Annotated in this window: 38 protein-coding genes (1 of these 38 running past the window's edge); 26 read left to right on the top strand and 12 right to left on the bottom strand. The window is 59.3% G+C overall.

The genetic code is table 11. The annotated features are described in order from the left end of the window. The 14 genes from JNN07_26360 to JNN07_26295 form a co-directional block, all read left to right on the top strand. Positions 1-861, top strand: the 3' portion of a protein-coding gene (locus JNN07_26360) for an alanine--glyoxylate aminotransferase family protein (protein ID MBL9171284.1). Its footprint begins 258 nt before the window's first position; only the last 861 of its 1,119 coding nucleotides appear in the window; its start codon lies beyond the left edge, outside the window; its stop codon occupies positions 859-861. A 47-nt stretch (positions 862-908) separates the two neighbouring features. Beyond that, positions 909-1,769, top strand: coding sequence for a methyltransferase (locus JNN07_26355; protein MBL9171283.1), 861 nt, complete (start codon positions 909-911; stop codon positions 1,767-1,769). Positions 1,770-2,154: 385 nt separating this feature from the next. Continuing rightward, positions 2,155-2,877, top strand: a complete 723-nt coding sequence (locus JNN07_26350) for a hypothetical protein (protein ID MBL9171282.1) — start codon at positions 2,155-2,157, stop codon at positions 2,875-2,877. Positions 2,878-2,990: 113 nt separating this feature from the next. Continuing rightward, positions 2,991-4,064 (top strand): COX15/CtaA family protein, encoded by a 1,074-nt coding sequence (locus JNN07_26345; protein MBL9171281.1) that lies wholly within the window; start codon positions 2,991-2,993, stop codon positions 4,062-4,064. Then, positions 4,061-4,969, top strand: coding sequence for a protoheme IX farnesyltransferase (gene cyoE, locus JNN07_26340; GenBank protein ID MBL9171280.1), 909 nt, complete (start codon positions 4,061-4,063; stop codon positions 4,967-4,969). Before JNN07_26345 ends, cyoE begins: the two co-directional genes overlap by 4 nt. A 120-nt stretch (positions 4,970-5,089) precedes the next feature. Further along, a complete protein-coding gene (locus JNN07_26335) occupies positions 5,090-6,898 on the top strand; it encodes a cbb3-type cytochrome c oxidase subunit I (GenBank protein ID MBL9171279.1) in 1,809 nt (602 codons plus the stop codon). 20 nt (positions 6,899-6,918) lie between these two features. Continuing rightward, positions 6,919-7,707 carry a heme-copper oxidase subunit III gene (locus tag JNN07_26330; GenBank protein MBL9171278.1) on the top strand — a complete coding sequence of 263 codons (789 nt, stop codon included), beginning with the start codon at positions 6,919-6,921 and terminating at the stop codon, positions 7,705-7,707. A gap of 31 nt (positions 7,708-7,738) precedes the next feature. Then, on the top strand, positions 7,739-8,056 hold the full coding sequence (locus JNN07_26325; GenBank protein MBL9171277.1) for a cytochrome C oxidase subunit IV family protein: 318 nt from the start codon (positions 7,739-7,741) through the stop codon (positions 8,054-8,056). A gap of 5 nt (positions 8,057-8,061) precedes the next feature. Further along, positions 8,062-8,277, top strand: coding sequence for a hypothetical protein (locus JNN07_26320; GenBank protein ID MBL9171276.1), 216 nt, complete (start codon positions 8,062-8,064; stop codon positions 8,275-8,277). Then, entirely contained in the window at positions 8,274-8,567 is a 294-nt protein-coding gene (locus JNN07_26315) for a hypothetical protein (protein ID MBL9171275.1), read from the top strand. The genes JNN07_26320 and JNN07_26315 overlap by 4 nt, the downstream gene beginning before the upstream one ends. Positions 8,568-8,576: 9 nt before the next feature. Then, complete coding sequence (locus tag JNN07_26310; protein ID MBL9171274.1) at positions 8,577-9,341, top strand: cytochrome c oxidase subunit II; 765 nt, start codon at positions 8,577-8,579, stop codon at positions 9,339-9,341. A 164-nt stretch (positions 9,342-9,505) separates the two neighbouring features. Beyond that, on the top strand, positions 9,506-10,141 hold the full coding sequence (locus tag JNN07_26305) for an SCO family protein (GenBank protein MBL9171273.1): 636 nt from the start codon (positions 9,506-9,508) through the stop codon (positions 10,139-10,141). A gap of 5 nt (positions 10,142-10,146) precedes the next feature. Then, the gene (locus JNN07_26300) at positions 10,147-10,581 is read left to right on the top strand and encodes a DUF420 domain-containing protein (protein ID MBL9171272.1); all 435 of its coding nucleotides are present in this window, start codon (positions 10,147-10,149) and stop codon (positions 10,579-10,581) included. Between the two features lie 26 nt (positions 10,582-10,607). Continuing rightward, positions 10,608-11,267, top strand: a complete 660-nt coding sequence (locus tag JNN07_26295; GenBank protein ID MBL9171271.1) for a non-canonical purine NTP pyrophosphatase — start codon at positions 10,608-10,610, stop codon at positions 11,265-11,267. Positions 11,268-11,306: 39 nt separating this feature from the next. Here the strand turns inward: JNN07_26295 and JNN07_26290 are convergent, their stop codons facing one another. After that, on the bottom strand, positions 11,307-13,370 hold the full coding sequence (locus JNN07_26290) for a response regulator (protein ID MBL9171270.1): 2,064 nt from the start codon (positions 13,368-13,370) through the stop codon (positions 11,307-11,309). A gap of 15 nt (positions 13,371-13,385) precedes the next feature. Further along, a complete protein-coding gene (locus JNN07_26285; GenBank protein ID MBL9171269.1) occupies positions 13,386-14,468 on the bottom strand; it encodes a hypothetical protein in 1,083 nt (360 codons plus the stop codon). A gap of 478 nt (positions 14,469-14,946) precedes the next feature. Between JNN07_26285 and JNN07_26280 the strand changes: the two genes are divergently transcribed. Beyond that, on the top strand, positions 14,947-16,056 hold the full coding sequence (locus tag JNN07_26280) for a hypothetical protein (GenBank protein MBL9171268.1): 1,110 nt from the start codon (positions 14,947-14,949) through the stop codon (positions 16,054-16,056). A gap of 91 nt (positions 16,057-16,147) precedes the next feature. On the opposite strand, the gene JNN07_26275 is transcribed toward JNN07_26280, so the two are convergent. Continuing rightward, a complete protein-coding gene (locus JNN07_26275; protein ID MBL9171267.1) occupies positions 16,148-16,618 on the bottom strand; it encodes an Hsp20/alpha crystallin family protein in 471 nt (156 codons plus the stop codon). Between JNN07_26275 and JNN07_26270 the strand changes: the two genes are divergently transcribed. Beyond that, on the top strand, positions 16,608-16,784 hold the full coding sequence (locus JNN07_26270; protein MBL9171266.1) for a hypothetical protein: 177 nt from the start codon (positions 16,608-16,610) through the stop codon (positions 16,782-16,784). The genes JNN07_26275 and JNN07_26270 overlap by 11 nt on opposite strands. A gap of 169 nt (positions 16,785-16,953) precedes the next feature. On the opposite strand, the gene JNN07_26265 is transcribed toward JNN07_26270, so the two are convergent. The 5 genes from JNN07_26265 to JNN07_26245 all read right to left on the bottom strand — a co-directional run bounded on the left by JNN07_26265 (position 16,954) and on the right by JNN07_26245 (position 19,306). Next, positions 16,954-17,379 (bottom strand): hypothetical protein, encoded by a 426-nt coding sequence (locus tag JNN07_26265; GenBank protein ID MBL9171265.1) that lies wholly within the window; start codon positions 17,377-17,379, stop codon positions 16,954-16,956. A 2-nt stretch (positions 17,380-17,381) separates the two neighbouring features. Then, positions 17,382-17,693: a hypothetical protein gene (locus tag JNN07_26260; protein MBL9171264.1), complete on the bottom strand. Its 312-nt coding sequence runs from the start codon at positions 17,691-17,693 to the stop codon at positions 17,382-17,384. 39 nt (positions 17,694-17,732) lie between these two features. Further along, positions 17,733-18,332: an RNA polymerase sigma factor gene (locus tag JNN07_26255; protein ID MBL9171263.1), complete on the bottom strand. Its 600-nt coding sequence runs from the start codon at positions 18,330-18,332 to the stop codon at positions 17,733-17,735. 50 nt (positions 18,333-18,382) lie between these two features. Beyond that, the gene (locus tag JNN07_26250; protein MBL9171262.1) at positions 18,383-18,874 is read right to left on the bottom strand and encodes a hypothetical protein; all 492 of its coding nucleotides are present in this window, start codon (positions 18,872-18,874) and stop codon (positions 18,383-18,385) included. A 174-nt stretch (positions 18,875-19,048) separates the two neighbouring features. Beyond that, on the bottom strand, positions 19,049-19,306 hold the full coding sequence (locus tag JNN07_26245) for a hypothetical protein (protein ID MBL9171261.1): 258 nt from the start codon (positions 19,304-19,306) through the stop codon (positions 19,049-19,051). Positions 19,307-19,479: 173 nt separating this feature from the next. Between JNN07_26245 and JNN07_26240 the strand changes: the two genes are divergently transcribed. The 5 genes from JNN07_26240 to JNN07_26220 all read left to right on the top strand — a co-directional run bounded on the left by JNN07_26240 (position 19,480) and on the right by JNN07_26220 (position 30,155). After that, entirely contained in the window at positions 19,480-21,756 is a 2,277-nt protein-coding gene (locus JNN07_26240; GenBank protein MBL9171260.1) for a YfhO family protein, read from the top strand. A 564-nt stretch (positions 21,757-22,320) separates the two neighbouring features. Continuing rightward, the gene (locus tag JNN07_26235) at positions 22,321-22,665 is read left to right on the top strand and encodes a prepilin-type N-terminal cleavage/methylation domain-containing protein (GenBank protein ID MBL9171259.1); all 345 of its coding nucleotides are present in this window, start codon (positions 22,321-22,323) and stop codon (positions 22,663-22,665) included. A gap of 370 nt (positions 22,666-23,035) precedes the next feature. Further along, the gene (locus JNN07_26230) at positions 23,036-23,413 is read left to right on the top strand and encodes a type II secretion system protein (protein ID MBL9171258.1); all 378 of its coding nucleotides are present in this window, start codon (positions 23,036-23,038) and stop codon (positions 23,411-23,413) included. Positions 23,414-23,555: 142 nt separating this feature from the next. Further along, entirely contained in the window at positions 23,556-28,649 is a 5,094-nt protein-coding gene (locus JNN07_26225; GenBank protein MBL9171257.1) for a S8 family serine peptidase, read from the top strand. A gap of 69 nt (positions 28,650-28,718) precedes the next feature. After that, positions 28,719-30,155, top strand: a complete 1,437-nt coding sequence (locus tag JNN07_26220; protein MBL9171256.1) for a sulfatase — start codon at positions 28,719-28,721, stop codon at positions 30,153-30,155. 30 nt (positions 30,156-30,185) lie between these two features. On the opposite strand, the gene JNN07_26215 is transcribed toward JNN07_26220, so the two are convergent. Next, positions 30,186-36,506: a lamin tail domain-containing protein gene (locus JNN07_26215; GenBank protein ID MBL9171255.1), complete on the bottom strand. Its 6,321-nt coding sequence runs from the start codon at positions 36,504-36,506 to the stop codon at positions 30,186-30,188. A 213-nt stretch (positions 36,507-36,719) separates the two neighbouring features. On the opposite strand from JNN07_26215, the gene JNN07_26210 reads away from it, so the two are divergent. Together JNN07_26210 and JNN07_26205 are read left to right on the top strand one after the other, a co-directional pair. Next, positions 36,720-38,483 carry a hypothetical protein gene (locus tag JNN07_26210; protein MBL9171254.1) on the top strand — a complete coding sequence of 588 codons (1,764 nt, stop codon included), beginning with the start codon at positions 36,720-36,722 and terminating at the stop codon, positions 38,481-38,483. Between the two features lie 171 nt (positions 38,484-38,654). Next, positions 38,655-48,158, top strand: coding sequence for a VWA domain-containing protein (locus tag JNN07_26205; GenBank protein MBL9171253.1), 9,504 nt, complete (start codon positions 38,655-38,657; stop codon positions 48,156-48,158). A 27-nt stretch (positions 48,159-48,185) separates the two neighbouring features. Here the strand turns inward: JNN07_26205 and JNN07_26200 are convergent, their stop codons facing one another. Together JNN07_26200 and JNN07_26195 are read right to left on the bottom strand one after the other, a co-directional pair. Further along, positions 48,186-48,734 carry a hypothetical protein gene (locus tag JNN07_26200; protein MBL9171252.1) on the bottom strand — a complete coding sequence of 183 codons (549 nt, stop codon included), beginning with the start codon at positions 48,732-48,734 and terminating at the stop codon, positions 48,186-48,188. After that, the gene (locus tag JNN07_26195; GenBank protein ID MBL9171251.1) at positions 48,727-49,281 is read right to left on the bottom strand and encodes a 3-isopropylmalate dehydratase; all 555 of its coding nucleotides are present in this window, start codon (positions 49,279-49,281) and stop codon (positions 48,727-48,729) included. Before JNN07_26195 ends, JNN07_26200 begins: the two co-directional genes overlap by 8 nt. Positions 49,282-49,417: 136 nt before the next feature. On the opposite strand from JNN07_26195, the gene JNN07_26190 reads away from it, so the two are divergent. Both JNN07_26190 and JNN07_26185 read left to right on the top strand, forming a co-directional pair. Further along, on the top strand, positions 49,418-51,418 hold the full coding sequence (locus tag JNN07_26190) for a hypothetical protein (protein MBL9171250.1): 2,001 nt from the start codon (positions 49,418-49,420) through the stop codon (positions 51,416-51,418). A gap of 211 nt (positions 51,419-51,629) precedes the next feature. Continuing rightward, positions 51,630-52,397 (top strand): sugar phosphate isomerase/epimerase, encoded by a 768-nt coding sequence (locus JNN07_26185; protein ID MBL9171249.1) that lies wholly within the window; start codon positions 51,630-51,632, stop codon positions 52,395-52,397. Positions 52,398-52,528: 131 nt separating this feature from the next. On the opposite strand, the gene JNN07_26180 is transcribed toward JNN07_26185, so the two are convergent. Then, entirely contained in the window at positions 52,529-56,494 is a 3,966-nt protein-coding gene (locus JNN07_26180) for a CotH kinase family protein (protein MBL9171248.1), read from the bottom strand. A 117-nt stretch (positions 56,495-56,611) separates the two neighbouring features. Here JNN07_26180 and JNN07_26175 point away from each other — a divergent pair, with 117 nt between their 5' ends. Further along, complete coding sequence (locus JNN07_26175; GenBank protein MBL9171247.1) at positions 56,612-57,055, top strand: DUF5069 domain-containing protein; 444 nt, start codon at positions 56,612-56,614, stop codon at positions 57,053-57,055. Positions 57,056-57,671: the final 616 nt, after the last annotated feature.

The raw sequence follows: 57,671 nt of genomic DNA, 5'->3' as shown, positions 1-57,671 counted from the left end.
GACGAGGTCATCGTGGGGGTTAATGGTGTCTTTGGGATGCGTATGGCCGAAGTGGCCGAACGCTGTGGAGCCAAGGTGACCAAGGTGGAGGCTCCCTGGGGACGCATTATAGAACCGGGGGCAATCAGCGACGCCTTGACACGCGTGTCTCGGCCCAAGTTGGTCGCCGTCGTCCATGCCGAAACGTCCACCGGTGCGCTCACGCCGGTGGAGGAAATCTCGAAACTGGCCCACGACGCCGGGGCTCTCTTCGTTCTGGATACGGTAACCTCCTTAGGGGGCTGTCCGGTGAAGCTCGACGAGTGGCGGGTGGACGCGGTTTACAGCGGGACGCAGAAGTGCCTGAGCTGCCCGCCTGGACTGTCTCCGGTGTCGTTAAGCCCTCGCGCGTTGGAAGTGGCTACGCATCGGCAGCGTAAAGTGCAGAGCTGGTATTTGGATGTGAATTTGCTGGCGGCGTATTGGGGACAGGATCGGGTTTATCATCACACCGCTCCTATCTCGATGAACTATGCGTTGCATGAAGCGCTGCGACTGACTTTGGAAGAGGGGTTGTCGGCACGGTTCCTTCGTCATGAGCAGTGCTGCCAGTACCTGAAGCGGGGGCTTGCTGAGCTGGGACTGCAAATTGTGTCGCAGGAAGGCCATCAACTTTGGCAATTGAACGCGGTGGGGGTGCCGTCGGGGTTGGACGAGGCGGCCTTGCGCAAGCGGATGCTGCTGGAGTTTGGAATCGAGCTGGGCGCCGGACTGGGGCCGTTGAAGGGCAAGATCATCCGGATAGGTTTGATGGGAGAGACTGCACGCACCGCCAATGTCGACCGGCTTCTGAGCGCCTTGCGGACCTGCCTCGGCAAGTAGGTAGAGAGCGTGGAATCTTTAGTTTCGGTTCCCAGCAAACCCATCGCATGAACCAGCCGCTTAATCCTGCTCCGGACAGCCATTTTCGGGGTTGGGCGAAGCCGGGACCAGTCCCGCCGGGATTGGACGCTGGTATTGTGGTGGCGGAGGACGAGAGTCTGGACGCCATCAGCGGGCACTTTAGACTGCTGCAATTGCGGAAGGGGCATCGGTTTTCCACCGATGACATTCTGGCAGCCTGGTATGGTACCAGTTGGTGTCCGACGGCATCCCGCGTCTTGGACCTGGGAAGCGGGGTCGGGACGGTTGGGATGATTGCGGCGTGGAGGCTGCCGGGAGCGCAGTTCGTAACGGTGGAGGCGCAGTCCGAGAGTGTCGGTCTCGCGCGACGGTCCGCTGCTTACAACGGGCTGACGGATCGCTATGACATTCGCCTGGGAGACTTCCGGGACGCGGGCGTGTTGTCGCCGACGGAGCGATTCGATTTGGTGCTGGGTAGCCCACCCTATTTTCCATTGGGCAGCGGAGTGCTGGGTGATCATCCGCAGAAGGTGGCTTGTCGGTTTGAGGTTCGAGGCGATGTTCGCGACTATTGCCTTGTGGCTGCGCGTCACTTGGCTGCCGGGGGCTTTTTTGCCTTGGTCTTTCCCTCGGCCCCGGAGTGCTTGCGGCGTGTGGTTGACGCCGTTGCGGCGGCGAATCTGGTTCTGGTGAGGCGGCGGTCCATTGTTTTCCGGGAGGGGGACGCGCCGCTGATCGGCCTCTTTGGCATGATGCGACGTCAGGACCTTCCGGACTCCTGGGGTCCGGAGCCCTGGGTTGAGCCGGACCTGGTCATTCGAGACGCCCAGGGTCAGATCCATCCCGAGTATTCTGCGGTGAAGTTGGCGATAGGATTTCCGCCCTAGCAGCCTGTCGGACTTGTCCCGACCGGACATGACTCCGGGTTAGAACCTCATTGGTGCTCCTCCGCGTTCTCCGCGCCTCCGCGAGAACAGATCCCTCCCCTGACTCGGAAGGACTGCCGGAATCTCTCGCGGAGGCGCGGAGGGCGCGGAGAGGAAAGAGTTCATGGAGAGAGCCTGTCTACCCGGAAGTCTATGAATATCGGGCACTGGGGACCGTCGAATCTCTATGGTTTGGTGCTGAGTCGGCCCTGCTCAAATCGCTTGCGACGGCGGCTGGACCAGGGTAGTTTCCGGCCGTCGGTGGTGATGGGGCGACGAGTTGGATAGAATCGGATGTTCGATATCGAGACTGTGGTTTATTGACTGAACTGTTGACTGAATTGATATGAAATTGAATGACTTCTTGGTGGTAGCGACGCTTCTCGGCAGCACGGTAGGTGCGGTGTCCGCTGCGGACATTTCGGGCAAGGTGACCTTGAAGGGCACACCGCCCCCTGAGCCGAATTTGGCGCAGAAGACCGCGGCGCTCACGGCGGATCCGAGCTGCGGGAAGCTGTCCCAGGGCCCGAAGAACCGCGTTTATGTGGTTGGGGCGAACGGCGAATTGGCTCAGGTTGTGATCAAGATCACTGAAGGAGTCACCGGGACGCATGCGCCGTCGGCTGAACCTGTTCTTCTGGATCAACGCGGCTGCGAATACGTTCCCTACATCAGCGCGGTTCAAGCCGGACAGAAGCTCGTGGTGAGGAATTCGGATGACGCGTTGCACAATGTGAACGCGCAGCCCAAAGTCGCTGGCAATAAACCGAGCAACAAGGCGCAGATGGCCAAGGCCAAGGATTTGGAGTATGCGTACGAGAATGCTGAAGATTTTCTGCCCTACAAGTGCGACGTGCATCCGTGGATGTTTGCGTATGTGACCGTCGTTCCGCATCCCTTCTTCGCCGTTTCAGGGGCGGATGGCAGCTTCACCATCAAGAACGTTCCGGACGGCAAGTATAAGGTCGAAGCCAGCCACCGTCGTGCTGGCAAGTCGGCCAAGGATGTCGAAGTGAAGGGGGCCAATGCCTCCGTCAATTTCGAGCTGGAAGTTCCGGCTGCGAAGTGAGCCCTGGGCTCCTCGTAATAGTCCTTGAGGTTTAACCTCTCTGGACCTTACAATTCCAACCGCTGCGAGACTTTCTCGCAGCGGTTTGTTTTTGGGTACATAGTGTGACCGTGATGATGGGTTCAGAACACAATATCTGGTTAAAGCGATTCGCGGTCTTTGCGGCGGTCAATACTCTCTTGTTGATCGGCATCGGTGGCTTGGTGACCAGCAAAGGGGCAGGCATGGCGGTGCCCGACTGGCCCACGAGCTATGGTTACAACATGTTTTTCCTGCCTTTCCACCTGTGGAAGGGGGGGATCTTCTACGAACACAGCCATCGCCTGTTTGCTTCGTGGGTGGGTTTCCTTACGGTGGTTCTGGCGGTGTGGCTTTGGGTGAAGGACAAACGTGTCTGGCTGCGTCGCTTGGGGTTTCTGGCGGTGGGACTGGTGATTCTCCAAGGCGTGTTGGGTGGGCTGCGGGTCGTGTGGTTTAAGGATTATATCGGAATATTTCATGCTGCTCTGGCGCAAGGGTTTCTGGCGCTTTTGGCGGCCATTGCTTTGTTCTGTACCCGGTTTTGGCAGCGGTTGGGAACCTCCGGGATCTCGCTGCACGTTCGAAATTGGATGGTTGTTGCGGTGGCGGGCATTTTCCTTCAACTCCTGTTGGGGGCAGCCATGCGCCATCAGCACTCGGGTCTCGCGGTTCCTGACTTTCCGTTGGCTTATGGGCAGCTGTATCCGCCCACGGACCCTGAGTTTCTGCATCGAATCAACCAGGAGCATGCCGAAGTTACGATCACTCCTCTCCAAATTCATTTGCACATGGCACACCGCATTGGCGCGTTGAGTTTGCTGGTGCTGAGCGCCTGGGTCACTTTTCGGATTGGACGCCGTGTCGGCGGCCATGCTCCTGGTTTGCGGCAGGGCTTGCTGGCTTGGCAGGGCTTGATTTGGGTGCAGGCCATTTTGGGGGCCTGTACCGTGTGGACCGGCAAAGCGGCGGATATCGCCACACTCCATGTCGTGGTCGGCGCGGTGGTGTTGGTGACAAGCGTCATTCTGGCCCTGGTCGCCCATCGGTTGGCGCGGCCCGGAGTCGATGGCGGTCCGGGCCTGGCTCCGTCGACTCTGTTCCCCACAGCCTCCGCCCCGGTGGCTTCCCGATCTCGAACACTGGCAGGGGCGGTTCACTCGAGATGAAAGCCTCCAGTTCCACTTTGCCCCGCCCGGCGGATGAGTTAGCCGTGACTCGCAGCTCCATCTGGATGGAGCTCTTCAAGGCAAGACTCAGCGGCTTGGTTGTTCTGACCACCTGGGTTGGGTTCTATGTGGGCTACCAGGGCTCGATGGACTATCTCCTCATGCTGAATGCCGTGCTGGGGACCGCGCTGCTGGCGTCGGGAGCGGCTGCATTGAACCAGTGGCTGGAGAGGGAGCACGATGCCCTCATGCCACGCACCGAGAACCGGCCGCTGCCGGCGAAACATTTGAGCCCGGGGCTCGTTCTTGGGGTGGGGATTGCGGTTTCATTGGTTGGGGTGGTGCAGCTCTGGGTGTGGGTGAATGTCCTGACGGCCATTCTGGGCCTGCTCACCTGGGTGAGTTATCTGTTTGTCTATACCCCGCTGAAGCGCATCACCACCCTGAACACCGCCATTGGCGCGATTCCCGGCGCACTTCCACCCCTGATGGGCTGGACGGCGGCGCGGGGTGAGCTATCGATTGAGGGATGGAGCCTATTTGCGATTCTGTTCTTCTGGCAACTTCCTCATTTTTTGGCCATCGCTTGGATGTATCGCGAGGAGTATCGCCAGGCTGGATTTGCCATGTTGCCGGTTTTCGACACCGATGGCCGGAAAACCGCGCAGCAAGCCTTTAGTCACACCCTGGGCCTTCTGCCCTTGAGTCTGGGGCCCTTCGCCCTGCGCCTGGCCGGTCCGCTGTATCTGGTGAGCGCGCTGCTGCTCAGCCTGGGTTTTCTGTATTTTGCCTATCGTTTTGGGCGCCGTCTTGATCGTCCTAGCGCTCGATCCCTCTTTTTTGCCTCGATCATCTATCTACCGTTGCTCTTGTTGATGATGGTCATGGATAAAACTAAACTGTGAAACTTCCGTCGATTGTTCCGTTGACACTATGGAGCATGAGGCGGTTTACTGACCGCGTTTACTGACTGGCAATTGTTGATACTGCCTAATGGCAGGATTACCGATGCCGAATCGAATCGAATGCAAACCACATCTGCGCACACACATCATGCCGGATCGCATGACGCTCATCATCATGACGAGGGCGGCTTCCTCAGGAAGTATGTCTTTTCCTCGGACCATAAAGTGATCGGGGTTCAGTATGGGGTGACCGCCCTGATTTTTCTGATGCTTGGCTTTTTCCTGATCATGGCCATGCGTTGGCAGATTGCCTACCCCGGGAGGCCGATCCCCGTGATTGGCGGCCTGCTGGCTAGCATCTTCGGGGACATGGCAAGTGGCGGGGTGATGACTCCGGATCTTTACAACATGTTTGGCGCGATGCATGGAACCATCATGGTGTTCCTGGCGATCGTGCCCTTGGCGTTCGGCGCCTTCGGGAATCTGGTGGTGCCCCTGCAGATCGGCGCGCCGGATATGGCCTTTCCGCGGATCAACATGATTAGCTACCAGTGCTATGCGGCGGGTGGCGTGGTGATGTTGGTTAGTTTCTTTATTCCTGGTGGTGCTGCGCAGGCGGGGTGGACGTCGTACTCTCCGCTAGCGACCTCGATTGCGGGGCATGGCCAAACCTTTTGGCTGACCGGCATGGTGCTCCTGATCACTTCTTCCTTGCTCGGAGCCGTTAACTTCATCGCCACCATCATTCAGTTGCGTGCTCCGGGAATGACCTGGATGCGCCTCCCGTTCTTCGTGTGGGCGCAGTTTGTGACCGGGTTTCTGCTGCTCCTCGCGTTTCCGCCGCTGGAAGCGGCTGGGTTGATGCAGTTGGCGGACAACGTGCTCGGCACCAGTTTCTTTCTTCCGACCGGATTAGCCATTGGTGGTAACCTGGCCAATATCAGCGGTGGCGGCAGCCCGCTGTTGTGGCAGCATCTGTTCTGGTTCCTGGGACATCCGGAAGTGTACGTTCTCATCCTCCCGGCCATGGGTATTGTTGCCGAGATCATCGCCAACAGCACTCGCAAGCCGCTTTGGGGTTATAAGTCCCTGGTTTACGCCTCACTGGCGATCGGGTTCATTTCCTTCATTGTCTGGGCTCACCATATGTATCTGACCGGCATGGGAACCAAGATCAGCACCTTCTTTCAGACGACGACGATGATCATTTCCATTCCGTCTGTGATCATTCTGACCTGCCTGTTCATCTCGCTGTGGGGCGGTTCGATCCGTTTCAACACTCCGACCCTGTTCGCCCTGGCGTTTCTGCCGATGTTTGGTATCGGGGGGTTGACGGGATTGCCCTTGGGTTTCAACTACAGCGACATCCATTTGCACGACACCTACTACGTGATTGCCCATTTTCATTATGTGGTGGCGCCTGGCACTATCTTCGCGTTGCTGGCTGGGGTTTACTTCTGGTATCCCAAGGTGACCGGTCGGTTCATGAACGAGACTCTGGGCAAGATTCACTTCTGGGTCTCATTGATCGCGATGAATCTGATTTTCATGCCGATGTTCGCGCAAGGCATGGCAGGCATGCTCCGCCGGATGTCGAATGGTGGAGCCATGTATTCCACGGCCAGCGTGCCTGACGCGATCGGCGGCTTGTCGAACACGATCATCAAGCTCAACGAGTACATCACTCACGCGGCGTTCCTGTTGGGGTTGGCTCAGATTCCTTTCATTATCAACTTTTTCTGGAGCATCTCCAACGGTAAGAAAGTCGAATCGGACAATCCTTGGAATGCAACGACTCTAGATTGGCAGACCCCGACCCCGCCTCCTCACGGCAACTTCACGAGCATCCCTCAAGTGGTGCGTGGGCCGTATGAGTATAGCGTGCCCGGTGCTTCCAAAGATTACATCCCTCAAAACCAGAACGCCTAACGCTTGTAGCAGGACGACACATGGAAATTCCATACACAGTAGAACCTCGTCGGGACACCGGACTCTACAACGCCAAGGTTGGGATCTGGTTGTTTCTGGCCTCGGAAGTCATGCTCTTCGGAGCTTTGTTCTCCTCTTACATTCTTCTCCGGGTGGGAGCGGATATTGGTGAGTGGCCGCAGGGATTGCTCAACGTTCCGATCGGGACGGTGAATACCCTGGTGCTGATTTCGTCCAGCGTGACGGTGGTGTTGGGTTGGGCGGCTTTGAAGCAAGGCAACTTCGCCAAGTATCGCATCTGCCAAACCATTACCCTGCTGTGTGCCTGTGCTTTCGTAGGTATCAAGTCCTACGAGTACTATGACAAGTTTACCCACTACCAGGTGATCACCAAAGACGGCAAAGTCTTCGACGGGCATCTGGTCTCTAAAAACAAAGACCAAGTGGTCCTGCATGGGTTCGAGATCGACGCCTCCAAGGGCAAAGCTGCGGGAGTCACGGCGGCTCATAAGGCAAGCCACGGTGGGCACGGCAAGGAAATCGAGATCAAGACCGCTGACATCCAGAAAATTGGGAACTACGGGCCGGCTCACAATACCTATACTTCGATTTACTTCACGTTGACGGGATTGCACGCGCTGCACGTCATCGGAGGAGCCTTGGTCATGGGGTATATCCTCTTTCCGGGGGCGGGTATGTGGAAGACCGAGCCTGAGCGGTATACCAATCGGGTTGAGGTTTCCGGTCTTTTCTGGCATTTTGTCGATTTGGTATGGATCTTCCTGTTCCCGGTTTTGTATCTCCTGTAACTCAATTGGCTCGAACTTTTGAACTGATCTTATGAGCGATCACAGTGCGCACGATGTCGAAAAATCGATTAAGAAGTATTGGGCTATATTCTTTGCCCTTATCGTAGGTACCGTTGTTACAGTCGGGGCTTATTTCATTCACATTGAATCGTTCGCGATGACGGTGGCTCTCGCACTCTTCATTGCATCGGTCAAAGCCTTTCTCGTGGCGGGCTATTTCATGCATTTGATGGATGAGCGGAAAATGATCTACGGGATCATGGCCTCCACCGTGTTTTTCTTCATCGCGTTGATGGGCTTGACCATCTGGGCCATGAACGATTTTCCTACCAACACTCAACTGCGCTAACATCTATGTCCCTCAAGGCCATTCACATTCTCTTTATCATCGTTTCGACGATGTTGTGTTTCGGCTTTGCGGCATGGGCTTTTTGGACGCCCTCCGGCGCGGACCAATCTGTCAGCCGGGTGAATCTGGTGATGGGCTCTTGTTCCCTAGTGTTGGGATTGGGGCTGTTGGTGTATGGGCGTTACTTTCTGAAGAAGCTAAAAGACGTGAGCTACCTATGAATCATCCATCGTCCAGAAGATATCTAGCAGGCTTGGTCGGAGTGTTGTGGACTGTCGCCAGTCAGCCCGAGGCAATGGCTTGTGCCACCTGTTTCGGCCAAACCGACTCCCCGCTGGGCCGCGGGTTGAATTGGGGCATCTTTGCTCTCCTGGTCGTTGTAACGAGCGTCCTCGGGGGGATTTGTTCGTTCTTTGTATTCATCGCGCGTCGCACTGCTCGTGTGGAATCGGAGCAGTTGGCGGGGGCGCTTTCGCAGGCTGAAGACTCGACTCTTTCGAAAACGGTTTGATTTCCAGACATGAATAATCTCCTAGGACTCCCGGTTGTCACTTCTGAGCACGGTCACGACGTGGACCACATGATTCTGCTGGTCCATTATCTGATGGGCGCGCTTTTCGTGGGGTGGGCAGCCTACTTCATTTATGTGTTGATTCGCTTCCGGAGTGGAGCCAATCCCAAGGCTGATTACCTCGGTGCGCGCAGCCATGCATCCACCTACATTGAGGGAGTGGTGGCGTTGGTGGAAGCGGTCCTGTTGATTGGCTTCGCCGTTCCGCTTTGGGCTAAGGTGGTTGATGGTCTGCCCAACGAGAAGGAGGCCACGGTCGTTCGTGTGATCGCCCAGCAATTCGGTTGGAACAACCTGTATCCGGGTAAGGACGGCATCTTCCGCAAGCAGGAAATGCGGCTGGTCAATGCCACCGACAATCCGTTCGGATACGTTAAGGACGACCCGAACGGCGCGGATGACATCCAGACTTTGAATGATATGACGGTGCCGGTGAACAAGCCGGTGCTGGCTTACATCTCCTCGAAGGATGTTATTCATTCCTTCAAGATCATCGCCATGCGAGTGACGCAAGATGCGATTCCCGGAATGCGCGTTCCGACTCATTTCGTTCCCACCCAGACGGGTAAGTATCAGATCAACTGCGCACAGTTGTGTGGCAATGGCCATGCCAGCATGGCGTTGGGCTTCTTGAACGTCGTGACGGAAGAAGACTACGTCAAGTGGACTGCCAAGAACGCCGGCAGCGGTGCCAGCACGGGCGGCTTCGAGTAAGATCTGAGGTCGCTTCACCCTGAGCCGGACCTGCACGGCGTAAGGCTGTTGGACGGGACACGCCTCACGGGTTCCGCGCCTTTGGCCGTGATGGAATGGATCGGGTTCTTCTGCGAATCCGGCTTCTGGCTCCTAGTTTCACCGCTGGAGTAATCAAATCACGTTTGAGCACATCGCCCACAACCGAAGGGAAATCCCCTCTGCGGATCCTGGTGCCCGGGTTGATTGCCATGGGCGCCCTGGTGTTAGCTTTGGTGTTTCTGCTCCAAGGACGGGCTGCCCCTCTTCCGGTGATTTCCCAGGTCACCTCCTTCTCACTGACGAATCAGGTTGGTAAGATCGTTTCCTTGAAAGACCTGCAGGGGAAAGTCTGGGTCGCCAACATTATCTTCACGCATTGCCCTGGCCCGTGTCGCGAGATGTCCAAGCGTATGGAGCGTCTGCAATCGGAACTTGCTCGGCAACCCTTGGTTCAGCTGGTTTCCCTGACCGCGGACCCGGTCGTCGACACCCCGGAAGTGCTCCATCGCTACGGTTTGAGCTATCGTGCGGATCCAGCCCGATGGTGGTTCCTGACCGGTCCTAAAGCGGACTTGATCCGACTGGCGGTCGATGAACTTAAACTGACGGTGGTCGACAAGGAGGAGCGCTTGCGCCAATCGGTGGACGATCTGTTCATTCACAGCACCATTTCGGTGTTGGTTGACAAACAAGGACGCCTGCGTGCTGCGGTGGAGGCTTTAGAACCGGGAGCAACGGAGAAGCTCCGCGATCTAGCCCTTCAGTTGCTGGCGGAGTAACACCTATGCAAGTCTCTGACCTTCCTACTTTAAACGCTTCACTCAACGGCTGCGCCTCCGTGCTGCTGTTCCTGGGTTACGTCTTTATTCGCCGGGGCGATAAGGTTTCGCATCAACGCTGCATGATGGCCGCCTTTGTGTGCTCTTGTGTTTTCCTCATTTCCTATGTGACTCACAAGGTTTTGGTCCGTGGGGTCCACACGCCCCTCGGTGCCACCGGAGCGATCCTGTTGATCTATCGGGCGATGTTGGTGAGCCACATCATCCTGGCCATCGCTGTGGTTCCGCTGGCTTTGACGACGATCCGGCGAGGCTTGGCTGGCCAGAACGATCGTCATCGTCAGATTGCGCGCATCACTTGGCCGATCTGGATGTATGTGTCGGTCACGGGGGTACTGATCTATTTCGCCCTTTACCACTGGTTTCCGGCCAAGGGGTGACTCCAGGAACGGCACGGTAATGAAGCATGAAGACTCTGGTCATCGCGACGAGAAACGCCCACAAGGTTGCTGAGATTCAGGCCTTGTTGCTGGATCGATGTCGGTGTGTGGGCCTGGCAGGCTGGGGTTCTCGGGTGCCGGAGGCGGTGGAGGACCAGGCCTCCTTCGCGGGCAACGCCGTCAAGAAAGCGCTTACGGTCGCGTCCTGGCTAGCCACCGAGGTTGACGTTCTCACGGAGCTTGGCGGTGCGTCGGTGGTAGGAGTGCTAGCCGACGACTCCGGTTTGGAAGTCGATGCTCTCGGCGGTGCCCCTGGCGTCCATTCGGCGCGCTTTGCAGCGTTGGATGATCCCTCACGAACCGGTAACTCTCCCGATTCGGACAACAATGCCAAATTGCTCCGCCTGCTGGCGGAGGTTCCTGTCGATCGTCGGACTGGTCGGTTTCGGTGCGCCCTGGCTTGGATTCCGGCGGTGACTTCGTCGCCGGCCTCGGCTCCTCGGCTGTTTGAGGGGGCCTGTGAGGGGCGGATCACTCAGGCTCCCAGCGGGCAGGGTGGATTTGGTTACGATCCCTTGTTCGTTCCAGCGGGGCAGAGCCTGTCCTTCGCAGAGTTGGGCAGCGAGCTCAAGAACCAGATCAGCCATCGGGCTCAAGCACTCAGGCTGTTTCGGGCAGTTTTCTGACCTCACCAAGCTCAGAGCGAGGAGGACGGCCGGGCCAGGTCAGATGCCGAGGCATTTGCTCACGGTCTCCGGCAGCAAACTCGGGGGATAAGGCTTCTGTAAGAAGAGGGCGTCGCGACATTCCCGATCCGCCTCCACCATCTCGGGAGCGTAACCGCTGGTCAAAATAACTTTGAGACGTGGGTTTGCCTGCACCAGCTGGGTTGCCAGTTGCATGCCGGTCATTCCTTCCGGCATGGATAAGTCGGTCAATAACACATCGAATTTGCCGTCGTGCTCCTGCCAGATACGGAGGGCCTCCTGACCGGATGACGCCACGGTAACGTCAAAATTTGCATTCCTGAGCGTTGCCTCCGCCGCTTCACGCAGCACCGGTTCATCCTCGACCACCAGGACGGTTTGGAGGTTGCCGTTAACGGCACGATGACGGTCCTCGAGCGCATTCGCAGGGCAGGGACAGCAGTCGGGTTCCTCGATGGCTGCATGGCACTCCGGCAGAAAGAGGCTGAAGGTCGTGCCTTTGCCCACCTCGCTATTCACCTCGATCCAGCCTCGATGTTTGCGGACAATGGTGAAGACGGTAGCCAGCCCCAGTCCGTTCCCTTTGCCCGGACCCTTGGTGGTAAAGAACGGTTCGAAGAGCCGCGCTTGGGTCTCGAGTGACATGCCGCAGCCGCTGTCGGTGACCTGCAAACGGACGAACCGTCCTACGAACGCGTCAGGGTTCGTGGCTGCACGAGTGGTGTCGACTTCGATATTGTCCGTTCGCACCACCAGGGTTCCGCCATCGGGCATCGCGTCTCGCGCATTGACGGCGAGGTTGATGACAATCTGTTGCAAGCTGCCGGGATCCGCTTCGATCACTGAATGCTTGGCGGCGCAGGTGAACGTCAGACCGATACGCTGATCCACCGCTCCCTGTATCATGGGCCGCATGCGCAGGAGCGTTTCGTTGAGGTCGAGGGGTTTCGCGTCGTTGCCTTGAGGACGAGCGAACAGCATCAGTTGTTGAGCGAGATGCGTCGCGTCCTCGGTAACCCCGACGATCAGGTTGAGCCGATCTCTGGTTATCGAGGATTCCGGACATCCTTCGAGCGCACGTTCGACATGCGCTCGGATTACCATGAGATTGTTCTTGAACTCGTGGGCTAGCCCGGCAGCCATCTTGCCAACACAGTCCAGTTGCTGCGTTCGGCGGATCTGTGCCTCCAGCGAAAGCCGAGCCAGATAAGCGCCAATGCCCGGCGCGACTGACCCCAGCTCCTCGACCGCGCTGCGGGTGATGACCTCCTTGGAATAGAGAATGATCAGGCCGAGCAGGTGCTCGTTGAGCATCAGCGGATAAGTGACCGCGCTCACCATCTTGTGCCGGACCAGCCACTCCCGATCGGCCAAGCGGTGGTCCTCGGTTGCGGGGCAGCTGAGAAAGGCTTCTCCATTGATGAAATCGACGGCAGCGGGCGCGAGTGGTGGAGGCTGAGAGGCCAGCACACCTTCGCTGGCGGTCATGGTGAGCTCCCCTCGCTGCGGACTGAACACATAGATCTGCGCCAGTTGGATGGGGAGGAAGCGGATCATGGCTTCCACGCAGGGGGTGAGCACCTGCTCGGGAGTGCCGGCACGTGTCAGTGCGCTCCCGACTTCCGCTCCGAAACTCGCCAGGCGGGCTCGTTCCGCAGCGGCGGCGGAGATCAGGCGATGACGTTCGATGGCGAATCGGATGGCTCGATCGAGACTGGAAACATCCAGCTTCCCCTTGATGAGGTAGTCGGCAGCTCCCGCCCGTAAGGCATTCTCTTCAGCGGTTGGCGATCGCTGTCCGGTGTACAGCAGGACGGGAAACTGGCGCGGCTTGGTTTGGATTGCTTCCAAGAATTCCAAACCAGTGCGGCCTCCGATTCGATTGTCGAGGAGGCAGGCGGCATAGCAGTGAGCTGACGTCGACAGAACTGCTTCCACACCCTGCTCAAAGCTCGGCACCCACTCGATTTCGTATCTGGCTGAATCGGCAGTCGAGAGCAGATCCTGCAGCAGGACCCACTCCTGGCGATCGTCATCGACCAATAGGATCTTCAACGTGTGATTGGAAGAGTTGGGCTCCATGGAGTCAGCGGCACTTCAGTAATGTTTTTCCTCCGCTGGACGCGTTACCGCGGTGTTGCCGAGTTTCGGTCCTATGAGCACCGTCGTATCACCGGATCGCGCATGCTGCTGCAGGGGCAGGCGCACCCGGATGGTTGTGCCCTGGCCCGGTGTGCTCGAGGCGGATATGGTGCCCTGGTGTCTTTCGACGATGCATCGGCAGATCGCCAATCCGAGCCCGGTGCCTTCGTATTGCTCCCGGCTGTGGAGGCGCTGGAAGCCTTGCAGCATCTGGTCCCAATACTCCTCCTCAAAACCGATCCCCTCATCGCGGATTGATAATTCGCACCAGCTTCGATCGTTCGGGTGATCGTTCACCGGCCGGTCCTGGCCCACGGTGGTCTCGATTCGGATTTTCGGGACCTCGCCATTCTTGTGAAACTTGAGGGCGTTGGAGATGAGATTCTGGAGAAGTTGTTGGAGCTGGGTCCGATCGGCCGCCAGTTCCGGCAGTTTTCCCTCGACCGTAATCTCCGCCCGCGTCTCGCTAATGCATGTTTCGAGATCGCCGAGGACCTGGTTGATGACACTGCCCAAGTCCGTCAGCTCAAAAACCATGCCCTTGCCCTCGATGCGAGCCAAGCTCAGCAGACTGTCGAGCAGGTTTTGCATTCGATTGACGGTGAGGCGGATTCCCTCCACTTCGCCGCGAACATTCGCCAGGTCGTCGGCGGTCACCTTTTGCTCAAATCGATTCAGAAACAGTCGCACCTTGCGCAGTGGTTCTCGGAGGTCGTGCGCGGCGGCATAAATGAAGTTTTCTGCCGTGGGCTTGGGCACTGGAGCGTTACTGACTGGTTCCAGCTGCCGCGGGACCTCTCCCACGACTTTTCGAAACTCTTTGGGCCCAATGAGACGGGAGGTATCGGTTTCTGCATGGGCTGTCCTCGGGGCCATCGGCTCCAGAGAGATCGGCTGGAAGGGGTTCTCTGGCTCGGTGGAGGATTCCTGACCTCGACTGCTGTTGACCCAGCGGGTGACGAAAAGGATGGTTCCTATAAGGAGGACTAACCAGATCCACAACTGGCTTGAGGGGGCCTCGGGTGACGACGTTGGCACGGCATCGCCACTATGGGCCGCCACCGTGGTGTTAGTCTCGGCTATGAGACCTAACGCCCACGGGCCAGACCTGGCCAGGCGCGCAAGAATCCCCGAGCAGAGGATCGATGTCGGCCCGTCTCCCGTTCTGTGCCCTAGGTGGTTCCGGGGTTGAGTCACATTCACCAGCAATAGTTCGGGCCTTCGGCCCTCGATTGTCAGCGCCTTCCGTTTAAAGGCGTCTTGAATGGTATCGGTCCCGCACCAAAAAGCTTAACAGCACGTGGAGACTGATTCGGCCACTCGACAGGTCCATGGTCCTAGATCCGCGTGCGACGATCCATTGATACCCGACGTGCGACGCGTTAGTATCCCACCCATGCACAGCGCAGCGCGTTACTTACTCCGACTAGGCTCTCGGGTTCTCCCGAGCTCACTGGTGCTTTGGCTCGGGCTGTGTTGGTTGGTGGGGTCCGGGTGTAAGCTGCTGACCGTCAAGATGCCAGGTGAGCCTCTCTCCCGAAAGGACGCTCAAATTAGGAGCCAGACTCGGGAGTTTGCGGGGGTCCTCTCGGCCACCGTTCAACAGGTCTCGGACGCGGTGGAGGGCCAGGTGGATGATCCCGTGCTGAAAGCTCGATGCGTGATGTGGAAGGTCGGCTGCGTGAGTGGCGTCCGTAAAGCGACGCTACGAAGCACTCCGGTGCTCGCGTTGGTGGACACGTGGGCATTGTGTCGTCAGATGAACGATTTTCTAAGTCGTGGCCCAGGTCTGGAGCTTTTTGGAAATCATCAAGCCGCCTTTCTCACCAATGCTCACGCGCTGGAGGTTCGTATTTCGGGGATTGCGCGCAACTCCCTTGCCACTGCTGATTGGCAGCAAATGAGCACTTTCGTCGAGGCTTATGCCCGTGAGTATCCACTCCAGAACCTGGCCCTTGAACGTGAGCCGGTGGCGGCAAGATGGGAGGATTTTCAGGGGAGCGCCACGGTCGCTGCGCCGGCGGGCACCACATCGGAGGCATTGGTGGATTTTGCTGATCGCCTTCAGATGATCGGCCAGCAAGTGCCGGAGGAGATTCGTTGGCGTCTGGGGCTTGAGGCTGCGGAGTTCGAACGTGCGATGGCTCGGGGTGGGGTGACCCTGGACCGGCTCGATGCAACCTTGGGGCGGATCGCTCAAGTGGCTGCGGAGAGTCCGGCGACAATCTCGAATGCGGTTACGGAACTCCGGATCGGCTTTCTTCCCGTTTTCGATCGGTTCGAGAAACAATGGGGAACGACTCTCGAGACCTTGCAACGGGAGCGTCAGATCTTGACCGAGAACATCGCCGTCGAACGGGTGGCGGTTCTCAAGGCGGTGGATGAACAGAGAGCAGCGATTCTGCAGGCGGCGGATCAGCAGCGCGAATCGATTGTCAAAGATGCTCAGCGCCTCAGCCGGGACATCATTGATCAATCCCTGGGCTATGTGCATCGCACGGTGAGAACGGTGCTTGTTTTTCTGGTGATCCTGGCGGTGGTCATTCTCGGACTGCCCTTTGCCTTCGGGTATCTCGTCGGCAAGACCATGGCTCGTCGTTCCGGAGAGGAGCGTCCTCCGGTGTGAGAAGCCGGTACATGGGAGAGGCGTCGCTGAGTGTATCCCAGTCGACGCCCCCCGGAACTGTGCCGCTGCTCACGGCAGCGAGCTGCGGCTCTTAGTTGATCTTTACCTCGACTTGCTTCGGTTTGGCGCGTTCGCTCTTGCCAACCTTGACTACCAGGACACCGTCCTTGAACTCCGCGTTCACTTTGGACTCATCGGCATTCTCGGGTAGGCTGAAACTTCGGGTGAAGTTGCCATACACGCGTTCCACGCGATGGTACCTTTTCCCATTCTCTTCCTTCTCGAATTTGCGTTCACCGCTGATGGTAAGAACACCGTCCTGAACTTTCACTGAGAGATCGGTTTTGTTGATCTCGGGGACCTCTGCTTTGATGGTGTACTCCTTGTCATCCTCGGCGATGTCCACCAGGGGTGTCCAGGCGCTCACGGTTAGTTTTTCATCGGTTGTGCCCGCTGCGGGCTGGCGGGTGGTCGCAGAGCCAAAGACCGAGCCTAAGCGGTTCTGCAGCTCTTCCATTTCTTTCCACGGGTTCCACTGGCTGCCATATCGCGTGACTAACATAATCGTTTCCTTTCTTTTGCTTCTGCCGCCTCTGTTTGAGCTGGCGCGAGTGCGGCTGGCCGCACCAGGTGGCGCTTTGCTGGTTCATCGCGCCGGACAGCTCACTATCTACATCTTTGGTGCCAACGAGTCGGGGGCCTTCGGATTCATGCCTCGATTGCCTTGAATCCTCATTTTCAATGGCTTGTGGAAATAGCCGCGGGAAGGTAGGTGAGTCTTGTTCCACGAGGTGTGACAACCTGCCGTGTCAACCTGTCTCGCCGTGCCTCGTTCGGCAGGAGCCGTGGTTCGGGAAGGAGGATCTTACTTGCTCTTGGTCGGGGGCGACGAGGAGTTCAGGGGCTCGCGACCGCATTGGTCTCGGCCTTCGTGCTGCTTCGTTCTTTGCGGTAGCGGCGGGATCGTTCCTCAAACTGGCGGCGCTGGCTGGAGGTCAGCTCTTGAACGACGGCTCCGCGGAGCCGTTTAAATTCATCTTGGACCTCGGGACCCACCAGATCCCACAGAACGCGGGTGCGATCCTGGCTTTCGCTGATGTGAGCCTCGATCTTTTGTCGCTGTTCCTCGGTGAGCTGTAGATCTTGGGTGAACCGCCGCAGGGCCTCGATGCGGCGCTCATTGGGCAAGGGAAAGGACTGGGCGGAGGTTGATTGAGGGGAGCTCGAGGTCGATTTGACATGACGTGGGAACAGCACCCCGGCAAAGAAGCCGGTGCAGAAAATCACCATCGTCGCTACGATGACTTTCCAGTTCGTGATCATGGTCAATCCTCGACGTTGTCTGACAGGTCGATGGCGTCGACGACCGCCAGTTCGAGGTCGTCCGAGCTGCTGGAGGATGCATCCCAAGCTTGCGTATCTTGCCAATTCCAGAGAGCAATTCCCGAGAGCAGGATGAGGCAGGGAACCGTTCCGCGCCACAACCCGACTGCCCACACCAACCAGGGATCGGTCGGGGTAGGACTGGTTGCCAGACGAGCCATGATACGCTTTTCGAAGGCGTAAGGGACAGCGCTCGAGGGGGGATTGCCCCTAGCCACCTTAAGCAGTCTGCGTTGTAAACGGTCCAGTTTCATATCCAATATACAGTTCAGATGCGAGTAGAAGCCACCGGGTTACAAGTATTTCGTCTGCGCCACTCGCTTGAGGCACTTTCGCATCTCGGCTCGAGCTCGAAAAGCGCGTACTTTTACCAACGGGACTGACCACCCCGTTAACGTGGCGATCTCCTTCACCGATCGTTCCTCAATCTCGAGCAGCGTGATGACCAAGCGGGAGGGGGGAGATAGTTGCTCTAATAGCTTCTCCACTAATAGCTTGGCAGCATTTGCGTCGTCCGTGTCGCTCTCGGAGCCGGCCGCGAACCGTTCGAGCCAATCCTCCTCCTCATGGCTGATGTCGGTCAGGTTGTCCTCCCGGTTTCTTTGGTGGCCGCGCAGGAAGTCGTAGCAGGTGTGCACGGCCAGCCTCATCAACCAGTGTTCGAAGGGGGCGTCTCCGCGCCACGAGGAGAGTTTATGAAATGCTTTCGACCAGATCTCCTGCACGATGTCCTCGATCTCGCTCTCCCGTCGCGCGTAGCGTCGGGCGGTTCCGAAGAGCCTTGGGGAATAGCGGACCACCAGCGGTTCAAAGCTGGCGACCTTCCCCTCCAGAACCTCGCGGATCAGGTCCGCATCGGTCCGGTCATTGCTGACGCTCTCGGTGACGTTCAAGCGGTCGTTCGTTCCGATGGATGGGTTCAGCCTGAACCCGGTTTCCACGGCTATTTCTTGTCCGGAGACGGTGACGAATTGGTCCCGGCATCGGGCTTCGGTTTTCGAGGTGTTTGGAATCCGCGAGCCACCTCTTCCAGTCGTCGTAGCTGTTTTTCCTCCTCGGCTGTCAGGGCGCGTTCCTTCTTACGCTTTCGGAGCCCATCCAGGCGCTTCTCCAGGCGCTGGCGGATCTCCAGGCGGCGTTGCTCTCGTTCCGCCGGAGTCAGCGCGCCTTTGAGAGGTAACACCTTCCGTTCTCGCAGCGCTTTCAACCGGGCTTCCCGCTCCTCGGGGCCCATCTTGAGAAGTTGGTCGTGAGTGGGAGCTTCAGCCAAGGAGCGAGCGGGCGCCAGGACTGTAAGAGTCGACGGTGCCGGCGGTGGAGGGGGAGGCGTTGGTGGAGCCTCGGCGAGCGTGGCTGCGGACACGACCATCGGTGCCCCCAGGCAAAGCGAGAGTCCGGCGGCTTGGCAGAGTTTTCGACGATGGAACCGAAACATAAGAATTTCTGGATTCGTGAGAACCATCATTTGGTTCCCACCCAAGGGCAAGACGAATCCCGGTCGACCCAGGTTACGGTCGCCTCGTGCGGATCGGTGCGCCGGGGTTGCCTGAGCGTTCTGCTCTTGGGAACCAAGGAATGAAGTGTCCGGGGAATTCCGCGGTTCGGTGGGCTAACCTACAGGACGAGTCCTCAGCACCTGTTCCATTCGCTGGGAGAACTGCTGCAAAGAGGAGGTGATTTTAGCAGGTTGATCGTTGAGCGTGGTTACCATCTTGTTCACCAATTCTGGTTTCATGCGCATCAGTTCCGTGGCCGCAGAAATCAACGACAAGGCATTGTTGATATCGTGGCGCGCATTGGACAGCTGTTTTAAGAGGTCCGCAATTTCTTGCGGACTCAACGTCACTGGCTCGGATGGTAGACCCATGCGGTTTTATGAACGCAGAAACCGTACCGTCCTCCCAGATTTCGGGTGATTCTCCTTGGCCTCGAGCAAGTGGTTGGAGGGGGAGGAGAAGGTGATGGTTGGCACAGGAAGTGTTTCTGTCCGAGGTCGTGTGTACCGATCCTGTACAATCTCCCGAGCAACGAGATGGCTGGTTGACACCCTTTCGATTCGGGTTGTTTCTGGTGGCCCTGCTGACTCTGGCCTTTTTCGACCTGATTTCGGGTGGAAGAAGCCTTTGGTATTCAGATTTCAGCGCCATGGGGTTGCCGGTGGTGCATCATCACCGTGCCTCGGTCTGGGCGGGGGAACTGCCGCTCTGGAATCCCTACAGCAATTGCGGCGCTCCTTTTTTGGCTCAATGGGGAACGATGGTGCTGTATCCGTTTTCCCTCTTCTATGTTTTGTTCCCGTTGCCATGGTCGCTGAACTTCTTCTCGATTGGGCATTTGCTACTCGGTGGAATGGGCATGTTTTACCTGGTCCGCGCTTGGACTGGCCGTCCTTTGGCCGCCGGAATTGCGGGTGTCGCTTTCGTTTTTAATGGGATCTCCATGTCCTGTCTGGTCTGGCCCAACTATGTCGTGGCGTTGACCTGGACGCCGTGGTTGGCGCGCTGGCTGAGGGCGGCTTGGTTGCAGGGGGGGCGGCCGATCCTGTATTCGATCCTCGCCGCGGCTTGCCAGCTGTTGGCAGGAGCCCCTGAGCTGACGCTGTTGACCTGGTTCGCGCTGGGTACTCTTTGGCTTTCGGACGTTGTGGCTGGCGAAACCACCTGGGTCCGGTCAGGAGCCCGCGTCCTGAGTGTGGTGGGAGTGGCCGCGTTGCTTTGCGCGGCACAGCTCATTCCGTTTGGAGAGCTGTTGGCACAGTCGCATCGGATGGGCGCCTTTCGTCCCAAGGAATGGGCCATTCCAAGTACGGGTTGGGCTAATCTTGTTCTTCCCGTTTTTCGTTATGGCCCCCCGAGTGACCAGATTCCGCAGCTCCAGGTGGGGCAGGGTTTTTTGATCTCCTATTATCTTGGACTGGGACCTTTGTTGCTGTCGGTGCTGGCGTTGCTTCGCCCACAGCGCTTGGCCGTGGTCGGTCTGTGGATCCTGTCGGTGCTTTGTCTGCTCTTGGCGATGGGCGATCATTTCGTCCTGCACCCGGCGGTCGGACGCTGGATTCCGGCGATCTACACGGCTCAGTTCCCGGTGAAGTTCACGCTGATCTTGGCCTTCAGTCTGCCTTTCCTCGCCGGATTAGGGGCGGCACAACTTCTGGACACGTTCAGGTTGCGGGTGATGGTTGTTTGGGGGGTGCTCTTGGTCGGTGCGCTGATGGTGATCGCGGCCTGGGGAGCCGAGTCTGCCGATGGCCTCCAGCAATACCCGTGGATTTGGTCCAATGCCTGGGCTCGTTTGGCTTGCTTCTTAGTGGTGGTGGTCGGGTTAGCTCGGCTGTCCAGCCCGGACTCCAAACCATACGGGGTCGTCGTGTGTGTGCTCGTCGGAATGGCGGTCATGTTCGACGGTACTTCACACAATCAGACTCTGATTCCCAGGATGAATGCCTCGGCCTTCTCGCCGGGGCTCTGGGCGCAACAGAATACCAACGCCTCGGTTCGATTGGGCCAGGCGAGGGCATTTCTGTCGCCGCAGGCTGAGCAGTCCTTGGTTTCCCGAACTGTACAAGGCGTGGAGAACCGAATCTTCAGCCGTCACCTCGCCCTGTGGTCGCACTTCAACCTCCTGGAGGGGATTCCCAAGGTCAACGGGTCCTCGGCGTTGCCGATGCGTGGACAAAAGGAGATCGAGCGTCAGATCTACCGTTTTCGCAATCCAGAGTTGCAGGGGGTGCTCGATTTTCTAGGAGTCACCTGGTTCACTCCGGGGGTGGACCCGACGCACTGGGAACCTCGGCCTGGAGCGCATGGGTGGTTGCAGGTGGGGGCGCATCCTAAGTTCGACGAGAAAACCAATCTTTTGCAGCGAGTTTTTTCGAAGTCCTTCAACTCGGCACGCGAGGTTTGGTTGTCCTCGGAGTACTCCCAGGGATTCACTGGACGAAACGGCTCAGGTCGCATCGTGGAGCAGCAGGTCGGGATTCATCGATTGGAGGCGACCTTGGAGATGGCCGCCGACGGGGTTCTCACCGTCGCTCAAAGCTATTCACCTCATTGGAGGGCTTGGGTGAATGGGGTGGAGGTTCCGTTGGTGTCGGCGAATGGAGCATTTCAGGCAGTCCCGGTTCCCCGCGGACTGAGCCGAGTGGAAATCCGATACGTCGATTCGGGGTTTCAGTTAGGTCTAGCACTTTCCCTGCTCACAGCCCTGGGACTAACGTGGGCATTGTTGCGTTGGCCGACCCGGCGGCGGGGCGAGGTGGTCCTGACGGCTGAGCCGTTCGACGATCCCGCAGTCTCCGACCTTCCCAAAGCCGCCTAGCACAAACACCCCGACTCCGAGTCGAGGTGTTTGTGCTAGAATGCACTGCGTGCGGGAAGACTGACCGCTCTTGCGATTCAAAGGGTTCGGAAATGACTTTCAGGGAGATTTCCAGAGAAAGCTAAGACGGAAGGTTTAGTCACGGATTTCTCGGATGACTCGGATGTAAGAGAAGAAGGGAGTTTCACTTCCGGTCCCTTCAGGATTCCCAATCCGTCGGTTCTCACTGGTTGAGTGCTCCTCCGCGTTCTCCGCGCCTCTGCGAGAAAAGATCCCTCCCCTGACTCGGAAGGACTGCCGGAATCTCTCGCGGAGGCCGTCGGAATGAGTCTTCGCAACTTTTCCCCACGCTCGTTGTTGAACTCCGGTGTGGGCTTGCTGGGTCGCGTGGCGAGACGTAGGGGGGGGGCGGTCAGGTGCCCGCTCCCGCGGTCTAACTAAGTGCGAGAAAAGATATTGGCGAGTTGGGGGGGACAATGCGATAGTCTCTGCATTGCAACCGAGTCCAGCTCCGCTGCGTCGGCACCGCGAGACTGACGACCTTTTGAATCTGACTATATGAAACTGAATTCACGGCGGGGATTTACCCTGGTGGAAATTATGATCGTGGTGGCCATCATCGGCGTCCTGGCTGCCATCGCAATTCCTAATCTAGTTAAGGCGCGGAAGGATGCCCAGCGAGCTGCGTGCATTCAAAATCTGCACACGATCGAAGGAGCGAAAGAGGTTTGGGCGCTGGAGAAGAAAGGGGGCCCGACGGACTCGCCGAGCGACGCCGACCTAGTCGGGGCCGACAAGACTCTGAAGAACAAGCCGAAGTGCCCGGCCGGTGGCACCTACACCTATGGCAATATGGATACGCGCCCCGCGTGCTCCATCGCTGATCACATACTTTCCGACGGAAACTAGTCGGCTGAAGACCTTCATTCCCTTTCAGCCGTAGGCGATTCTTCAGGTGCCTGGCGGCTCCACCCGTGCGTTTTCGCGACGCACGGGTTTTTTTATGGGTTGGACGGGGGTGAGGGGGCTGTCTCTGAGACAACTTCCCCTGAGAGTGTCCTGATGTCGTACACCAGGCGGGAGGCTTTGAGATGAAAGAGTTGATATTCGGGCCAAATTGCTGGGGTTTCTGAGAAGAACGGCTGGTGGCATGGCCGCTGCTTAATGGATGGAAGTGCTGTGGTTCGTAGAAGGCAATGTGTGAAGTGAACCGCTCTTATTTAAACCGCCTTCTGCTGAGTTCACACCATGGTGCTAGAGAAAAGCGAAGAGAGAGACTATGAAATCCATTAAGAACAGCAATCGTCGTTCGGGCTTCACCCTGGTAGAAATTATGATCGTCGTCGCGATCATCGGCATGCTTGCCGCCATCGCGATTCCCAACTTCGTGAAAGCTCGTAAGGCGAGCCAAGCGAGCGCCTGCATCAACAACATGCGCCAGATTCAAGGTGCCAAGGCCACCTGGGCTTTGGAGAACAAGAAGCAGGGCACCGACACCCCGGCTGATACCGACATCTTTGGCGCGGCTGCGTATATCAAAGCGGCGCCGACGTGCCCCGCTGGTAACACTGCTTATGTGCTCGGCACGGTTGACGCGAAGCAGGCTTGCCCGAATATCGCCACTGAGGCGCTCCATACCCTCGGCGACAGCTACTAAGATTAGCTAGCAGATGTCGCCTCGGAGGCGACTTAGATACGGTTTCCAACGAGCCCGGGGCGAACTTCGCTCCGGGCTCTTTCTGCTTTGGCTATTGCGGTCGCGACTTGTCGAACTCCAGATCCGCGCTTAACGTGACTTCGTGCACGTCGTTTTAAGCCCCGTCCGCCAGCCCAGTTTCTGGGCGATGGTTGTCCTGTTCTGGAACATCAGCCTCTCGATCTCGGCTGCTCAGGAGAAGCAAATCCGCTTGCGCCAGCAGGTGATCCGTACCCAGCCTGCGACTCCGGCCGCTCGAATCGCTCCTCAGGCCGAGGATCTTGTCTCGGGTCTCTATCTGCTTCAGTTGGAGGGCCGGCTGGACCAAGGCTCCCGTGACATTTTGGTGGGAATGGGTATCGAGTTGCTCACGTATGTTCCCGACGACGCGTTTATCGTGCGCCTTCGCGAAGCGTCCCTCTCGGCGATCCGAGCTCTTCCCGCCGTTCGTTGGCTGGGGGAGTATCGCTTGGACTACAAGCTTCACCCGGCTTTGGCGCGGTGGCGCAAAGAGGGCGTGGCGGGACTGGACCGGCGGGTCAACATCCTGCTCTCTCCCCGCACGGGCCTTTTGGAGCGCGGGCTCCTACAACGGCGGTTGAGCCGGTTGGAACACTCCAGCGAGACTCGGTTCGGTGGGTTGATGCGAGGTAGGATCCAAGTGGGGCAGCTCTTGGAGTTGCTCAGCTCCCCCTGGGTGCTCTGGGTTGAGCCCGCCCCGACTCCTAAGCTCGTCGACGAAATTGCGGCCAAGATTGTGGCCGGGGATGGCGGGAGTGGGCGCCTTTACACACAAGAACTCGGATTCGACGGCTCCGGGGTGACCGTGGCGGTGGCGGACAGCGGGCTGGACACCGGCATTATCGAGGAAATGCACCCGGACATCGCCGGCCGGGTTACCGCCCTGTTCTACTATGGAGCCCTCACGGACGCTTCGGACGGACACAGTCATGGCACTCATGTCACTGGTATCGTGGCTGGTAACGCCTCCACCGGGGAACAGGACGAGAACGGCTTTCTTTACGGGCTCGGAGTGGCTCCCGGATCCAAGATCGTAGCCCAGCGACTCTTTGACGATTTCGGGGGATACGAGGCTCCGCCCAGCTACGAAACCCTGACTCGTGATGCGGTACGAGCGGGTGCGGATATCGGGAGCAACAGCTGGGGGGACGACACTCAGGGTGCCTACGACATTAGCGCCGCGGAGTTTGATGCCTTGGTGCGGGATGCCGATGCCCTGACGCCGGGAGACCAGGAATACATTCTGGAGTTCTCCGCGGGGAACGCCGGTCCCGGGGCTCGGACCATCGGAAGTCCCGCCGTAGGAAAGAACGTGATCGCCACCGGAGCTTCCCAGAACGATCGGCTCGACCTTTTCATCTATGGCGACGGCATTGACGCGATGGCTGATTTTTCGAGCCGGGGACCCTGTGAGGACGGGCGCATCAAGCCGGATGTCGTGGCGCCGGGGACCTGGATAGCTTCGATGAAATCGCGAGTGGCGCCGGAGGACAATGCCTGGGCCTCGATCTCCGAGGACTACATTTACCAAGGGGGAACCAGCCAGGCGGGACCCCAGGTTTCAGGGGCGGCGGCGGTCTACGTGCAGTACCATAAGTCCCTTTATGGCAAGAAGCCCTCACCGGCCATGGTCAAGGCGGTGCTCATCAACTCGGCCATCGATATGGATGATGACTTTGGAACAAGCTCGATCCCGAATCAGGACGAAGGCTGGGGGCGGGTGGATCTGACGCGCGTTATCGGAGCCGAGCCCAGGCGATACGACCTGACGGATCAGACGGTTCGGCTCAGCAGTGGGCAGATGTTCGAGAAGCGGGTGATCATCACCTCACAGGATCGGGAGGAACTCAAGGTTACCTTGGCCTACACGGACGTTCCGGGGTTTCCAGGAGCGATTCCCGCGTTGGTGAACGACCTGGATCTGGAAGTGGTGGGTCCAGACGGCACGGTTTATCGAGGAAATCAATTTGCTGGCGGGGAATCGGTCGCCAATCCCCTGAGGTCGGATCGGTTGAACAATGTGGAGGGCGTTCATCTCCGCCTGCCGCAGGAAGGCGAGTACCTCATTCGAATCCGGGCATTCAACGTCGTTCAGGATGCGATCGTGAGCACGCCGTTGATCGATCAGGACTTTGCACTGGTGGTCTCGGGCGGTCTTCCCGTTCCCAGCACCGCCGCGATTCTTATGGATCGCCCCAGCTACACTTCGCCTTCCCTCATCAGGCTCGCGGTGCTGGACCCTGAGTTCGCAGGCCAGCAGACCTTGACAGTCACCGTGAAGAGCACGACCGAGTCCGTGCCTGAATCTGTCCTGCTCCGGCTTTCAGGATCTTCGCTGTTGTTCACCGGGAGCATTGCCACCGTGACCGGCCCCGCCGTTCCGGATGGCCGACTCCAGATCGCTCACAACGATGTGATTGAGATTGTGCACCGGGCGGAGGACGGCCAGGAGTTGAAACGGATCGCTCGTGGCGATCTGGTGGCTCCCATCATCGGTTCGGTCGCCACCACCAATGAGTTTGGAAATACCGTGGTTTCGTGGCTCACGGACGAGCCTTCGAGCTCCATCGTCCGCTATGGGCTGTCCGGGCTTTCCGCTGCCGTTACCAATGAAGTTGCAGTCACCAACCACTCCGTGATTCTGGCGGGGTTGGTCCCTCGGCGATCCTATGTGTTTGAAGTCGTGGCGCGGGATGAAGCAGGCAACCACTCGACGAACAACAACGGCGGCGCGCTGTTTACCTTCACATCGGCGCCGAACAAGACTCTGCTGCTCGTGGATGCATATGAGCCGGATCAGCTCTTTGACACGGATTTTATTCCGCTGACGTCTTATACTTCAGTCCTGGATGCTTTGGGTGTGAGTTACGACGTCTGGGATCGGAGCGCGAGACCCGAGATCAAGTTGGAGAACTTGGAGACTTATCGGGTCGTGATCTGGCGTATCAATGACATGGACTTTTTTGCGGGTATCACGCCCGGGGAAGTCGCCGCCCTCGATCAGTTTCAGGAGACGGGCGGGTCTTTTTTCATGGCGAGCATGGAAGGCCTGAGCCGTTTTTCGAATCCCACTTTCCAAAGCCAGATCGCCCACGTGGCCTCGTTTGAGGCCGACCTGGAAGCTCCAGGGGCTCTCGGCAGTTCCGGCGATCCGGTCAGCGATGGCTTGGAGTTGTCCCTCGACTACTCCAATTACGCTGCATTCGCGGAGTTGACTGAAATGGCGGATCTATCGGACCACCTCACCGCTGGCGACGAAGCGGTGCCCATCCTTACGGACGCTGTGAGTGGTGAGCCCATTGGCCTGCGCTTCCCGCGCTTTCCGGCTGGCGTTCGCCGAGGCCGAAGTGTGTATCTGGCTTTCCCATTGGATGCGATACGCATGAATGGCCCATCGCCCAACAACCGGACGGAGTTTATGCGGCGGGCGTTGGCTTTTCTGGCTCCGGGGGCAGACGGGACGCCTACCATCACCTTGGACAATGGTCGGTACACCTTGAGTAGCCGCATGTCGATCGAGCTAGGGAACTCGGAGCTGGCTGAGCGGGGCTCGATCGAAGTCAGGGCGTGGAGCGACACGACACCGGAAGGGGTGCGCGTGACCCTCACTGAGAGCCCGAAGCTAGGGGTCTTTCGTGGAAGCTTGATCTTGGTCAACCCCACGGTTGGCCAGGGTGTTGGACGATTGGTGGCCGCTGAGGGCGATGATATCTGGGTGCAGTTTGTGGGCCCCACGCCGGGCCAAACCATTACCGCATCAGCTCGCATCGACACCATTGCTCCGAACATCACCGATGGCCCTGACATTGAGGCTGATTATGAGGGGGCGACTGTTTCGTGGACCACTTCCGAGGCGGCGGACTCACTCATCGAGTTCGGTGAGACCAGGAGGCTCGGCCGGACCGCCTTTCGAGGTTCCTTGGATGTCGAACATGAGCTGAGCTTCCAAGGCTTGGATCCGGACCGGCTTTACTATTACAAAATCACGAGCCGAGACCAGGCGGGGAATGCCATCGAGGACGACAACGGAGGCCAGCTTTACACGTTTCGCACCTTAGCGCCCCGCGGGCTGCCCTGGCGCGATAATTTGGACAGTGGCGGTGATGACTGGACGGTGGTTGACTCGGAATTCACGATCGGCACCTGGCAGCTGGGCGTGCCGCGCAACGGGATGGAAACCGCCGCGCATTCTCCACCCAACGCCTGGGCCAGCAATCTGAACGGAGGAGTCCAAGATCTGGCCGAGAGCTTCCTGGTCAGTCCAGCGGTCAGTCTAGCAGGAGGCAATCGGGCGGTGCTGAAATTTTGGCACAGTTACGACTTTTTGCAGAAAAGCGAGTTGGACATCATCATCGGTGGCGAGGTGCTTCTGATCACCAACAACGCGCTGACGCCCATCGTGCTGCTCAGCTTGGGAGACGAGCGCTCCAACTGGCTGGAAGAAGAGATCGATCTGACGCCCTATCTGGGACGCGTGGCCTCGGTTGTGTTTCATTTCGTGACCTTCTCACTTGAAAACGAGCGACGGGCCGGATGGCTCATCGACGATGTGTCGATCGTAGTGGATACGGTGCCGACCGCATCCGTCGAGGTGACGAACAATCTGGCGCAGTCCCGTTTCGTCATCAGCGGTCCCGCCAGTCGAAGCGGCGCCGGGACGCATTTCCTGGATAACAATTTGCCGGCCGGAGAGTACCGAATCGTTTTCAATCCGGTTCCGTTCTACCACACTCCTCCTCCACAGACCAACACCGTGGCCTTGGGGGAGAAGCTGGTCTTCTCGGGCCTCTATGCCTTTGAGGATGCGAATGCTAACCGGATCTCTGACGACTGGGAAAAGGCCTACTTCGGCCAGGTCGCTGCCAGCCATCCGGGTGACCGGGATTCAGACCAGGATGGACAGACCGACCTAGGTGAGTTTCTGGCCGGCACGAATCCTAACTCCGACGAGTCGGTGTTGCGGATCGCTGCGCCGCTGCTGCAGCCCGGCGGTGCCGTGGTGTTGAGTTGGAGCTCTTCCGCCGGGCGCATCTATCGAGTGGTGCAGAGTTCAGACTTCCTGGCTTGGGAGCCGGTGACCGGGTGGATCTCGGCCCGAAGCGCCAGCCTCTCCCAAGTTCTTCCGCCCGATGACCAGGGGCGTGTGCGGTTCTTTCGAGTGGAAGTTCTGCCCTGAGCGCTATCCCGAGAACGATCATCAACTTCCAGCTTGGCAGAGACCTGGGGAACGTGGGTAGGCTCGGGCATGTTCTCTCACTTCTATCGGGGCTGGCTGGCTTCGTTACTCGCTTTTGGCATGATCCTGGGCGGGGAGCGGTTCGCGTCGGCGGCACCTGTCCGCCCTCCCAATGTCGTGATAGTGTTTTGCGACGATCTGGGATGGGGAGATTTGGGGTGCTACGGAGCCCGGGGTATTCGCACCCCGCGCCTGGATCGATTGGCCCGGGAGGGAACTCGCTTCACGAGCTTTTATGTCGCTCAGCCAGTATGCTCCGCCTCGCGAGCCGCGCTCCTGACTGGATGTTATCCGAATCGACTCGGAATTCATGGAGCGCTGTCTCCCAACAGTCGCATTGGACTGAACACCAATGAATGGACGATCGCGCGGCTACTCAAAGCGCGCGGTTATGCCACCGGCATGATGGGCAAGTGGCATCTCGGCCGGCCTGAATCGCTTCTTCCCCTTCGGCACGGCTTCGACGAGTACTTCGGGCTTCCATACTCAAATGACATGTGGCCGCGTCACCCGACGGCCAAGACCGGGACTTATCCCCCTTTGCCCCTGATCGACGGGGATCGCGTGGTTGAAACGATGCCGGATCAAAGGGAACTGACTCGACGCTACACGGAGAGGGCCGTGTCCTTTATTGAGCGGCACGCAGAGAGCCCCTTCTTTTTATATTTGGCGCATTCGATGCCCCACGTTCCGCTTCATGCGAGTGCGGGATTCGCGGGCAAGTCGCCGGCCGGCCTGTATGGAGATGTCATTGAGGAGATCGATTGGTCGGTCGGGCAGGTGCTCGACACTTTGTCGCGACTTGGGCTCGAGCAGAACACCCTGGTGGTGTTCACCTCCGACAACGGCCCCTGGCATTTCTACGGGAACCACGCAGGTAGCGCCGGGCCATTTCGGGAAGGAAAGGCCTCGACGTTCGAGGGCGGGGTCCGAGTGCCGTGTCTGGTGAAATGGCCCGGACACGTGCCGGCGGGCCGAGTCAGCCACACCCCTTGGATGACCATCGACCTGCTTCCCACGATAGCCCAGATCACTGGGGCGCCCTTGCCTCCACTGCCAATTGACGGACGCAGTGTCTGGCCGGTGCTTCGGGGTGCGCCCGGAGCTCGTTCGCCCCAGGATGCGTATTACTTCTACTACAACAGCGGGGAGCTCCAGGCGATGCGGAGCGGTCGATGGAAGCTTCATTTTCCACACAAAGCCATTGTTCTGAACGGCAAACCTGGCGGCCTTGATGGGCGGCCTGCGGCCACGGTGGAGTTGCCTGTAGGGCAGGAGTTGTATGACTTGGATCGCGATCCAGGAGAGACTCGCGACCTGGCGGCCACTCACCGCCGGACCATCCGCCGTTTGCAGCGGTTGGCTGAGGCTGCCCGGGTCGAATTGGGGGACACAGCCACGAAGCAACCCGGAATTGGCAGACGGGCTCCGGGTCGAGTGGAGTGATCTCGGACCGCGGTGGGATGCCCGAACTCCTTAAGGCTGTCGTGGTGTCGTTAGCCGATAGAAGCGGTTGGTGCTAAACCCCGGGTCATCGATGGTCACCATCCGATCGGTCGCCTGGGCCGGAATATCCTGCCATTTCAGCCATTTACCCTCGGCCAACCTATCGTTGAGGTGGAGGCTGTAGGTGCGGTTCGAGCGGGCCTGGAACGACACGGAGGCGCCTCCCAGTGAAGAACATGCCTCGATCCTTAAATAGCTCAGGGCATCCGTTGGATTCGTCCCAGCGATGAATTCCTCCAGATTGGTCAATCGATCGCCGTCGGTGTCCGCGCCCGCAGGTGCTCCGGTGGCGGATCCAAAGAAGCGGGTTTCCCATTCGTCCGACAGCCCGTCCTTGTCGGTATCGGCCACGTAGGTGAGCAGCGCATTGGTCGAGGTTAAGCCCGTGCTCCTGGCCTGATTGGTGACGTGAATGGAATACGACGACCAGGGAGGTGCGGCGTTGCTGCCGGACACTGTGAAGTACGCGGTGTGCTGCGACAGCACCTGAAATCCCCCGGGGAAGGCGGTCGGAACGTTGACATTGTTGCGACGGAGCCGGTAACCGATGGGCAGAGTGGCGGTGTTGGTGATGCTTACACTCAACGTGATGCTGGATCCCGCGACGACGGTCTGACTTAACGGCTGCTGGATGATCAGTGGATCCACCAACAGGCTGAGCAGGGCGGTATCGCTGGTCACGGTCAGCACTTGGTCTGAAACGCGGACGCTATACTGAGCGGCGTCGGCGCCCTGCACGTTGGGCAGGCTTAGTGTGGAATTCGTCGAGCCCGGGAGGCTCGTGCCATTCTTGCGCCATTGGTAGGTGATCGGCTGCGGGCTGTATGCCAGCACGCGCAGGACGACGTTACTCCCGGGACGCACGGCCAGGCTTTGCGGCTGCGATAAGATGCTGGGAGGCAGCTCAACGCTGATCACTGACTCCGAACTGACTGCGCTCCCTCCCTCGTTGTAGGCGATCACATCGTAGTTCCCGGCCTGCGCCCGCTGGAGTGAGTTCAAGTGCAGCGTTTGGTTGGTTGCGCCCGGGATCGGGGTTCCCTTGTGACGCCAAACGTACTGGGCGGCCGGGGTGGCAGTGGCCAGTGCTTCCAGGCGGACGTCGCTCCCAGCCACCACGGTCTGACTGAGCGGATTCAGTCGGAACTTTGGGGCTTCGATTCCGCTCGTCGTGAGGGCCCGTCCCGGAGAGGGGGCGGCGCCCACCCAAGAAGTTGGGTCATTTCCGAAGCTCGTCTCGCCTCGGCGCTGGAGGGAGAGACCCGTGCCTCGGGTTGTGTTGGGCCATGGATTCTCGGATCGATAGTCCACCCTATCTACATCGATCCGCACCAAGCGACCATCGGCCAGACGGTCCGGAGCCTGGAGGATTACAGTGTCCGCCGCATTGTCGAGCCTGCCCAGATAGGGCCCTAGCAGCCGGGTTGTGGCGCCCACGTTGAGTCCCGCGCGAAACGCGTCGCTTTCCCTCAGGTTGGATGGATCAAAACCGACCACGATGAGGTGCTCGCCCGCTGCCAGCAGCAGGTTCGTGGGGAACTCGAAGCTAACTCCGCCGCTAAGCCGCCAGGGCAGGGTGGGGGTGCCGGGATTGAAGAGTAGCACGCTTGATGTCGAGGAGTTCTGTATCTCCAAGAACTCATCCGAGGCGGGCGCCTGCGCATTATCGGCGGGCGGCTGGACGTAAAGTTCGCTGAGGATCAGGGGGCCAAGCCGCGGTCCGCTGTTTTCTGTTCCCAGGCTGATCTCGGTCTGTGGAACAAGACGTTCTACCCCGGTGCTGGTGACATGACGTCCCAGGCTCGTGGTGTTGTAGGTCGCGCCGAATCGAAAGCCGTGCAGATATCCGGTGAGTTCTCCGGTTGCGTCAGCGCTCACCAGCCAGACTTCATCGCCATCGGCCGAGAGGGCGAAGCCATTGGCTCCGATTCCAAAGTCGGCTTCGGAGAAGACGAGGTAGCCTCCGGGCGCAATCCGGGTGTTGAAGGGAATGCGGAACTTTTTGGGTGTTTTTAAATCGTCGCTCAGCCACCAGCCTCCGATGTCTGCCTGGGTTGAGGTGGGATTCCGTAGTTCGATGCGGTCGGTCCATGGCGGCGTTTCTGTTCGACTCAGGACCTCGTTAACCCACACGCCGGGCGGCCTGGACGGCGTCGGATTGCTGAGCCCTGGTGAGCCGGATATCGAAGCGCTGATCTGCCATTGATCCCGTGTTCCCCAGGAGTCGGGCTCCGCCAGTTCGTCAATGATGACGAGGGAGAATCCGAGTCCATCGGAGAGGGGGTGCCAGTCGGGTTGGTAGGCGAAGTCCAAAATTTCCTCGCCGGTGGCATCGACGAGTTGCAGGCGCTCACCGCCATTGTCCAGAGAACCTTCGTATTGGCCGGCGATGTTGGGTCGCGGGCCATAGTGCGACGTGAACCTGGCTCTATCCTTGACCACCAGGACAGTCTGGCCCGCCCCGAGGTCCGCCACGGCCGACGTCGAGAAATCGAACCTCACGCCGTTGATGAGACGGATGCCCCGCAAACTTAAGGTGGTGTCCACGGACGTGTTTTTGAATTCGAGATAATCCAGCGTGTCGCTGGCGTCAGCGCCGCTCGTTTCCGCCGGCGCGTGATACATCAATTCGGTGATCCGTAGAAACCTTTGGGCCTCGCTGGGATTCGTAGCCGTGGTGATTTCGTGGCGAATAGCCCCCAGATCGTCGACCAAGCGGACGACTTCTCCTCGGGCGGAGAGCTGACCTTGATAAGGTCCCACGACCAGGTTGCGCTCGCCCCCCTTGGGGGACTGACTGCGGCGCCGAAAAGCCAGGTTGTCTGCTGCGACATAGAGACGTTGTTCTGAACCCACCACGGTGCCTGGCTTGAATTCAAACTGGACTCCGCCGCTCAGGCGCCAACCCGACAGGTCCACCGCGTAGGGCGTGGGATTGGTCAGACACACGTACTCCTCAGCCTGGTTGCCACTCGTGGGATTGACCTCCCAACTCGCGATTTCAATTTGAACATTGGGAGGCTGTGGAGGGGGAATAACTCCGTTGATCCCTGCCGGTGTGTTCTCCGAAGAGTAAATCCGGTAGAGTTCGTTGCGTCGGGACTGAATGTTCGACTTCAAGGCGCGGACCTCGTTCGAGACGCCGTTTCCAAGGTGGGGATAGGCTGGAGCGAACCAGGCATCCACCCGATTCTCGAGGCGCCCCACCGGCCCCAGAAACTCATCCATGACCGAACGCAAGCGGCGGAGGATCAGTGGGCGGGTCCGCCGATCGTTGAACAGCGCCTCCCAGACCCAGTTCCACTGATCCGGGTTTAGCCATCGGTGGGCGATATCGCCATGGAATGGATGTACCTCATGGTTAAAGTCCCCGCCGGTTCCCCAGGTGAGGTCCATGTCCCATGGGAAAATCTCCCATTCTCCGGTGCCGTTGGTATCCCGATAGAAATAGAAGTTCTTGCGGACCGCATCGATGTTTCGGGTGACCGCGCGAACCGCGAAGTAGTTGATAAAACTGGGTAGGTTGAAGTTATCGAACATGAAGGCGGCCCGGCCCTCAATGTTGTTGGTCGCGCGGACGGCAGTGGAAATGGCTTGGAGATCGCTACGGTCCTCAAAGAGTCGCGTCTTCTTTTCGACGCCGTCGGTCACGTCGTTGAATCCGGGGGTGAGTTCGGCTCTTTGCACGAACTTGTAAAGTGCCCCGTCGCGATCGTAGCCCCTCCTGGCCAAGAAGCGCTCGTCGACCTGCTCCACATAGAGGGCGACGCGGTCGGCAGTGTTGTTGGCGCGCATCAGGATCGGAAAACTGTTTCCGGCGCTGCTGCCGGCGGCGCGATGCAGTTCGTAGGAGAAAGGGATGCGCATGTAGCTAGGGTCTCCTCCATTACTGTTCAGATTGGCCTCTTCCACGCGTCCGACTTCCTCGTTGATGCGCACATGCTGTCCTGAGTTGAAGTCAAACTTTTGGGACCCAATAGAGGTGAATCCACCGCGCTCGCGAACAAAGATATTGTCGAAGTATTCCCCGTTGAACCAAACCGCGCCCCGGCTCCCGGTCCGGTTGCGAGCATTGCCAGTGCTTTGGGCGAACCACTCCCAAACGGGCAGGGCGCTGGTCACGCCCGGGTTGGCCACGACGGTGCCAAGGTATTCCGGGGAGTTCTCTGGATCCTCAAAGAGCGGCCAGCGGGAGTTGCGGCCAGCCGCGTCGGTGGCGGTGACCAGGAACCGAACTAGTTGACCGGGCTTGGAGGCATCGGCCGGAATCACGGCCCCGTAAAGACCGTCCCCAGCCCCCCCGTCGGCATGCTTGCCATCATCAAGCATGCGCAGTGTGTTCGTTGCTCCATACATGATCCGGTAGCGCAGGTTGACTTCCTGCACCGCACTGAAAGCGGGAGTCACCCGCGCCGTTACGGTGATGTCTTCCGAATCGCTGGGACGGAGCGGCGGAGCCGGAGAGAAGGCGATCTCGCTCAGAATGGGACCGAGGTCTTGCGAACCCTGGCTATTCGGTTGGCCCGGCGTCGGCCGCCTGAAGTAACGAGGCGTGGTGGTGAAGTCACCCACATAGGTCGCTTCCAGTTCAGCGAGCATCAAGAAATCGCGGTTGCTGGCCTCGAGGTTCAGGCCGTGGATGGCTAGAATGTTGGTTCCCTCCTGCAAGAATCCGCGGGCCGCCGTGACGTTAAACTCCTCGAACTTGATCGCCTGGTCGTTTGGGTGCCGCTCGGAGGCTTTCGAATCCCAGCTGACTTCGGGCGGCGCGTGCGCGCCGGTTATCTCCTGTCCGTTGAGGTAAGCGACGAACCCATCGTCGTACTTCATCCGCAACCGGAGCAGTCCGATCGAACTCAGGTTGGACACGACAAAGGGGAGCCGCAGCCAGGCTGACGCCTCCACGCCATGCATGAGGTTTCCGATGTCGGTCGCGATCAGCGATGCATACGACGCGTTGGGCAGGAAGACCCCGTTCGTGCCCGTTCGATAAAACCCGATGATTTCCGCAGCGGATAGAGCACGCTCCAGCACGAAGACCTCGTCGACCTGGCCGGGAAAGAACTCCGCCGCGCTGTCGTTGGTGCCCCCGGCGCCAACACGCAGCGGTCCAGACGTGTTGGGGGTGAAGGTCGTGGCGATGGTTCCGGCGGTTGCTCCATTGACGTAAAAGCGCATCGAGGTGCCATCGAATGTTCCCACCAGCAAGGTCCAACTGTTGAGGCTGACGGCTGGCCCGTTCAGGGCAGTCCAGGCTCCCTGACCCCCGTTCCCGGTGAGGAATGACCAACGCTGGTTCGCTCCGGCCTGAAAGGCGTAGCCCTGCTTGGAGGGATCGGCCCGCGACGAGAGGGGAGAGCGAACCCGCGTGGAGGTCTCGGTCAGTCGGACCCAGCATCCGACAGTGAACAGCTGCGGATTGAGCTCGGGCATGTAGGCCACCTCAATGCGATCATCGATCCCGTCGAAGCCTGCCGCGCCATTCGAGCTCTCCAAGCCGGCGTAAGTCGGGGGGCGAGGACCAGGGAGGTTGAGCTGGGCTCCATTGATGGCAACGCCGGCCGCGCGGGAGCCCAGACTTCCTTGGTTCCCAGTCAGAGTTGTCCCCGATTCGCCGAAAGCCAGATAGAGCAGCGGCCCGCCCGCCAGCACACGATCTGGAAACGCTCCAGCTGCGTACTCCGGCGCTGGTGTCTCGAATCCGATTCCGTTGGTTGCGGACGCCCAGCTGGAATCATCAAATCCAGGCAACGTCCAGCTTTGGCCGCCGGTGCTGCTGGAGGGAATGTGTAGCCTTCCTGGCGAACGGGGGGAGACCAAGAGCTGGGTGGATAACTCCGCTGCCGGCCCGAATGAGATATCCGTAAACTGCCGTGGGAAGGCGGGCGAGTATTCCGTGGCCTTGGTCACACCGTCCGGCTCAACGAGTGCCAAATACTCTCCATCCGACGATAGCTTGAAATTCGTGTGCAATGTTCCACCGGGAGCTCGTCGATCCTTGGCGGACGCAAAGACGATGAGGTAACTTTTGGCCGGTAGATTGGTTGACGGGAATGCCCACTTCAACGGCGCCCCCGAATTGTCTGTCAGCCCCCAGCCTGCCAGGTTGACCGCGGCCTCCGTCTGGTTGTGGATTTCGATCCAATCCTCGAAGTCGCCGTCCTCATCCGGGAGAGTGGAGCTGTTTCCGGCCATGAACTCGGAAAGCACGAGTTGGCTGGCTGCGAACGCAGTCGACGGTACGAGGCATGCCAGTAGGGTGAGTAGAGCGAGATTGTGGCGCGTGTTCATGAAAATACGGAACCCACTGCCGACTATATGTCTGAATGGAGCCTCGTGGCAATGGCGACGTGGGTTGGTTCGGACCGTACCTCCGCGCCTGGCAGCCATCGCTGCTTGCTAGCCTTGGCGGAGGTGGGACGCTCGTGGGTCCCCTGGGCCATGCCGGCAGTCTGTGCAGGGAGGCTTGCTTCCCCCCCTCTCTCGCGGTCAAATGGAGCCCTGATGAGTCCATTCTATCTTTCCCACTGGATCCCTAGGTCCTTCCTGCTGGCTCTTGCGTTCGCCTTCCCCTCGGGCATGGCTCGCTCTGCTCCGGCGGCCGGGTTGGCGCCGGAAATCGTCAGCCTCATCACCACCGGCAAGGTAGTCTTCGTGGGTGACAGCATTACCTATAGCGGGCAGTACGTGGAGTACTTGGAAGCGGCCTTTCGCCTGAAGCATCCAACCCGGACATTCCAATGGATCAACATTGGATTGCCCAGCGAAACGCTTTCCGGTCTCAGCGAACCTGGGCATGCCGGCGGACAATTTCCTCGACCTGATCTACATGAGCGCCTCGAACGCATCCTGAAGCAGGTGCAGCCACAGCTGGTCGTCGCGTGTTACGGCATGAACGATGGCATCTATTATCCCTTTGGAGAGGATCGGTTCGCTAAATACAAAGAAGGCATGGAGCGGCTCAGGGATAAAGCGGCAGCTGCCGGAGCTCGGGTTTTGCATATCACGCCGCCTACGTTCGATTCGGTTCCCATCGCCAAGAACACGCTTCCTGCCGGCTTGCCCGAGTATCGAGCCCCTTATGTCGGCTACAATGACGTGTTGGATCGATACTCTGCCTGGCTCGTGGGACAACGGGCGAAAGGCTGGCCGGTGGTGGATATCCACTCGCTCATGAATGACCATTTGCGACAGCAGCGGCTGTCGAATCCCGGCTATCGTTTGGCGGGTGACGGCGTCCATATCGATGCCAACGGACACTGGCTGATCGCCCGGGAATTGATCGTTGCTCTGGGGGTGTTCCCGCTCGGACCGGAGGATGGACTTAAGGACCTGCTCGCCCGACATCCTCGCGGGGCGGAGGTGTTGGCTGCGGTAGAAAAGCGGCAGCGCCTGTTGAAGGATAGTTGGCTGAATGCCGTGGGACACAAACGACCGGGTATGGGGAAGGGGAAGCCCATGTCTGAAGTGGAGGCCTTGGAACGCGAGCTCGATCAAAGCATCCGCGCCGCGGCCGCGGCGTTTCCCGGCAAATTAAGCAAGTGGTTCGAGTATGATCGCTATGACTTCGAGGTCGGCGGTAGACCTGCACTGGTGGTCGCGCCGCGTCAGGAGGCCCCCGGCCGACCGTGGGTCTGGCATGGCGAGTTTTTCGGCCACAAACCTGCTCCGGACATCGCACTCCTAGGAAAAGGGTTTCATGTGGTCTATCTCAGCGTGCCGGATCAGCTGGGTGGACCGGAGGCGGTGCGGCAGTGGAATCTCTTGTATCAGGAGCTCCGTGACCGCTTTGGATTCGCTGCCAAGGCCGCCCTCGTGGGACTGAGTCGAGGCGGGCTGTATTGCTATAACTGGGCGGCAGTGAACCCGGACAAGGTGGCGTGTATCTATGGAGATGCCCCAGTCTGTGACTTCAAGAGCTGGCCGGGCGGCAAAGGGAAGGGGAAGGGGAGCGAGCGGGACTGGAAGTTGGTGCTGGAGCGGTACGGTTTTCAAAGCGAAGCAGAGGCTCTCGCCTACCGGAGGAATCCCATCGACACGTTGGCTCCCCTCGCTGCGGCGGGAGTGCCCCTGCTCCATGTGTATGGCGATGCCGATGAGGTGGTGCCCTGGGACGAGAATACGGGCATTTTGGCGGAACGATACAAGAAGCTGGGTGGGACGATCCAACTCATCGCGAAGCCGGGGGTGGGGCATCACCCCCACGGGCTTGATGACTCGACTCCCATCGTTGAGTTCATCCTGAAAAACTCGCTACCTCCACGGTAGCGTTGGCCAGTCAGAGTCAGCCCCGCACTGCACGACGGGGGGCTGGGCTATCGGGGAAACTTCTCTCCCTACTTGTAGTGGAGAAGAACAGGACTAAGTCGGCGGCTTCCCTAGTTCTAGCGATTGTCGGAGCGAGATCCGTGGGTAATCTCCTCGCCATCGTTCTGAATTATGCGTCGTACCTGGTTCCAAGGAGGATCCTTTATTGCGGCCGCAGGAGCACTGCTTGTGCTCGGTGCGGTAAACTGTCTTTCCATTCGGGCCGCCGATCTTCGGATTCGGCCTCCCACCTTTCCCACCACCAATCGCATTCGACTGGAGTTGGTGGGGCTGGCTCCGGGCCAACGTGCCCAGGTGCAGGCCATTCCCCGGCTCACAAGTCCGGCCGAAGAGTTCGGCCCTGTGATTCTCGGCGCTCGCGGCGAATCCGTTTTCGAGATCCCAGTCCCTTGGTCGGAGGAGGGCTATTTTCGAGCGGTTGCCTTGGATTCCGAGCCCGGATTATCTCCGCTCGAGCTGCAGATTCCAACCGCTCTCCAGCGTGTCGCCGCTGGCCAACGGCTTCGCCTGGCGCCCATGGGTGCTCTGGTCGCCGCCGAGGTCGACACGCTCGAGAACTGCTGGATTGAGGTGGCGACGGTGGTGCCGGACATGAACGCCGGCCAACTGGCTCTGCTGTCGTCCGACCGCATCCAGATCAGCTCGGATGGTTGGGCACGGGTCCATGGCGTTGAGGTCGCCCGGGTGGAGATCGTCTCCTCGCGCCTCCGTCTGCAGTTGGGACGTGGAGCTACCCCCGCGGCGGTGACCGAGCTGATCCGGCAGGTCGAATACCAACCGCTTCGCACTGGCCCCGACTCGCGGATGCACTTACTGCAGTGGCGGATGCAGGACGCCAGCGGCCGGCGTAGTGTGCCACGAATTCAAAGCGTGGAATGGGCGGACGCGTGCGACGAACCGTTGGATGTTGCTCTCGTGCTCGATCGAACTTCGTCCATCAGTCCGTCCGACTTTGACCTGCTGCGACAGGCTGCCGTCCGGTTTGTGGAACAGCTCGGCTTGTCCGGAGGTCTTCGTCGCGCGTCGGTAGTGTCATTCTGCTCCTCCGCGCATCTCCATGTCAGCCTCACTTCCGAGGCCGAGCGCCTGAAGTCAGCTATCGCGGGGCTTCAACGCTCTGCTCACTTGGACGGGAAACTGTGCGATGGAACAGTCATTGCCAGTGGGATTCGCGAGGGACTCCAGGCTCTGGAGGAGCCTTCGCATCGTCGCCTGATCATTCTGCTGACCGATGGCTGGGAAAGCAGCACGACGGCCACGCGCGAGACCGTCCGCGAGCTCACGATAGCGGCCGCGGCCGATGCGCGAAGCCAGCAGGTCCAACTGTTGATCTATGCACTGGGCGCTGGTCCTGACCACGCACACTTGCAGCGGTTGGTCGCCCGCAGTGAGGATCTCATTCCTGCGTCCGACTACGCGAGCCTACCTGCGATGCTGGGTGCGTTGGGCAGGGAGTTCTGCGATCCGGTCCAACCATCGCCCCGGGTGTCGGCAGGAGAGGATCTTCGTGTGGTGGTGCCACGGGTGGTGGCTTTGCAGGGGGTGTGCTCGAATTGCTCTTCCAGTGCGCAGGCTCGGTGGGAAGTGCTCTCGGGGCCTGGTGCGGTGGGCTTCTCGGCCCGCGCGCTCCACTCGGAGGCGAGCTTTTCCGAGCCCGGTGAATATCGGCTTCGTTTGACGGTAAGCGAAGGACTCTTTCGAGGGTCGGACGAGATCCAAGTGGTCGCGACCGGATCGAACCAGCCGCCGCGAGTGGCGGCTCAGTTCGAACAGTTGTCCGGGTTTGAGGGGATTCTCAGCGCTGAGGCTGTCGACGATGGGCTAGATGACCAAGGGTTTCGTTCGGGGCTTCCCCTGCGTTTTCAGTGGGCGGAAGTCTCCGGCCCAGGACCGGTGCAGTTCCAGCGTCCCAATCAGCCGCAGACTTTCTTGGCGTTCTCGGTGCCGGGAGAGTACCAGGTCAAGCTGGAGGTTCACGATGCTGGGGGGCGATCAACCAGCCAGGTTGTGCCAGTTCACGTGGTGGCGTCTTCCGCCTGGGAGTTCTTTCCCTCGGCGGGCTACGCCTCCGCCAGCCTGGGTGGGTTGCGGGATCGGGGGCAGGGAACGTTGTCCCTCCGGGGAGTTCAAGGCCCGGTGCGGCGCGCTTTCCTGTATTGGCACGGTCCCGTGGATTCGTGGCATTCGGATGCAAACAGCCGTATTCGTTTTGCCGGCCGCTGGATCCAGGGTGTTTCGTTGGGGCTTTCACATGACGATGGGTGGACGTACCGGCAGAACCATCCCTATGCGGTCGCTCATTCCTATCGCGCCGACGTCACCGCATTGGTCGAAGGCGACGGGGAATACCCGGTCAGCGAATTAGTGAAGAGCGCTCAGTTCAACGTGAATGGCATCTCTCTCCTGGTGCTGTTTGATCAGCCCGAACCTTCGCTGCGACGAGATGTGCGCTTGTGGAGTGGGAACGAGTCGAATGGAGGCTTCGCGCCTGCAGTTAATGATGAAGTGAAAGCCATGGCGGTGTATCCCGATGGTCGGGTTCTGATGGGTGGAGCGTTCACCGAAGCGGGCGGCATTCGGCGGAATCGGTTGGCTCGCCTGCTCCCTGGCGGGCAGCTCGATGTGAGCTTTGATGCCGGAGCCGGCCCCAATGGGATAGTTCGATCGGTTGCCTTGCAGGCAGACGGCACCGTCTGGGTTGGTGGATCGTTTACTCACTTCGACGGCCAGCCAACCGGGGGGCTCGTCCGACTCTCTTCAGGTGGCACCCTTTTGGATCAGCTGACCTCAAGCGTGGCGACTCATCAAGAGGTCAACGACTTGTTGATGCGGGGCGACGAAGTCTGGGTGGCGGGGAGCGATGGGATTCAGCACTGGGATCTCCAGGGAAACCTCGTTGCCGCGATGGCCCCAGCGGCGACTGTGCGCGTCGTGCGGTCCGCCTCGGATGGCGCGCTTTGGTTCGGCGGCGATCGACCCGGAACAGGAGATCAACGCATCGGCTGGCTGGCACGGTTGCCTCGGAACGGCACCTTGGAGATCATTCCCGCAGTCGTGGACGGCTCGATTGCAACGCTCGCCGAGGCTCCGGACGCTGGCTGGTACGTTGGCGGTGATTTCTTGCAATGGGATGGAGCCATACGACATGGGGTTGCACGGTTGAAATCCTCCGGTGCCCTGGATCTGGATTGGATACCGGAGTCCTTGAACGCTCTCCCTGGGCAAGAAGTCAGTGTCCTCCATGTTCAGACACCGGGCCCGGAACAGGCCTGGGACACCTCGGTGCTGGTGGTCGGAGGACGCCTCTGGTTGAGGAACGGGGAGGGCGAACAGGCCGTGGCGCTGTGTCGCTTGGTGGATGGTTCCACCGACAACGATCCATTCGAACCATGGAGGCGGGAGGAGCCGGACCGGGTGCTCGTCATTGCTCCGTCGGGTGATCAAGGTGAGCTGTGGCTGGGTGGGCATTTCCAGAAGGAGCAACAGACCAATCGTGCGCGCGTTGACCAAGGAGGCCATCTGCTCCTTCAAAACTCCGGTGATCAGGGCTGGGTCCTTCCTCTGGAGACTGGAGCCGACCCTGGGTCGGCCCTGCTCGAGCTTCATGTGTCGGATGGCCAGCCTTGTTCCAGCTGCCTCGGGCAACCGGGCGGCGATTTTCTGGACCCTACCCTGGTACTCAACGATCAGCCATGGAAGACTCCTTTTACCCAGACCCTTTGTGGTGTTGAGCAGGACCAGTTGTTCGCGGGGCTTTCGACGCCTTCGATATCCGACCAGTGCTGGAAGGGCACCGGACTGTGGGATGTCTTGCGTCTGCCCCTTTCTGGAGTGGAGTGGAAAGGGAGGTCGGGAGTGCTTCGCACGGAGTACTTCGGTCCATCCAGTCAGGAGGACTTTGTCACCTTGGTTGCGGCCGTGATGATTTCGCCCCCGGATGCCTCGGAAGCGTCTCCTGTACATCTTGGTCTGGCTCTGCCTCATGATGATCAGTTTCACCTGGTACGTTCGCAGGGCAACCAGCGACTCACGGTGATGGCCAATGACCGAGTGCCGGCGACCGCCCGCATCGAATCCATCTCCGTGCCCAACCTGCAGATCGGCAGGGTTCGAATTGCATCTGATGCGACATCGCTGATCCTGGAACCGGATCTTCACTCGGATCAGCAGGTTTTGGATACTTTCAGTTACGTGGTCGGATGGGGTGCAGGGTTCGTGGCGACGGGTTACGTCACGGTGTCCCTGACTGGACCTGCTCCTGATTTGCTGCCCGAGCAGGGCTCATCCACGCCGCTGAAACTGACCTCGGGCCCTTCTTTCTTCCGGGGCCCGAGGCATTTCTCGCAGACATTTGTTTACGAGACATCGGGAACAGAACGGCTTGATCTTGCCATCCTGAATCCCGAGTTCTCGGCCCATCTTTACGTTCGAGATAGTGACGGCGACCTGACGGCGTCAGCCTGGCACGAGTCAGAACCGTTCGGAGCATTTCTTCCCCGCGTGACTCCCGTCTACCTGAGCTATGAGATTCCCCGGCCCGGTCGTTATACGATTGAGGTGGCTGGGAATCAGCCAGGGGAGGGTGGCGAGTATCTGCTTCGCGTCGGTAAGGACCGGCCGGATCGTCCCTTCCTTGGCCTTCGGGTGAATCACTTGGAGGTCGCTGAGGAGTTTGAACTGGGCTGGATACCGCCAACCGAGAGCGTGATCGAGGTTGAATGGGACAATTTGTCCAGCCAGCTCTTGGAAGGCTTTCGATTCGAGGCTTACTGCGATCATCCTGCCATCGATATCCTGCTAACTGCTCCCGACACCGGTGACCTGGGAGCCGGCGAGACAAGACGCTGGTTTTGTAGGATTCGTCGTCCGGCAGTTCTGGAATCGGGAACGGCGGCACTCATCCTTCGAGGGTGGGTTGAAGGACGTATTGTCCATCGTTCGGTCGGACGCTTGTACTTTGGACCCGGATCCGCAGGGCTTCACGTCCAGGCGCATTCTCGCGATCGTGCAAGCTTTGAGCTTGAGGCGATTGGTCTGACGGGTGACCCAGCCGCTCCTGTCACGTTCGTTATCGAGTCTGGGCTCTGGCAAACGACGCTGAGGGCCGAGGGCACCACCACCACCTGGTCCAACGCGACGCCAGGACTGTATTGGGCCTGGGCGCACACCGAATCGGCGGCCTCGCTTCGGATCCCACTTCAGGTGGACCCCCCCAAGCCCCTGGGAGAGGCCCGTTCGGATTCCTTTCAAGTGGGCGTTGGCTCGGTCTCGAATCGGCTGGCCGTGTTGAAGAACGATCAAGGCATAGGGAAGCTGGTATCCGTAGGTCCGGCCTCGCTGGGAGTGGTCGTCCTTCGCTCTGATGGCGAGGTGGAATACTCACCTGCTGCGGGCGTCTCCGGGTTCGATCGCTTTACCTACGTCGCGGAGGACTCGGCAGGAACCCCGTTGAGCGCAGAGGTGGAAGTGGAAGTGGCCGATCCGGCCCTTCGTTGGATAGAGCCGGTCGATGGTTCCCGTCATCTCCTGGGCTCCGTGGTTCCGATCCGGCTCCAGGTGGATTCCACTCGTGCCGCAATCGTGCAGACCCGGCTGTTCGCCGATGGTCAGCGGATTCCGTCGGGTGAGGGCCCGGTGCTGGAGTGGTCGTGGACTCCCTCGCGAGCTGGGTTTGTCGTTTTGCAGGCCGAGGCGATGGATGAGCAGGGGATCTGGTGGAACCTGCCCGCGGTGCGGATTGGGGTCGGAACGGCTGATGACCGCGCACCGGTGGCGCTGATTGCGTCCCTAGCCCCAGGTGCTCTGATCGAAACCGACCGACTGGAGGTTCGGGGCACGGCTCTGGATCCGGATGAGGACTCCAGCTATCGCCTGGTTCTCCAGCGAGCCACCGGGGAATGGGTTCAGGAATGGAGCGGTGTCGGTCCGGTGGAGGGCGGAGTGTTGGGTGAACTGGATATGACCCAGTTGCGGAATGGATCTTACGATTTGACTTTGGTCACGCTGGGAGGGATTCAGACCGTGCAGCACACCGTGCGGTTTATTCTGCAAAGCGACGCCAAGATCGGCCAGCTGTTCTTCACGGAAACGGATCTTGAACTCCCGACGTCCGGGCTTCCTCTTGTGCTGTCGCGCACCTACGATTCGCTGAATCCTGGAGGGGGTGATTTTGGTCCAGGTTGGACCCTTTCCCTCTATGATTTGCAGGTTGAAATCGACGAGGACCGGACTCTTCTAGAGGACCCGGATACCGAAGCTCGGCACGAGGTTCGCGTGGGGGGAGGCCGCGACATCTCCCTGACCCTGCCAGGTGGCATGAGAACCACCTTTCGCCACTCACTGAGGCCTGGCCCGAATCGGGGTGGAGTTCCCTGCTTTTGTTACGAGGCACGCTGGGAGCCACCGCCGGGACTCCCGATCACCTTGACGGCGACCGGGAACCGAGAGCTTCGGTTCATTCCTTTCCAGCAGGAAATCCCGCCCTTCTGGGTCGACGCCGGTCCTGGGACGCCGATGGAGAATTATGATTTCCGCGGCTGGGTTTTGACGAATGTGGATGGGCTAGTCCTGCAAATCGTTCGCCCGCGGGTGGGCAGCTTGACGCTGGCGTCTGATTCCGCTTTGGCACGATCCGTCGAGGTTTATGGGCGTCCGGTTCTGCGATCTCTGCAGTCACCAACGGGCGAGCGGGTGGAGATTTCGGAGGACTCGAGCGTGCGCATCGAGCATAGAGACCGGAATAATGTTCGGACTCGCTCCCTGCTCCTGAAGCGAGGAGCTCACGGATTCATCACGGAGGCCTTCGATTCGGCATCCCTGTTACCCTCCGGCGAGCTGCGCCCGGGCGCCTTCCCCTTGTTGCGCTACGAATACGACGCTTTGACTGGAAATCTCGTCGCGGTTCGGCGTCTGCTCGATCGCGAAACTGGCCGTTACAGTGTGCGTAGCTATTCCTATACGAATCTGCTTTTTCCCCATTACCTCACGGAGTTGCGGGATGAGCGGGGCGTGGCTGTGCTGCGGCCAGGTTACGATTCCGACGGCCGTCTCATCTCGGTGGCGGATGCCACCGGCGGCAGAGCGCTGTTGAAGCACGAGTTGGCACGGCGTCGGGAGGAGTCAGTCGATCCGTTGGGCCATCGGACGATTCATGACTACGACGCCTTTGGGAATGTGATTCAAACCGTCGACGCGTCAGGGCGTATCACCCGCCGTTCTTTTGGAACCAACCACCGGTTGTTGGCGGAGACGAACGCATGGGGCACGGAGGGTGAGTCGTGGATGATCCGCACTTACGATTCGGATGGGCGTTTGTCCACCCAAGCCAGTCCCCAGGGGACCAATCGGTTCCTGTTTGATTCCTCGGATCGACTCGTCTACCAGCAGGATTCGCTCGGAGTGATCATGACCAATACATTTGACAGCCAAGGCCGGCTTGAGCGTTCAGCGAGAATCGCCGGAGGATCGGTTCAGGCAACTTCCCATCGTTACGATAGCGTGGGTAATTTGGTGGAGTCGCGTGACACCACGGGACTGATTACGCGTTACTCTTACGATACGACGGGTCAGATGATCCAGCAAACACTCCTCTCGGCTGAAGGGCAATTGCTGGACGCAACAGAATTCAGTTATGATGGGAACGGAAATCGACTCACCGAGTCGACCCTTCGACGGGGCGTTGGTGGGGCGCTCGATACGGCTACCCGCTCGTTGGAGTATGATGTCTGGAACCGAGTGATCCAGACTACGGATGCTCTGGGCGGGGTTCGCCAAACTCGGTTCGACGAGCTCGGGCGCGTGGTGGCGGAGGCGGATGAGCTGGGGCGGTGGACTCGATACTACTACGATAGCCGAGGGTTGTTGGTTCAGACGGTATACCCGTTCGATGACCAGACGCCGCGCGTGGTCAGCCGCACCTTTTACGATGCCCTGGGGCGTCCCGTTTATGTCCAGCAGGCTACCTTCTTGCCGCTGACCGAGAGTGAGACCAACAGTGTGGTGCGATCTTCCGGCAACTACAGTGTCTACGATGCTTTGGGTCGTGTCGTCCGGACAGGGAAGTGCCGTGACCTCAGCATCCGCATCGGTTTGGATTCACGAGGAATCACAGCAGCGGAGTTGGTGGAGGATCCGGAGATTCTCACGGTTCTAGAAACAGGCTACGACGTCGCTGGTCGCCTGTCCTGGGTACGTGATGCCAATGGAGTGACCACTGCATACGGGTTCGATGCGGCGGGGCGACGGATCTCGGTTACCAACGCTTGGGACACGCCACGTCAGGCCGTCCACCGCTCCCTCTACGGCCCCTCCGGGCTGCTTTCGGCCAGCGTTGACCCGGCCAACAATCGGACAGAGTATGAATATGATGCCTGGGGGCGGCGAGTTGCGACGAGGATGCCAGAGGTGGGAGGGCATCGGTCGAGCACTTGGCTGGCTTACGACGGGGCAGGGCACCAGGTGTTTTCGACCAACGAGGTGGGCATCGTTACTGGATTTGGGTATGATGTTCTGGGGCGGCTGACCTCGGTGACCAACGCCCTCGGGTCCTCCAATCAGACCGTGACCGTGTATGGGTTTGATGAGGCGGGCAACCAGATCAGCCAAACGGACGCGCTGGGAAGGACCACGCGCTATGCTTATGATGCGTTGGGACGGCGAGTGATGCGGGAGCTTCCGGGTGGCGAACGAGAGTTCATGAACTATGACGCCGTCGGGAACCTGGTCCTTCGAACCAACTTCAACGGGCGGTTGATCGAGCAACGATTTGACGCACGAGATCGCCTCTGGCGGAAGGCCGAGCGGCTCGCAGCGGGTGAGGATCTGCTCGCGGAGTTCACGTTCACCGCGACGGGACATCGAGCGACCCAAGTCGACCCCAGCGGTTCCACCACGTATACCTACGACGACTTGGACCGGCTGCACGTTCGCGATAAGCCCGGCTATGGTCGGCTTGAGTACGGGTATCTTCCGGGCGGCCAGGTAGCGAGGACGGTGGTGGAGATGGGCAGCAAGTGGTGGGAAGTCCGTTACGCCTATGACGAATTGGGGCGTCTGACGGGAGCCAGCATTCCTGAGTTTGGTGTGGGGGCAACCTACGCGTATGATCTCGCGGGGATGTTGAGCGAGACGCGCTATGCCAATGGCCTGACCAATTCCTATCGATACGACAGTCGGAACCGTTTGCAACAGCTGCGTTGGGGGCGTGAAGGGGAGGAGTATGCGCGGTTCGACTATCAGGTCAACGAAGCCGGGCAGCGGGTTCAACTGGTGGAGTCTTTCCGCAACGCCGGCACCCCCCTGCGAACGTACCGGTGGGAATACGACGATCTTCAGCGTTTGACGCGCGAGACGATTGGCGGCCTGGGGGCGGCCTCGTATCACTACGATGCGGTCGGGAATCGGTTGCGTCGCGAGTCGTCCCTTCCGGGCATTCCGAGCTCACGAATGAACTACGATCGAAATGATCGAATAGATCTCGATGATAACCCGGCGAATGCCAATCCGGATTACGACGGCGCTGGGAACACCCTGCGAGGTGAATATCAAGGGCGGCCCTATGAAGATCGTTATGATGCCGAGAATCGTCTCATTGAACGAGTGTATCGAGTCCCCTGACGGGAGGGCGGGAGGGATAGATGCTCACTACAAAATCGGACGCTTCTTGGGATTCGGCGGCTTGAGCACCTCGGGTGGGAGCTTTTCGGTGGGCGTCAGCCGGATGACTTGGTTGTTTTGCCAGGGGACCTCTTTGCGGTTGACGACCAAGGTTCTCGGCGCGAGTTCGATCTCATGCCCGAAGAGGTTGAGGGCGAGAGTGCCGGGCAGAAACATCAGGTCCTCGGAGATGCGTTCGCCGAAAGGCAGAGGCGTAAGCGGCCGATCCAGCCTGATTTCCGCACGTGTGCCGAGGTTGGTATGGGTTTCCCCGACGAAGATCAGTTGCACGCGGTTGATGCCGAGGCTTGGTTGGTTGAGCGTCAGCGAGGGAACTCCAACGGGGTCGGTAGCGAACTCCAGCAACCAGGGTCCCTTTTTGAGACGCATGTGCTCGAGAGCGCTGAAGCACGCAAAGTAGATCAGGGTAGCGGCGACAAACACCCCTGCTGCCGGCAGCAGGGGGAAGCGCATATCCGGCCTCGGGTTGACAGGAGGCGGAGTTGCGGGGGGAGCCGCCGGGGATGAATCAGCCATTGGCTGGTATCATGCCGCTTTTTCGGGCGAAATTGAACAGTCCCCCGGCATCGACCACCGGACGCACATCTCCGAGTGGTTTGAATTTGTAGACTTTACCGGAGGCTTGCACCGTGACGGTGGATTGATCGAGGTCCACAGTCACCACATCGCCCGTCTTGAGGATGTCGCACAGTCGGTCCGCCGATTCACACGGATAGAGTTCTCCGGTAGATACGCAGTTGCGAAAGAAGATGCGAGCAAAGCTTTCAGCCAGAACGATGCGGTTGTTAGCGGAGCCCATGGCGATTGGCGCGTGTTCGCGGGAGCTGCCGCAGCCGAAATTCTTGCCGGCGACCACGATCGGATATTGGGTGTCCAGTTCGTTCGGTGCCACGAAACGGATGGGATACAGCGAGTCAGGCAAGCCGCAGAGCGCGTAGCTTCCCAGCTTCTCGTATTCCTCCGCGATGGTCGGAACCAGATTGAGGTATTGCGCCGGAATGATCTGATCCGTGTCGATGTTGTCACGCACGACATAGACTGGGCCGGTAAAGACGGACTTCATGCCTAGAATGTGTCTGGGGTGAAGGGGGTTTCACAAGCTTTTTTGGCCGTCAAAGGCGTAAGATTCTTATTCCCTTCATGACCGGCTCTTGATATCTGTTAACTATCCAGGATTAACCCAAGACATTTGAGTTCCTATGAGGAGTTATTTGTACCTTTTGACGGCTTCGATTCTCATCTCCGCGTCTCCAGTTCACGCTGCAACCCATACAGTCACAACGGCTGACAATAGCTCAGGCCCGAACGATGGCGTGCTGAGTCTCCTGGAGGCTATTCAGGCGGCGGGCTCGGGAGATACCATTGGTTTCCAGCTTCCGGGCGAAGGACCTCATTTGTTGGAGACCCCTCTGGGAGGCTATCCTTTCATCACTGTGGATCATTTGACCATCGATGGGTATACGCAGCCGGGATCCTTGCCCAACACGGCGCGTTTTGAGGATGGGAACAACGCGCGGATTCGAATCGTATTGGACTCCAGAGCGGAGGATTTCCTCGAGAGCCCGCATCCGGATCAACCTGAGTTACTGGTACGGCGATCCACTCGCATGTTGAACGCGGACGGATCGGATATCTCCGGTTTCGGGGCGACTGAGAACGGGATCCTGGCGGTGATGGGCGCCCAGAATTTTGTCGTCCGAGGACTTTGCTTCTTAGGGCGACATACGGTTGGCAGTAAGTCCGACCCGTTACTCTATGCGGTAGCGTTGGCCAAGGCATCCGCGAACGCTCGGGTGCAAGGATGCTGGTTTGGCCTTCACCCTGACCGGACCACGATTGCGGCTTGTCGCTCGGCGGTGGCGGCCTTTCGATTTAACGAGGTCGTCGAGGGTCAGACTGTAGGCCGAGCCTCGGCGGGTTTGGTGTTCGGCACTGATGGAGATGGAGCCAATGACCCGGCAGAACGGAACGTCAGTGTGGGGATGAGCCTGGCGCTGGCGCTGGAGCTACCGGGCGCACGGATCTCCGGCAATCTGTTCAACGTGTTCCCGGATGGAGCCACCTTCTTGGATATTCGCGAGTATGCCCTGGCCAACAGCCTGAGTACGATAGAAACCTTTGAGAATGGGCGCTTCCGGGAGAATACATTGGTGGGCACCAACGGCGACGGCCTCTCGGACGAGGACGAGCGCAATGTCTTTGGCCCCTCGCTCTACGATCATATCTTCGAGTTCTATGGAGGTAATGCGGGAACCAATGTGGTCATCGCGGGAAATCATTTCGGAGTCGGCGCCGCTACCGCGAACGGATGGGTGCTCTATCCTCATGACCCTGCCGGTGCTCCCGATTTCTTCCAGATGACCGGGGTGGGCGATGTTCGAATCGGCACCAATGGCGACGGGCTGAGCGATGCACTCGAGGCGAACTTGATTTATGGCCTGGGTGGAGATCAATTGGTAGACGCCGGTTCGACCGTACCCGTGGTCGCGCGTGGAAATTGGTTTCGAGGAAATGGGTTCGTTGGATTTCCTTTCCAGCACCGGGACAAGGGACGTGCTTATGAAACCTACTTTGCCGATGCATTGGCGGGCCCGCTCTCCACTGAGACCGATGCGGTGCCTTATCTGTTGGACACTTTTGACGGCTTCTTCACCGGCGTAGTTCCCGTTCCGAACCTCGACCGATACCCATTTTCCTTCGTTGATGTCTACCTGCTCGATCTGGCCGCCCTACAGCAGGGATTCGTTGTCCCCGGACGCCCCCTTGCCACTTTTGTCGAGGGCTCGACGCAGGACCGACATGAGGGGACGTCCGAGTTCCGATTCACCTTGTCTGCCTTCGACGCGCCGGCTGGATCCGAGTTGGTGGCTGTGGTCACGTATTCCAAGTTTTCGAACCGAACCGAGTCTGGATCGGCACTCACCGGGCCGGTTTCAGGGCTGGTGACCCTGGAGGCGGCGGCGGTTGCTGCCCCTCACCCGATAGGTGGAACCCCTCTCGGTATCCGGGAGGCGGCCCTCGGGGTTGAGGTCTCGTGGCTGGCCCCAGAAGGCCTATTCCTGCTTGAGACCATCGACGACCTGAGCACGGCAAATTGGAGACCGGTGCCCGGCAAGACTGAAGTGGATCCGGTGAGGGGGAATACCCTCGTTCTGCCGAAGGAGTCTGCTAGCCGGTTTTATCGGCTGTTGGCTCGTTGACATCCGCTTGACTGCGCTCGCCAGCAAAGGCAGCGTGCGCGGCATGATTTCGCGACGCAATTTTCTCGGTGCCGCCTCCTTGAGTGTGGGCGGTGCGGTTGCCCAGCCGCTGGCTTCAGTCGCCGCTCAGCGTAAGGGTGGGGGGCGGTCGAAAGTTCGGTTGGCGCTTTCCACCTATTCATACTGGCACTTCAAGACCGCCAAGGTTTCGGTGGATAGCGTGATCGATCACGCCGCGGATCTCGAGGTGCAAGGGGTGGATGTTCTGCATCGGCAGATGGACAGTGAGGAGCGAGGCTACGTGCAGAGCCTCAAGCGGCACGCGTTTCGTCGCGGGGTTGACTTGGTTTGTCTCTCCATTCACCAGGATTTCGTCGATCCCAACCCGCTCGAGCGCCAGAAGGCCATCGCCCACACCGTTCGATGCCTGCAGTTGGCCCATGACATGGGTGTTCCATGCATTCGCCTGAATTCGGGCCGCTGGAACACCATCGCATCCTTCGACGATCTCATGAAGGCCCGGGGAGAGGAGCCTATTCTACCTGGCTACTCCGAGTCGGAAGGCTTCAAGTGGTGCATCGACTCCATCCAACAATGCCTGCTCAAAGCGGAGGAGCTGGGGGTGATGCTTGCGCTTGAAAACCACTGGGGCCTGACGCGATCGCCCGAAGGTCTGCTGCGGATTGTTGATGCCATTCCCAACCCTTGGCTGGGAGTGTTGATGGATACTGGCAACTTTCTCGAGGACCCGTATCCGAAGCTGGAGAAGATTGCGCCCAAGACAGTCTTTGTGCAGGCGAAGACGTATTTCGGGGGAGGCGAGTGGTACACCCTCGAATTAGACTATGCGCGAGTCGCGAGGATTCTGGATGACGTCGGATACACCGGCTATGTGTCGCTGGAGTTCGAAGGCAAGGAAGCGCCCGAGACCGGAGTTCCGAAGAGCCTGAAAAAGCTTCGCCAAGCCTTCAGGCTTTGAATTCAGATTGAGTTTCCTCACCCCGACTCGGAGTCGGGGTGATTGCTAGCAGGCCGGCATTCAAAAAACCGAGAACCGAACGATGGCCCGGCGGGCACCCTGCAGAACGATATCCTTCCTTCCACGGCTTGCTAGGGAATCATCCGGAAAAACAGGTGTCCCGGCTCAGTTGAGATCTCCAATTCCTTTGTCGCGGTCCCCTCGGCGGAGATCGTGATGATTGATCCATCGATCCATTCGACCAGGTCCCGCGACGTCTGGAGGCGGTAACTGGCTCCCGGATTCCCGCGGATCTCGAAGCGGAGCGTCGTGGCACTGATCAAACGGGCTGTGTCGAACTGAGGCGGATCGACTGCCGACCTGCCGCTCACTCGGACGTCGTCGAGCGCAAGGAACGCTCGGGTTCCTGCTTGTCCAGCGACGAAGTGATAGATCCATCGCAGCTGGACATACGCCCGGTTGAGCAACTCTGGCGGCAGCGGGATGGGGCCGATGATCAAGGAGGCATTGGCCGTCTCACTTCGCAGATAATCCACGGAATTTCCTTGGGTATCTCTCAGATCTTGGAAGGCTCCCTCGCCGCCCAGTCGATACTGAAGGCGGAGCGCATAGCTTCGACTGTTTACCAGCAAAGTGCGGCCGCGGAAACTGACCTCCGCTTGATTGAGTCCCCGCGTGTCAAGCGCGAGCAGTGCGGCGCCCGCGAAGCCGCTGCCGGCGTCCTGGGCATCGCTGGTGTTGAGGAACCCAATGCCTTCCTCCCCCAATCCGACGATGCGTGATCGGCTGGTGCGGTCGTACGGGAGTTGCCAAGGAATCTCAAACGCGTCGGAGCGGAGGGGATCAGGAACCGCCGCCATCGTGAAAAGCATGTGAGCGGGGTAGGTTCCGGGGGGCTCCAGAGCGCTCCAACGGCTCATGGAATAATCGCCCCGAGAGAGCGTGAACGGCTTGGGCTCGGGTCCCGAGTAATCCGGGTCTGCTTCGAAAGTTGCTGAGAACGTCAGATCTTCACCCGTGGGCAGCAGGGCAATGGCGGCTCGATTGGTGAGGCCCGTCCAGCCAACGAATCGGTAGCCGAGGTTTGGCCTGGCCTGCACCTCGATGGGATGGTTTTTGAAATAGATGCCTCTCCACGGCGCTGCAAGTGGAGCGCTGACCGAGAGAGAATGAATTCGGACGGAGCCTGCGTTCGTGTCGTTGACGGCGATGTCGATCAGGCGGGTCCCGCCCAACCCAAATCGCGAGCTCAACTGCTGACGCATGAAGATGGGTCGTTGCACCGCATAGGTTCGGAGGTATTTGACGTTGTTGCTCCACTCGTTGAGGGAACTTGGAGCGTGCCAGCGATCGATATGGGCGCCGATCTCCGGGGCGAGGGAGGTCGCCATGCCATCAATGGTTTGAATCACGTGATTGGACTGGAACGTGGTGTTCATCACATCCGCGAACCGGTTGATGAAGTCACTCTTGAAGGTAGGATTGGTCATCAGCGAACGAAGCAGGAAGGTGACCACCGGTGAATTGTGGTCATTGCCCCCGGGATTAGACTGGTACTGAGTCCACGGGCCGTTCGGCTCCAGGTCATAATCCAGCATTCGAAACGCCCATGCGGGCGGCACCGCCCAGAACCCGCCCCAGCCCACATCACAATCGAAGAGAATCCAGCGAAACTTTCCCTCGGGGGTGCGCGGTCTCCACGGGCGATGGTTTCCGATGTCCCATCGATAGTAGAAGATTTCACTGATCTTAAAATCGATGAAGTTGGACGTATCCATGTAAGACTGCACCTTGGCGAAATGCACGGGATCGCGCAGGTCGTGGGTCGAGATGTAACCGATCATTTCCTCCCATCGGGCCGTGTCCCCATTGATTGCACTGGCATATCCTTCCAGGTAGTCAATGGCCTCCGGATCCACTTCCGGATGATGGGCTGAAAAGTAACCGGGCTCAAACGCTTCCTGGCAGTGGTGGATGCCCCAGTACTCGCCGTTTAAGAACAGCAGGGCAGGCCGATGGATCTGGGTATCCAGCCCGAGTTCGCGTCCCAGGCTCTGCATGAAGACATCCCTGAACAGGGTGAGGTTGTAGTCATGTCCGGACGGGCGCAGGAGCAATCGATTGAAGCTCTTGACGGGCCAGTCGGGAAAAATCTGATAGCGAAACGGGCCGTCGCCCGGCGGGTTGAGGGCATGCAGTCGCAGGCCTTTGACGGGGAACTGAAAGGACGTATTGCCATGCATCCGAATCCCCGTGCCTTGGGAGAAACCCGTGACTCCGTTGGTGTCAAAGAATTCGATGTATCCTGGGCGTTCCCAGGCATCGCCCGATTGAGCGTAGTTGCCCCCAGGCGCGTTGCCCGGAACATAGATGCCGATGTTAGGATCGAAAAAATTTGCACGCGGGCTGGTGAGGGAAACTACCGGCAGACGGAAGCGTTGCCCACCCCGCGGATCGACGATGAACGTGCGCGTGACGGTTGGGCTGGCCACGGCATTGGTCCGGAAGGCCTTGGCGCGGACCACCATGAATTTGTAAACGGATCGGCTCGGCGGAGAGATTCCGCCTGGAGTGGTGGGGATGAGAGAGAGGGTGTTGGGGAGCGAAGTTCGGTTGGAAATACCAATGGAGGTGGTGAAGACGGGGGATGTGGCAGTCGGTTCCGAGCCATCCAAAGTGTAGCGGATGGTCGCCGCCTGGTTGCTGGTGCTCAGCGACAGCGAGAACGCGTTGGTATAGAAGCCGGCTTCGTGGGAGAACCGGGGTGCTTCGAGAAACTCGTCGGCCGCGGTCGTGAGGTTGGATTGGCCTGGAGTGGGTTGAACGAAGAACCTCCAAGAGCCGGTGGCATCCGGGCTGCGTCCGTACGATATGTCCGGAGGGATATCCACGGGGGTTTGGACCTGGTCGGCCGCGGTTCCGTCGGGTCGCGTCAGCGTGAGCGTTTCACCCTTGAGGCTAACCGCGAAATTCGCATGCCAATAACGGCGGAGCGGGATTCCGTACTGCGCGGAAAGGTGCTCGTGCAGTCCCAAAACTTGTCCCTCGGACAACGATGAATCAAACACGAGCAGTTCCGCCAGGTCCCCGCTCCAAGAACCGTAGGAGCCGGTTCCCAGGTTGGTCGGAGCGGTGACGTGAGCTCGGGGAGAGGTGTTGCCGGTGGCAGCCAGGTTGCCCTGCCAGAAGATACGCGGGATCTTGTTGGAATACTGGAGGGTAAGGATTTGGAAACCGGGTAGATCGGTGGCCAAAACTGCCAGGGCCGGCATGTATCCATCACCATGCTCGTAGATCGAGATTCCATTCGTTCCTGCGGAAACTCCCATGCCCGCGTTGGCCGCCCCGCCGTGGTTAGCTCCGAACAGATAGCGCTGCCCGGAGACCCCGCTGGCTCCGGAGTTGGCCTGAGCATCGATCTCGTGCGCGGTGCGGCTGCGAATTACCGCGACCAGACAAAAGTTGTTGGTGGGGGGAGGGCTGGACCAAGCCAGAAAATCGTCGACGCCGTCGAAGCGCACGGCTGCGGGCGTCCGCGTGAGGACGTTGCTGGCAAGGAGCAAGGGTTGCTGCGAGGAGAAGGTTTGGTTCCAAACGGCCCCGCTGCCGCTGAGGTCATTCCATTTGCGGATAAATACCTGCGATCCGCTGCGGCGGACGACAGTGGCGTCATTGGTCGCGATCTCCGAGGCTTTCAGCCAGGACCGGAGTCCGGGCAACTCCTGGGGTGAAACCGAAGCGATCCGCCCTGGTTGCCGATCCTTGCCATCCGCAAATAGAACCAGAAATTGACCTGCTGGCAGCACTGAATTGGTCAACACCCATCGGAAAGGGTTGGCTGGATCATCGCTGAGAGCGTATCCCTGCAGGTTCAGCTCTGACGGTCCCGGGTTGAACAGCTCGATCCAGTCCGAAAAGTCGCCGTTCTCATCCCGAAGGCCCTTCTGATTCCGCGCCATGACTTCATTGAGCACGATGGATTGAGCTGGAGCGACCCAGCAGGTCGCGAGCAGCAGCAGGAGGAGAGCGACAGGACGCTGTGGCGGACCGCCCAGGCAGTAATTGAGGACACGACGGGGTTTCAAGGATTTGGACATTATCATTTTGAGGAGCTCATGGCAATTTGGGAATTCCCAGGGAATTTGCATTTGACCCGGGAGAATCGGTTCACCTAACTTGGCACCAGCGAAAGCGAATTACTCACTATCAATAACATGAATACTATCGTTCCTCTCATCAGCTCCGGCGTCGCCGGTCCGCTGGGTGTTTTGCACCTGCCCCGTCTCTGGTTGAAGGTCTCCCTGGAATCCTGTGGAAAGCTCGCTCCCGGATATCCCGGTGCCGGCAAGGGCTATGACCAGATGGTCATGGATGCGTTGAATCTCAACCGGGACGCCGTGATCGCCTTCATCAAGGCCAGCCGCCCGACCTATCCGGAGTTCGAAGCCTGGGTCAAGAAACAGGCGGGCGTGAAGCTCGACAAGGGTACCATTGACACCATCAATGCCGCGATCCGTGGCTACAACCACGACGACGCGACCCGCAAGTCGATCCTGTCGGCCAACAACATTCCGGATGATGCCAGCGCCTTCAAGGACGCCATCAACCTGAATAACCTGGACGACTGGAAAGAACTCCACACCGCGGTTCTCAAGTAAGCAGTCAGCTGCTTCTCCTTCTTTTCGAAACCGGCAGAGCAATCTGCCGGTTTTTTTGTTTTTGTAGGGGGGTGGATGGGGCTGTTGGCAACCTTGGCAGGGTGGCGAGGGTCGCCTCTTCCGGTGAATTCCTGAATCCGCCGTCCAGAACCCGCAGGGTTGACAGAAAGTAGCCGGGGTGTAGAGCGCAGCGACACCCCCGGTTTGTCGGCCCCCTATTCAACAGCACCCTGAAAGGCGTGCCACCCGCCGGCGAGCGGATTTACCAACGAGTTTTGTTCATGGAGTCGAGGTGACGCCAGCATCAGACGCCGCTGGCATCGCTGCGCGATGCTCCCTATTGTTAAGGACTCCGGGGGTGCCCGCACCCCCGTATAGCCTAACCGGAGTTATTCACCGGCTGCGGGAGGGCTCCCTGCAGAGCCCTCCACAGCAGACGGTAAATAACTCCGTCGAAAATCATCATTTTGATCTCTTTTGGTCTGGATGCCGTACGGACATCACCCCCGTTCGCTCGACGAACTTTAGCCGACCCCCGACGGCATCCAGACCGCTTGCTTTGCGGATATGCACACTCAACTGCCGGCGCTCAATACGCCTCGCACTATACGATCTG

The sequence above is a fragment of the Verrucomicrobiales bacterium genome (assembly GCA_016793885.1).
Lineage (GTDB): Bacteria > Verrucomicrobiota > Verrucomicrobiia > Limisphaerales > UBA11320 > UBA11320.
Note: the sequence above shows the minus strand (reverse complement) of the source record. Positions and strands in the feature narration are given on the sequence as shown.

Coding starts and splice junctions, on each gene's coding strand:
- JNN07_26355 (MBL9171283.1), top strand. CDS start 909: ATGAACCAGCCGCTTAATCCTGCTCCGGACAGCCATTTTCGGGGTTGG.
- JNN07_26350 (MBL9171282.1), top strand. CDS start 2,155: ATGAAATTGAATGACTTCTTGGTGGTAGCGACGCTTCTCGGCAGCACG.
- JNN07_26345 (MBL9171281.1), top strand. CDS start 2,991: ATGATGGGTTCAGAACACAATATCTGGTTAAAGCGATTCGCGGTCTTT.
- cyoE (MBL9171280.1), top strand. CDS start 4,061: ATGAAAGCCTCCAGTTCCACTTTGCCCCGCCCGGCGGATGAGTTAGCC.
- JNN07_26335 (MBL9171279.1), top strand. CDS start 5,090: ATGCAAACCACATCTGCGCACACACATCATGCCGGATCGCATGACGCT.
- JNN07_26330 (MBL9171278.1), top strand. CDS start 6,919: ATGGAAATTCCATACACAGTAGAACCTCGTCGGGACACCGGACTCTAC.
- JNN07_26325 (MBL9171277.1), top strand. CDS start 7,739: ATGAGCGATCACAGTGCGCACGATGTCGAAAAATCGATTAAGAAGTAT.
- JNN07_26320 (MBL9171276.1), top strand. CDS start 8,062: ATGTCCCTCAAGGCCATTCACATTCTCTTTATCATCGTTTCGACGATG.
- JNN07_26315 (MBL9171275.1), top strand. CDS start 8,274: ATGAATCATCCATCGTCCAGAAGATATCTAGCAGGCTTGGTCGGAGTG.
- JNN07_26310 (MBL9171274.1), top strand. CDS start 8,577: ATGAATAATCTCCTAGGACTCCCGGTTGTCACTTCTGAGCACGGTCAC.
- JNN07_26300 (MBL9171272.1), top strand. CDS start 10,147: ATGCAAGTCTCTGACCTTCCTACTTTAAACGCTTCACTCAACGGCTGC.
- JNN07_26295 (MBL9171271.1), top strand. CDS start 10,608: ATGAAGACTCTGGTCATCGCGACGAGAAACGCCCACAAGGTTGCTGAG.
- JNN07_26290 (MBL9171270.1), bottom strand. CDS start 13,370: ATGGAGCCCAACTCTTCCAATCACACGTTGAAGATCCTATTGGTCGAT.
- JNN07_26280 (MBL9171268.1), top strand. CDS start 14,947: ATGCCAGGTGAGCCTCTCTCCCGAAAGGACGCTCAAATTAGGAGCCAG.
- JNN07_26275 (MBL9171267.1), bottom strand. CDS start 16,618: ATGTTAGTCACGCGATATGGCAGCCAGTGGAACCCGTGGAAAGAAATG.
- JNN07_26265 (MBL9171265.1), bottom strand. CDS start 17,379: ATGATCACGAACTGGAAAGTCATCGTAGCGACGATGGTGATTTTCTGC.
- JNN07_26260 (MBL9171264.1), bottom strand. CDS start 17,693: ATGAAACTGGACCGTTTACAACGCAGACTGCTTAAGGTGGCTAGGGGC.
- JNN07_26250 (MBL9171262.1), bottom strand. CDS start 18,874: ATGTTTCGGTTCCATCGTCGAAAACTCTGCCAAGCCGCCGGACTCTCG.
- JNN07_26245 (MBL9171261.1), bottom strand. CDS start 19,306: ATGGGTCTACCATCCGAGCCAGTGACGTTGAGTCCGCAAGAAATTGCG.
- JNN07_26230 (MBL9171258.1), top strand. CDS start 23,036: ATGAAATCCATTAAGAACAGCAATCGTCGTTCGGGCTTCACCCTGGTA.
- JNN07_26220 (MBL9171256.1), top strand. CDS start 28,719: ATGTTCTCTCACTTCTATCGGGGCTGGCTGGCTTCGTTACTCGCTTTT.
- JNN07_26215 (MBL9171255.1), bottom strand. CDS start 36,506: ATGAACACGCGCCACAATCTCGCTCTACTCACCCTACTGGCATGCCTC.
- JNN07_26210 (MBL9171254.1), top strand. CDS start 36,720: ATGAGTCCATTCTATCTTTCCCACTGGATCCCTAGGTCCTTCCTGCTG.
- JNN07_26205 (MBL9171253.1), top strand. CDS start 38,655: ATGCGTCGTACCTGGTTCCAAGGAGGATCCTTTATTGCGGCCGCAGGA.
- JNN07_26200 (MBL9171252.1), bottom strand. CDS start 48,734: ATGGCTGATTCATCCCCGGCGGCTCCCCCCGCAACTCCGCCTCCTGTC.
- JNN07_26195 (MBL9171251.1), bottom strand. CDS start 49,281: ATGAAGTCCGTCTTTACCGGCCCAGTCTATGTCGTGCGTGACAACATC.
- JNN07_26190 (MBL9171250.1), top strand. CDS start 49,418: ATGAGGAGTTATTTGTACCTTTTGACGGCTTCGATTCTCATCTCCGCG.
- JNN07_26180 (MBL9171248.1), bottom strand. CDS start 56,494: ATGTCCAAATCCTTGAAACCCCGTCGTGTCCTCAATTACTGCCTGGGC.
- JNN07_26175 (MBL9171247.1), top strand. CDS start 56,612: ATGAATACTATCGTTCCTCTCATCAGCTCCGGCGTCGCCGGTCCGCTG.